At 63.2% G+C, this 56,122-nt stretch carries 57 protein-coding genes (1 of these 57 running past the window's edge); 40 read left to right on the top strand and 17 right to left on the bottom strand.

Annotated elements, in window-relative coordinates; genetic code table 11:
- Positions 1-61: 61 nt before the first annotated feature.
- Positions 62-1,219, bottom strand: a complete 1,158-nt coding sequence (locus tag NKJ58_RS21830) for a YbfB/YjiJ family MFS transporter (protein WP_352561096.1) — start codon at positions 1,217-1,219, stop codon at positions 62-64.
- Between the two features lie 83 nt (positions 1,220-1,302).
- A complete protein-coding gene (locus NKJ58_RS21825; RefSeq protein ID WP_352519960.1) occupies positions 1,303-1,512 on the bottom strand; it encodes a hypothetical protein in 210 nt (69 codons plus the stop codon).
- Positions 1,513-1,618: 106 nt separating this feature from the next.
- Between NKJ58_RS21825 and NKJ58_RS21820 the strand changes: the two genes are divergently transcribed.
- From NKJ58_RS21820 to NKJ58_RS21810, 3 genes are all read left to right on the top strand, one after another.
- Positions 1,619-2,533 (top strand): LysR substrate-binding domain-containing protein, encoded by a 915-nt coding sequence (locus NKJ58_RS21820; protein ID WP_352519959.1) that lies wholly within the window; start codon positions 1,619-1,621, stop codon positions 2,531-2,533.
- Positions 2,534-2,619: 86 nt separating this feature from the next.
- Entirely contained in the window at positions 2,620-3,876 is a 1,257-nt protein-coding gene (locus tag NKJ58_RS21815; protein ID WP_352853789.1) for an aminopeptidase, read from the top strand.
- A gap of 9 nt (positions 3,877-3,885) precedes the next feature.
- On the top strand, positions 3,886-4,242 hold the full coding sequence (locus NKJ58_RS21810) for a DUF488 domain-containing protein (protein ID WP_352853787.1): 357 nt from the start codon (positions 3,886-3,888) through the stop codon (positions 4,240-4,242).
- A 138-nt stretch (positions 4,243-4,380) separates the two neighbouring features.
- Here the strand turns inward: NKJ58_RS21810 and NKJ58_RS21805 are convergent, their stop codons facing one another.
- Complete coding sequence (locus NKJ58_RS21805) at positions 4,381-4,728, bottom strand: ArsC family reductase (RefSeq protein ID WP_023687095.1); 348 nt, start codon at positions 4,726-4,728, stop codon at positions 4,381-4,383.
- 165 nt (positions 4,729-4,893) lie between these two features.
- Here NKJ58_RS21805 and NKJ58_RS21800 point away from each other — a divergent pair, with 165 nt between their 5' ends.
- Both NKJ58_RS21800 and NKJ58_RS21795 read left to right on the top strand, forming a co-directional pair.
- Positions 4,894-5,250 carry an ArsR/SmtB family transcription factor gene (locus tag NKJ58_RS21800; protein WP_023684392.1) on the top strand — a complete coding sequence of 119 codons (357 nt, stop codon included), beginning with the start codon at positions 4,894-4,896 and terminating at the stop codon, positions 5,248-5,250.
- Entirely contained in the window at positions 5,247-5,726 is a 480-nt protein-coding gene (locus tag NKJ58_RS21795) for an SRPBCC family protein (RefSeq protein WP_023668501.1), read from the top strand. Before NKJ58_RS21800 ends, NKJ58_RS21795 begins: the two co-directional genes overlap by 4 nt.
- Positions 5,727-5,815: 89 nt before the next feature.
- On the opposite strand, the gene NKJ58_RS21790 is transcribed toward NKJ58_RS21795, so the two are convergent.
- A complete protein-coding gene (locus NKJ58_RS21790) occupies positions 5,816-6,169 on the bottom strand; it encodes a nuclear transport factor 2 family protein (protein WP_023684393.1) in 354 nt (117 codons plus the stop codon).
- A 186-nt stretch (positions 6,170-6,355) separates the two neighbouring features.
- Here NKJ58_RS21790 and NKJ58_RS21785 point away from each other — a divergent pair, with 186 nt between their 5' ends.
- Positions 6,356-7,060, top strand: a complete 705-nt coding sequence (locus tag NKJ58_RS21785) for an SOS response-associated peptidase (RefSeq protein ID WP_023684394.1) — start codon at positions 6,356-6,358, stop codon at positions 7,058-7,060.
- A gap of 440 nt (positions 7,061-7,500) precedes the next feature.
- Here NKJ58_RS21785 and NKJ58_RS21780 read toward each other — a convergent pair whose 3' ends face one another.
- The 6 genes from NKJ58_RS21780 to NKJ58_RS21755 form a co-directional block, all read right to left on the bottom strand.
- Positions 7,501-8,586 carry an ABC transporter ATP-binding protein gene (locus NKJ58_RS21780; RefSeq protein ID WP_023687090.1) on the bottom strand — a complete coding sequence of 362 codons (1,086 nt, stop codon included), beginning with the start codon at positions 8,584-8,586 and terminating at the stop codon, positions 7,501-7,503.
- Entirely contained in the window at positions 8,576-9,184 is a 609-nt protein-coding gene (locus tag NKJ58_RS21775; protein WP_352853786.1) for a helix-turn-helix domain-containing protein, read from the bottom strand. Before NKJ58_RS21775 ends, NKJ58_RS21780 begins: the two co-directional genes overlap by 11 nt.
- A 211-nt stretch (positions 9,185-9,395) precedes the next feature.
- The gene (locus NKJ58_RS21770) at positions 9,396-10,502 is read right to left on the bottom strand and encodes an ABC transporter substrate-binding protein (protein WP_023668506.1); all 1,107 of its coding nucleotides are present in this window, start codon (positions 10,500-10,502) and stop codon (positions 9,396-9,398) included.
- Positions 10,503-10,527: 25 nt separating this feature from the next.
- A complete protein-coding gene (locus NKJ58_RS21765; protein ID WP_023709184.1) occupies positions 10,528-11,355 on the bottom strand; it encodes an ABC transporter permease in 828 nt (275 codons plus the stop codon).
- Positions 11,352-12,233 (bottom strand): ABC transporter permease, encoded by an 882-nt coding sequence (locus NKJ58_RS21760; RefSeq protein ID WP_352853785.1) that lies wholly within the window; start codon positions 12,231-12,233, stop codon positions 11,352-11,354. The genes NKJ58_RS21765 and NKJ58_RS21760 overlap by 4 nt, the downstream gene beginning before the upstream one ends.
- A gap of 96 nt (positions 12,234-12,329) precedes the next feature.
- Complete coding sequence (locus tag NKJ58_RS21755; protein ID WP_352853783.1) at positions 12,330-13,607, bottom strand: NAD(P)/FAD-dependent oxidoreductase; 1,278 nt, start codon at positions 13,605-13,607, stop codon at positions 12,330-12,332.
- Positions 13,608-13,783: 176 nt separating this feature from the next.
- Here NKJ58_RS21755 and NKJ58_RS21750 point away from each other — a divergent pair, with 176 nt between their 5' ends.
- The 7 genes from NKJ58_RS21750 (at position 13,784) to NKJ58_RS21720 (ending at position 21,931) form a co-directional block, all read left to right on the top strand.
- A complete protein-coding gene (locus tag NKJ58_RS21750) occupies positions 13,784-14,941 on the top strand; it encodes a fumarylacetoacetate hydrolase family protein (RefSeq protein WP_023749139.1) in 1,158 nt (385 codons plus the stop codon).
- A gap of 137 nt (positions 14,942-15,078) precedes the next feature.
- Positions 15,079-16,623 (top strand): sugar ABC transporter ATP-binding protein, encoded by a 1,545-nt coding sequence (locus NKJ58_RS21745; protein WP_050485824.1) that lies wholly within the window; start codon positions 15,079-15,081, stop codon positions 16,621-16,623.
- On the top strand, positions 16,620-17,648 hold the full coding sequence (locus NKJ58_RS21740) for an ABC transporter permease (RefSeq protein WP_197031327.1): 1,029 nt from the start codon (positions 16,620-16,622) through the stop codon (positions 17,646-17,648). The genes NKJ58_RS21745 and NKJ58_RS21740 overlap by 4 nt, the downstream gene beginning before the upstream one ends.
- A 296-nt stretch (positions 17,649-17,944) precedes the next feature.
- On the top strand, positions 17,945-18,877 hold the full coding sequence (locus NKJ58_RS21735; RefSeq protein ID WP_023687083.1) for a substrate-binding domain-containing protein: 933 nt from the start codon (positions 17,945-17,947) through the stop codon (positions 18,875-18,877).
- 109 nt (positions 18,878-18,986) lie between these two features.
- Positions 18,987-19,973, top strand: a complete 987-nt coding sequence (locus NKJ58_RS21730) for an ABC transporter permease (protein ID WP_023668514.1) — start codon at positions 18,987-18,989, stop codon at positions 19,971-19,973.
- 4 nt (positions 19,974-19,977) lie between these two features.
- Positions 19,978-20,772, top strand: a complete 795-nt coding sequence (locus NKJ58_RS21725) for an ATP-binding cassette domain-containing protein (protein WP_352519954.1) — start codon at positions 19,978-19,980, stop codon at positions 20,770-20,772.
- Positions 20,773-20,908: 136 nt separating this feature from the next.
- Positions 20,909-21,931, top strand: coding sequence for a LacI family DNA-binding transcriptional regulator (locus tag NKJ58_RS21720; RefSeq protein ID WP_023668516.1), 1,023 nt, complete (start codon positions 20,909-20,911; stop codon positions 21,929-21,931).
- A gap of 336 nt (positions 21,932-22,267) precedes the next feature.
- Here NKJ58_RS21720 and NKJ58_RS21715 read toward each other — a convergent pair whose 3' ends face one another.
- Positions 22,268-22,849, bottom strand: a complete 582-nt coding sequence (locus NKJ58_RS21715; protein WP_023668517.1) for a TetR/AcrR family transcriptional regulator — start codon at positions 22,847-22,849, stop codon at positions 22,268-22,270.
- A 242-nt stretch (positions 22,850-23,091) separates the two neighbouring features.
- Here NKJ58_RS21715 and NKJ58_RS21710 point away from each other — a divergent pair, with 242 nt between their 5' ends.
- The 8 genes from NKJ58_RS21710 to NKJ58_RS21675 all read left to right on the top strand — a co-directional run bounded on the left by NKJ58_RS21710 (position 23,092) and on the right by NKJ58_RS21675 (position 33,394).
- Complete coding sequence (locus NKJ58_RS21710) at positions 23,092-23,352, top strand: hypothetical protein (protein WP_023692134.1); 261 nt, start codon at positions 23,092-23,094, stop codon at positions 23,350-23,352.
- Positions 23,346-26,534 carry an efflux RND transporter permease subunit gene (locus NKJ58_RS21705; protein WP_352521258.1) on the top strand — a complete coding sequence of 1,063 codons (3,189 nt, stop codon included), beginning with the start codon at positions 23,346-23,348 and terminating at the stop codon, positions 26,532-26,534. The genes NKJ58_RS21710 and NKJ58_RS21705 overlap by 7 nt, the downstream gene beginning before the upstream one ends.
- A gap of 14 nt (positions 26,535-26,548) precedes the next feature.
- A complete protein-coding gene (locus tag NKJ58_RS21700) occupies positions 26,549-27,703 on the top strand; it encodes an efflux RND transporter periplasmic adaptor subunit (protein ID WP_023740662.1) in 1,155 nt (384 codons plus the stop codon).
- 179 nt (positions 27,704-27,882) lie between these two features.
- Positions 27,883-28,590, top strand: coding sequence for a GntR family transcriptional regulator (locus NKJ58_RS21695; RefSeq protein ID WP_352561102.1), 708 nt, complete (start codon positions 27,883-27,885; stop codon positions 28,588-28,590).
- 17 nt (positions 28,591-28,607) lie between these two features.
- On the top strand, positions 28,608-29,711 hold the full coding sequence (locus NKJ58_RS21690; RefSeq protein ID WP_023726373.1) for a mandelate racemase/muconate lactonizing enzyme family protein: 1,104 nt from the start codon (positions 28,608-28,610) through the stop codon (positions 29,709-29,711).
- Between the two features lie 161 nt (positions 29,712-29,872).
- The gene (locus NKJ58_RS21685) at positions 29,873-31,195 is read left to right on the top strand and encodes an NAD(P)H-dependent oxidoreductase (RefSeq protein ID WP_023668524.1); all 1,323 of its coding nucleotides are present in this window, start codon (positions 29,873-29,875) and stop codon (positions 31,193-31,195) included.
- Between the two features lie 20 nt (positions 31,196-31,215).
- Complete coding sequence (locus tag NKJ58_RS21680) at positions 31,216-32,703, top strand: xylulokinase (RefSeq protein ID WP_023684409.1); 1,488 nt, start codon at positions 31,216-31,218, stop codon at positions 32,701-32,703.
- 97 nt (positions 32,704-32,800) lie between these two features.
- Entirely contained in the window at positions 32,801-33,394 is a 594-nt protein-coding gene (locus NKJ58_RS21675; protein WP_156939282.1) for a hypothetical protein, read from the top strand.
- A 16-nt stretch (positions 33,395-33,410) separates the two neighbouring features.
- Here NKJ58_RS21675 and NKJ58_RS21670 read toward each other — a convergent pair whose 3' ends face one another.
- Positions 33,411-34,373, bottom strand: coding sequence for a sugar-binding transcriptional regulator (locus NKJ58_RS21670; RefSeq protein ID WP_023684411.1), 963 nt, complete (start codon positions 34,371-34,373; stop codon positions 33,411-33,413).
- Between the two features lie 284 nt (positions 34,374-34,657).
- Here NKJ58_RS21670 and NKJ58_RS21665 point away from each other — a divergent pair, with 284 nt between their 5' ends.
- The 12 genes from NKJ58_RS21665 to NKJ58_RS21610 all read left to right on the top strand — a co-directional run bounded on the left by NKJ58_RS21665 (position 34,658) and on the right by NKJ58_RS21610 (position 46,331).
- Positions 34,658-35,641 (top strand): ABC transporter permease, encoded by a 984-nt coding sequence (locus tag NKJ58_RS21665; protein WP_050588086.1) that lies wholly within the window; start codon positions 34,658-34,660, stop codon positions 35,639-35,641.
- Between the two features lie 129 nt (positions 35,642-35,770).
- The gene (locus NKJ58_RS21660; RefSeq protein WP_023684414.1) at positions 35,771-36,709 is read left to right on the top strand and encodes a sugar ABC transporter substrate-binding protein; all 939 of its coding nucleotides are present in this window, start codon (positions 35,771-35,773) and stop codon (positions 36,707-36,709) included.
- Positions 36,710-36,738: 29 nt separating this feature from the next.
- Positions 36,739-38,247 carry a sugar ABC transporter ATP-binding protein gene (locus tag NKJ58_RS21655; protein WP_023684415.1) on the top strand — a complete coding sequence of 503 codons (1,509 nt, stop codon included), beginning with the start codon at positions 36,739-36,741 and terminating at the stop codon, positions 38,245-38,247.
- A 106-nt stretch (positions 38,248-38,353) separates the two neighbouring features.
- Positions 38,354-39,118, top strand: coding sequence for an SDR family oxidoreductase (locus NKJ58_RS21650; RefSeq protein ID WP_023684416.1), 765 nt, complete (start codon positions 38,354-38,356; stop codon positions 39,116-39,118).
- 9 nt (positions 39,119-39,127) lie between these two features.
- Positions 39,128-39,913, top strand: a complete 786-nt coding sequence (locus tag NKJ58_RS21645) for a glucose 1-dehydrogenase (protein WP_023684417.1) — start codon at positions 39,128-39,130, stop codon at positions 39,911-39,913.
- 418 nt (positions 39,914-40,331) lie between these two features.
- A complete protein-coding gene (locus NKJ58_RS21640; RefSeq protein ID WP_023716139.1) occupies positions 40,332-41,306 on the top strand; it encodes an ABC transporter substrate-binding protein in 975 nt (324 codons plus the stop codon).
- 70 nt (positions 41,307-41,376) lie between these two features.
- Positions 41,377-42,456 carry a quaternary amine ABC transporter ATP-binding protein gene (locus NKJ58_RS21635; protein ID WP_023684419.1) on the top strand — a complete coding sequence of 360 codons (1,080 nt, stop codon included), beginning with the start codon at positions 41,377-41,379 and terminating at the stop codon, positions 42,454-42,456.
- Complete coding sequence (locus NKJ58_RS21630) at positions 42,453-44,432, top strand: ABC transporter permease (protein WP_023684420.1); 1,980 nt, start codon at positions 42,453-42,455, stop codon at positions 44,430-44,432. Before NKJ58_RS21635 ends, NKJ58_RS21630 begins: the two co-directional genes overlap by 4 nt.
- A 7-nt stretch (positions 44,433-44,439) precedes the next feature.
- Positions 44,440-45,042, top strand: coding sequence for a hypothetical protein (locus tag NKJ58_RS21625; protein ID WP_352853777.1), 603 nt, complete (start codon positions 44,440-44,442; stop codon positions 45,040-45,042).
- The gene (locus tag NKJ58_RS21620) at positions 45,039-45,239 is read left to right on the top strand and encodes a hypothetical protein (RefSeq protein WP_352853775.1); all 201 of its coding nucleotides are present in this window, start codon (positions 45,039-45,041) and stop codon (positions 45,237-45,239) included. Before NKJ58_RS21625 ends, NKJ58_RS21620 begins: the two co-directional genes overlap by 4 nt.
- A 4-nt stretch (positions 45,240-45,243) precedes the next feature.
- A complete protein-coding gene (locus tag NKJ58_RS21615; RefSeq protein ID WP_023684422.1) occupies positions 45,244-45,381 on the top strand; it encodes a hypothetical protein in 138 nt (45 codons plus the stop codon).
- Positions 45,382-45,536: 155 nt separating this feature from the next.
- A complete protein-coding gene (locus tag NKJ58_RS21610; RefSeq protein ID WP_023684423.1) occupies positions 45,537-46,331 on the top strand; it encodes a hypothetical protein in 795 nt (264 codons plus the stop codon).
- A gap of 41 nt (positions 46,332-46,372) precedes the next feature.
- Here the strand turns inward: NKJ58_RS21610 and NKJ58_RS21605 are convergent, their stop codons facing one another.
- Entirely contained in the window at positions 46,373-47,731 is a 1,359-nt protein-coding gene (locus NKJ58_RS21605; protein ID WP_023668538.1) for a trimethylamine monooxygenase, read from the bottom strand.
- Positions 47,732-47,995: 264 nt separating this feature from the next.
- On the opposite strand from NKJ58_RS21605, the gene NKJ58_RS21600 reads away from it, so the two are divergent.
- Together NKJ58_RS21600 and NKJ58_RS21595 are read left to right on the top strand one after the other, a co-directional pair.
- Positions 47,996-48,706, top strand: coding sequence for a helix-turn-helix domain-containing protein (locus NKJ58_RS21600; RefSeq protein ID WP_023684424.1), 711 nt, complete (start codon positions 47,996-47,998; stop codon positions 48,704-48,706).
- A gap of 154 nt (positions 48,707-48,860) precedes the next feature.
- Positions 48,861-49,232: an endonuclease domain-containing protein gene (locus tag NKJ58_RS21595; protein ID WP_352519951.1), complete on the top strand. Its 372-nt coding sequence runs from the start codon at positions 48,861-48,863 to the stop codon at positions 49,230-49,232.
- A 117-nt stretch (positions 49,233-49,349) separates the two neighbouring features.
- On the opposite strand, the gene NKJ58_RS21590 is transcribed toward NKJ58_RS21595, so the two are convergent.
- The 4 genes from NKJ58_RS21590 to NKJ58_RS21575 are packed head-to-tail and all read right to left on the bottom strand — an operon-like array spanning position 49,350 to position 53,134.
- Positions 49,350-50,390, bottom strand: a complete 1,041-nt coding sequence (locus NKJ58_RS21590) for a heme-dependent oxidative N-demethylase family protein (RefSeq protein ID WP_023684426.1) — start codon at positions 50,388-50,390, stop codon at positions 49,350-49,352.
- Between the two features lie 9 nt (positions 50,391-50,399).
- Positions 50,400-51,365, bottom strand: a complete 966-nt coding sequence (locus NKJ58_RS21585) for a PDR/VanB family oxidoreductase (protein ID WP_023684427.1) — start codon at positions 51,363-51,365, stop codon at positions 50,400-50,402.
- Entirely contained in the window at positions 51,362-51,958 is a 597-nt protein-coding gene (locus NKJ58_RS21580) for a dimethylamine monooxygenase subunit DmmA family protein (protein ID WP_023668542.1), read from the bottom strand. The genes NKJ58_RS21585 and NKJ58_RS21580 overlap by 4 nt, the downstream gene beginning before the upstream one ends.
- Before the next feature lie 42 nt (positions 51,959-52,000).
- Positions 52,001-53,134, bottom strand: a complete 1,134-nt coding sequence (locus NKJ58_RS21575) for an aminomethyl transferase family protein (protein WP_023716140.1) — start codon at positions 53,132-53,134, stop codon at positions 52,001-52,003.
- A 281-nt stretch (positions 53,135-53,415) separates the two neighbouring features.
- Between NKJ58_RS21575 and NKJ58_RS21570 the strand changes: the two genes are divergently transcribed.
- The 5 genes in view from NKJ58_RS21570 to NKJ58_RS21550 are tightly spaced (at most 42 nt apart) and all read left to right on the top strand, a layout consistent with a single transcriptional unit that may run on beyond the window.
- A complete protein-coding gene (locus NKJ58_RS21570) occupies positions 53,416-53,703 on the top strand; it encodes a hypothetical protein (RefSeq protein WP_023684429.1) in 288 nt (95 codons plus the stop codon).
- A gap of 28 nt (positions 53,704-53,731) precedes the next feature.
- Positions 53,732-54,109, top strand: a complete 378-nt coding sequence (locus tag NKJ58_RS21565) for a hypothetical protein (protein WP_023668545.1) — start codon at positions 53,732-53,734, stop codon at positions 54,107-54,109.
- 27 nt (positions 54,110-54,136) lie between these two features.
- Positions 54,137-54,298 (top strand): hypothetical protein, encoded by a 162-nt coding sequence (locus NKJ58_RS21560; RefSeq protein WP_023668546.1) that lies wholly within the window; start codon positions 54,137-54,139, stop codon positions 54,296-54,298.
- A 14-nt stretch (positions 54,299-54,312) separates the two neighbouring features.
- A complete protein-coding gene (locus NKJ58_RS21555) occupies positions 54,313-55,707 on the top strand; it encodes an APC family permease (RefSeq protein WP_023668547.1) in 1,395 nt (464 codons plus the stop codon).
- A gap of 42 nt (positions 55,708-55,749) precedes the next feature.
- Positions 55,750-56,122, top strand: partial view of a hypothetical protein gene (locus NKJ58_RS21550; protein WP_023709931.1) — the 5' portion only. 317 nt of this gene lie beyond the right edge of the window; only the first 373 of its 690 coding nucleotides appear in the window; its start codon is at positions 55,750-55,752; the stop codon falls past the right edge of the window.

The raw sequence follows: 56,122 nt of genomic DNA, 5'->3' as shown, positions 1-56,122 counted from the left end.
TCACACATTAGGTGGAAAGCAAATGCCCGTACCCGATGCCCGGCATCGAGCAAGACCACAATCATGGCGATTTTGGCGCGGCCGACCAGGTGATCCCAGCAGATACCAGCAATACGCCAGCAGCGACGATCGAGGCCAGGAAGAAGTTGCCCGAGGCTTGCGCCAGCAGTCCGGCGACGATCGGGCCGACGATCTGGCCGATGCCGAAGGAAGCGGTCATCAGCGCAAAAATCCGGCGCGGCGCCTCCGGCACGAGCTGCCTTGCCGTCTGCAGGCCGAGCGCGGTGATGGCGATGAAGGTGCCGCCGAGCAGGACGCCCGCCAGCAGCGGCCCGGCGGTGCCGCCGATGGCGACGCTGGCGGTGACGCCGACCACCTCGACCAGGCAGCCCACGGCATAGGCGGTATAAAGCCCGATCCGTGCCGCTACCTTCTGCCACAGCCAGACCGAGGGAAAGCCGGCAAGGCCGGTGACCATCCAGACGCTTGCCTCGAAGACGCGGCCGCCGCCGCCCTGGCGCACGATGGCGACCAGGAAGGTCGCCGTCACCACATAGCCGAAGCCGAACAGGCCGTAGGCAACGATGACTTTTGCCAACGACCGGTCCCTCGGCAGTGCCGGTTCGCGGTCGGCCACGCCGCTGGCAGGTGCGGTGCCGCCGGCAAGCCAGGCGACAAGCGCAAGGCCGCCGGCGGAAATCGCTGCCGACCACAGCCAGCCCGAAGCCCAGCCGGCATGTTCGGTGACCAGAACCGCCATCAGCGCTGAGGATGCCGCGATGCCGAGGCCGACGCCGCCGAAATGCAGCGCCTGCAGGTCGCTTCTGTTGGCGGCTGCCAGGTGACCGAAGACGATGGAGGCCATGAACACCATGACGAAGGCGCTGGCGAGACCGGCAAGGAAACGGATGAGGATGAAGGCCGTCATCGTTTCGGTCAGTCCCATCAGGGCGGCGAGCGCAGCACTGGCGGCAAGGCCGCCAAACATCAGCAGCCGCTCGCGCCCATGCGCCCAGCCGCCGGCCGCCGCAAGCGCGCCGACGAGGTAGCCGAGGTAGTTGGCCGACGCGATCCAGCCGGCATCGGCCGGCGACAGATGCAGTTCCTCCATCATGCCGGGCAGGATCGGGGTGTAGACGAAGCGGCCAATGCCCATGGCAACGGCCATGGCGATCATGCCGGCTACGGCTAGACGCAAGGGTGATGGCGCAGCGTTCATTGCAGCGCACAATAGATTTGGCGGCCGCCGAAACAATCCGCTTTGTGTTGGGCCAGTAGGCTCGCGACTAATGTCTAAGAATCTCAACCACAGCCGATTGCGCCGGTCTCGTAGGCGGTGCGGCGCGCCGTCAGCCGGAACGGCATGTCGCCAAGCTCGCGCTCCGACATGGTGTCGAACACCGGATGCGACAGGGGATCGATCACCCAATTGACGGCGTCGCCGGCATGGCGCGGGCCTTGCCGCGCGCCAGCAGCCGCAAAGATCTTGAGCAATGATAAGATCGTCACCATCCTTGCCTCCTCGGCCCACTCGCCGGTCTGACTGTCCCGCTAAAATCTGCTCTATTCCGCCGTCTTTCAATTGAGATTTCGGCCGCGCCGGTTTAGAAAAACTGGAATGGCTATGCTGAACCGCGTCCATCTCAACGGCCTGCGCGCCGTCGAAACCGTCGCCCGCCTCGGCTCGCTGGCGGCGGCTGCCGGCGAGCTCAACGTCTCCGTCAGCGCCGTCAGCCAGCAGATCAACCGCACCGAAAAGCAGCTCGGACAAGCGCTGTTCGAGCGTACGGCGAGCGGGCTGGTGCTGACCGAGTTCGGCACGGTTTTTTCCGCCCGGCTGGGCGCCGGTTTTCGCGAGCTGGCGCAGGCGGTGGCGCTGGCCGATGAGGCAAGCCAATGCACGCTGGTGGTTTCGGTGGCGCCGGCCTTCGCCTCGAAATGGCTGCTGCCGCGATTGTCGCGGCATTTCGACCGCCATCCCAACGTGCTGCTGCGCATCGACGCCTCGGTGCGGCTCGCCGATCTCGAACGTTCCGACATCGACATCGCCATCCGGCTTGGCGACGGCAAATGGCCGGGCGGCCGGGCGGAACTTTTGTTGACGCAGGAAGTCTTTCCGGTCTGCGCGCCGGTGATCGCCAAAAAGTTGAAGTCGATCGAAGACCTGGCGCAGACCTGCGCCATCACCGACGAACGGGCGATGATCAACTGGGAGAGCTGGTTCAAGGCTGCCGGGGCCGAGCCGGTCAGCTTCCGCAAGGGCGCGCGCTTCACCGACCCGATGTTGTGCCTGGAATCGGCAATCGCCGGCCACGGCGTCATGCTCGGCTGGCAATTGCTGGCCGCCGATGCGCTGGCCGACGGCCGCCTCGTCGCGCCTTTCGGCGTGCGGGCGCAGAGCGGCCTCGGCTACTGGCTGGTGACCTCGGCGACCAAGACCGAAAGCCGCAAGGTGCGCGATTTCAAGATCTGGATCCGCGAGGAAATCGCGGCGACCGTGGCGCAGTTCAGCGCGCTGGAAAGCGCTGCCTAGGGCTGTCCGTCGCGACAGTGCTGGAAAGCACAGCCGCGCCGATCTATGTTGGAAGCTTCACCCCCAAGACCAAGACAGGCAGGATCATGACCACACATTCGCGCGGCGTTTCCGCAACGATCGACCCGGTGAAGCTCGACAGGCTGGCGGAAGTCGCCATCAAGGTGGGGCTGCAATTGCAGCCGGGGCAGGATCTGGTGCTGACCTCGTCGATCGCCGCACTGCCGCTGACCAGGCGCATCGTCGAGCACGCTTACAAGGCGGGCGCCGGGCTGGTAACGCCGATCTTCAACGATGACGAGATCACGCTGGCGCGCTTCCGCTACGGGGCGGATGCCGGCTTCGACCGCGCCGCCGGCTGGATGTATGAAGGCATGGCGAAGGCCTTTTCCAACAATGCGGCGCGGCTTGCCGTGCGCGGCGAGGACCCGTCGCTGTTGTCGGCGCAGGACCCGGCGAAAGTGGCGCGCGCCAACAAGGCGAACTCGATGGCCTACCAGCCGGCGCTGGAAAAGATCACCGGCTTCGACATCAACTGGAACATCGTCGCCTACCCGGATCTCGCCTGGGCCAAGCAGGTCTTCCCCGGCGATGCCGACGATGTCGCCGTGGTCAAGCTTGCCGATGCGATCTTTTCGGCATCAAGGGTCGATGTGGAAGACCCGATCGCAAACTGGACGGCGCACAATGCAGCGCTGCGCGGCCGCACAAAGTGGCTGAACGAGCACAATTTCCATGATCTGCATTTCAGCGGCCCGGGCACCGACCTGACCGTCGGGCTGGCCGATGGCCATGAATGGATGGGCGGCGCCTCGACCGCCAAGAACGGCGTCACCTGCAATCCGAACATCCCGACCGAGGAGGTCTTCACCACGCCGCATGCACGGCGCGTCTCCGGCCATGTATCCTCGACCAAGCCGCTGTCCTACCAAGGCACGCTGATCGACGATATCTCGGTGCGTTTCGAAGAGGGCAGGATCGTCGAAGCCAAGGCTTCGAAGGGCGAGGACGTGCTGAAGAAAGTGCTCGACACCGACGAGGGTTCGCGCCGGCTCGGCGAGGTGGCGCTGGTGCCGCATTCCTCGCCGATCTCGGCCAGCGGCCTGCTGTTCTTCAACACGCTGTTCGACGAGAACGCCGCCTGCCACATCGCGCTCGGGCAGTGCTATTCAAAATGCTTCGTCGACGGCGCCTCGCTCAGCCAGGACGAAATCGCCCAGCGCGGCGGCAACAAGAGTTTTATCCACATCGACTGGATGATCGGCTCGGACAAGATCGACATAGACGGCGTGCATAAGGATGGCCGCCGCGTGCCGGTGATGCGCAAGGGCGAGTGGGCGTAAAGGGGGCGGATGGCCTTCGACCTGACGGTCAAGCGAATTTACAAAGCACCCGCGCCCGATGACGGGCAGCGGGTGCTGGTCGATCGCATCTGGCCGCGCGGCATCAGCAAGGAGGATGCCGCGCTGACGCTGTGGCTGAAGGAGATCGCGCCGAGCGATGAATTGCGGAGGTGGTTCGGACATGAGCCGGCGCGATGGGCGGAGTTTCAGGTGCGGTATTCGGTCGAGCTGGATGGGAATAGAGAAGCGGTGGCGAAACTGCGTGGCTTGCTCGGCAAGGCCAAGGTGACGCTGCTTTATGGCGCGCATGACGAGGCGCATAACAATGCGGTGGCGTTGGCGGGGTATTTGCGCTGGACGGGTTGAGAGACAGCGAACCGCTGCATACGCCGCAAGCGAAAGCCTTCACAATTAGCGATCGCCCTCCACGCGTTCGTCATCCTCGTGTCTGCGCTGCGTCGCTTCGCTCCTTGCTACGCCATAGGCTGACGAGGCAGGGCTACGCTACTTCACCACCCCTTCATAAGCCTCCGGCTTGAACCCCACCAAAATCTCATCCCCGACCTCGAGCACCGGGCGCTTGATCATCGTCGGGTTGGCCAGCATCAGCTTCCTGGCCTTCTTCTCGTCGAGCCCTTGCTTGTGCTTGTCGGGCAGTTCGCGGAAGGTCGTGCTGCCCTTGTTGAGCAGCTTTTCCCAGCCAACCTTGCCGATCCATCCATCCAGTCTGCCCACCTCTATCCCCTCGGCCCGGTAGTCGTGAAAACGGTAAGGCACATCGTGGCCCTCCAGCCAGGTGCGCGCCTTCCTGATCGTGTCGCAGGTGGTGATGCCGTACATGGTGATCGTCAAAACGCACTTCCCTTGGGCTGGTGGTCGAATCCGCCGGACAGCCTAAAACCGTCCTTCCCGCTTTGCCAGCACCCCGGTCACATCAGCCCATTTTTAGGGCTTGCCAATACTAAGGAATTTTCCTAAGTATCTTTCTATACCCGTCGACGGACCTCAGGATCGCCCATGCCAAGCCTCCACGCCCCAACTACAAGTCTCCCGCCGATCGACGGCATCTTCCGCGCGCTGGCTGACCCGACGCGGCGGCGCGTGGTCGAGCGGTTGAACCGCAGTCCGGCCTCGGTCAGCGAGTTGGCGCAGCCTTTCGAGATGGCGCTGCCTTCCTTCATCGAGCATCTGAAAGTGCTGGAAGGCTGCGGTCTGGTGCGATCGGAAAAAATCGGCCGCACCAGGACCTATCAGCTGGCGCCCGAACCGCTGCAGCTCGCCGAAAACTGGCTGGCCGAACAGCGCACGCTGTGGGAGCGCCGACTCAATCAATTCGACGCCTATGTGATGAGCCTCAAGGAGCAAGAAAAGTGAGCTATCCCTTCAAGCCCGACCCCAGACTGGACCTTGTGCTGGAGCGGAAGCTCGACGCGCCGCGCGAACTCTTGTGGAGCGCGATGACGGTGCCGGAGCATGTCAAGCAATGGTTCACGCCCAAGCCCTGGCTGATCACCGATTGCGAGATCGACCTTCGTCCGGGCGGACTGTTCCGGACGCGCATGCAATCGCCCGACGGCAAGGAGGTCAACGACCGCCATTGCTGCTATCTCGAGATCGTGCCGAACGAGCGGCTGGTGTGGACCGATGCGCTGCTGCCGGGCTATCGGCCCTCCGGCGAGCCCTTCATCACCGCAGTCATTTCGCTTCAGTCGGATGACAAGGGCACGCGCTACACGGCAACGGCCATCCATCGCGACGAGGCTACCCGCAACAATCATGAAGAGATGGGGTTCTTCGACGGCTGGGGCACGGTGGCCGATCAGTTGGCGCAGTATGTGAAGACCATTTGAGCTTTTCCCACTGCGGCCAGGACTTTGTCCCGGCCGCCTGGTTTTTGGGTCGTGCAGCGAAGTGCGCCGGAACCCTACGGCACCCGGGCTCAGTAGTAGAAGCGCTCTTCGGTGATCTTGCCGTTCTTGACCGTGTACAGGCCAACCTCGTCCATGGTGACCCGTTCGCCGGTCGCCTTGGGCGTTATGTCGAACTTGAAGCGCACCGCGAACTGGTCGCCGTTGACATAGGGGCCTTCGACAGACCCGCCATGGACTTCGTGGTTCTCTTGCCACCATTCGCCCTTTTGCCTGAGAGCCTCCTTGCCACGGGCGATGGCCATCGGCCCCTCCATGGCTTCGAGGCTGACGATATCATCGGCATTGTACTTTTCACCAGCACCCAGGTGATCCCCCTGCTGGAGCATTTCAGTGAAATCCTTGGCAACATCCGCGATGGTCATGTGTGTTCCTCCTGTTCAGACTGGTTTGAAGTAGGGAAGCGCTTGCCGGCCCGCCACCTTTACCCGCACGACAGCTGACAAGGTGTGTCAGGACGATGATATAGCGCGGCTGTGTGACGACGATTGCGGCGGCGTCGGACAGCGACTTCGGTTGCAGACAAAAGCCAATTCCGCAATGCTGGGTGCATGTGCAACCTCTACAACATCACGACGACGCAAGAGGCGGTCCGCCAATGGACCCGCACATTGCGCGATATCAGCGGCAACCTCGAACCTTCGCTTGATGTCTATCCCAATCAACCTGGGCTTGTCGTTCGCAACAGGACGGATGGGGAGCGTGAACTGGCGAAACTGCTTTGGGGGTTGCCAACGCCGCCCGAGCGCATGAAAGGTAAGGCCGACTACGGCACCACCAACGTTCGCAATCCGCAATATTCGCACTGGCAGCAATATGTGGGCGTCGAGCACAGATGTGTCGTGCCGGTGACCAGCTTTGCCGAGCCCAGCCCTGCGGCGAACGATAAAGACCCGGAAACAGGAATCCAGCGAAATTACTGGTTTGCCCGTGGCGAGAGCCGGCCGCTGTTCTTCTTCGCTGGTTTCTGGACGTCTTGGCAGGGCGTGCGAAAGGTCAAGGACGGTCCCGGCGACTTCGAGCTATACGCCTTCATGACCACCAAGCCTAATGCTCTCATTGCGCCGATACATGAGAAGGCTATGCCCGTGATCCTCACCACGCCGGAGGAAACCGAGGCTTGGCTGACGGCGCCATGGTCGGAAGCACGGCGTTTGCAGCGGACGGCGCCCAACGACGCGTTGGTGATCGTTGAGAAGCCAGCCACACAGATCAAGTTCCCACCACAGGCCCCGGCCCAAGGGTCTCTGTTTTAGCCCGAAATCGGCTCTCCTCAATCGTCGTCTCGCCAGATTACCCGGCGAACCATGCGGATTTCGACAAGACGTCTGACGCGAATTTTAAGGCGTTCAGCAGCGCTTGGCAGAATGATGCCTGCATCGAGCTCACGACCTTTGCAGCGCTCGCACCGCATGTGCCGCTCCACATCCCAAAAGGGGATATCACCAACCAGCTTTGCGAGATCGCCAGGCAGATAGTGTCGAGTGATGTTGCAGTTCCGACATCGAACACGAATTAGCTGCCCGACTTCATGCGCCAAGCAGAGGGTTTGCACATTTCGGCGCGGTCGGGTGCTTAGTTCGGGCATCCCGCAAAGTAGGAATATGTTCCTTTGCGAGTCAATTCACACTTAATTCCACCTTGGCGATCTTCACAGCAGGTTAAATCCAACCGTCGATGAAGGGTTTGGGTTGGATCAGCTTGGCAGCATAGGGCAGTTGGCACCACGGCGCAGGCTAATATGCGCCACGTCGCCGACGCTGAATTGAAAGCCCTCGGCCTGGCGAGGCGCATCGATCACCACCGGCAATCCCTGCCCCAGCTCAGCATGCAGCCGCAGCGTGCGGCCGTGGAAGACGATGGAGTTGACGCGCGCCGGCGCGGTGCCGGCGGCGGCATCGGTGGTGGCCAGCAAGTCCTCGGGGCGAACGCCGATGGTGCGCTCAGTGCCTTCGCCGGGTGTGTCGCCGGTTTCAGATGTTGCTTCCAGCGAAAGCCCGCCAGCGGCGAAGCGCAGGCGGTCGCCGTCGCGGCCGATGAAGCGCGATTGCAAGAGGTTCATGGTGCCGATGAAGCTTGCGACGAATTTCGTCGCCGGCCGGTCGTAAAGCGTAGCCGGCGGCGCGATCTGCTCGATGCGGCCCTTGTTCATGACGACGATGCGGTCGGAGATCGACAGCGCTTCGGTCTGGTCGTGGGTGACCATGACGAAGGTGGTGCCGAGCCGCGACTGCAGCCGCTTCAGTTCGACCTGCATCTGTTCGCGCAGATGCGCATCGAGCGCCGACAGCGGTTCATCGAGCAACAGAACGCGCGGCTCGCAGACTATGGCTCGGGCGAGCGCGACGCGCTGGCGCTGGCCACCCGACAGTTCGGAAACGCGGGCGCCGAGCTTGTCGGCGAGGCCGACCATGTCGAGGGCTTCGCGGACGCGCTTTGCCTGCTCGGCGCCGGACAGTTTGCGCAGCGACAGGCCGAAGCCGACATTCTCGGCGACGTTCATATGCGGGAACAGCGCATAATCCTGGAACACGGTGTTGACGGGACGGTCGAACGGCCTGAGCGCGGTGATGTCGCGACCATCGAGCAGCACCTTGCCGCTCGAGGGGCTTTCGAAACCGGCAATGACGCGCAGGCTGGTGGTCTTGCCGCAGCCCGAGGGCCCGAGCAGGGTGATGAACTCGCCGCTGATAATGTCGAGATCGACGGCGTCGAGCCCGACAATGCCGCCGGGGAAAACCTTCGAGACCGTGTCCAGGCGTACCAGCGCATCAGGCGCCATCGCGAACCTCGGACGGCTTGGTGGTGTTGACCCAGAGGATCTGGCAAGGCTCGGTGCCGGGATTGCGGAAGGCGTGCAGAAGCGTGCTCTTGAAGGCAAAGGAGTCGCCGCTCTTCAGCACGTATTTTGTCGAGTCCACCACCAGTTCGACCTCGCCCGACAGGACATAGCCGAACTCGTGACCGATATGCGCATAGGCTTCCGCCGTGCCGCCATCGGCTTCCACGGTCACCAAGAGGCCGGTCAGCGCCGCGCCCGGCGGCGACAGCAGCGCCTTGGCGATGGCTTCCGACTTGACCGGGAGCTGCCGCCTTTTGTCGGCGCGCACGCAATAGAGATCGTTGGCGGCTTCGTTGCCGTCGGTGATCAGCGCCGAAGGCTCGATGTCGAGCGCGGCCGCAAGCGGCCAGATCACCTTGACGCGCAGCGAAGACAGGCCGCGCTCGATCTGGCTCAGCGCACCGATGGAGACGCCGGCTTTTGCTGCCAGCTCGGCCAACGACAAATTGCGCTCCAGCCGCAGCGCCCGCACGCGCCGGCCGACGCGGATGTCGGCGTCGGCCTTGGGCTTCTCGGTTGCGTCGTCAAGCATGTCCATGCGTGGGTCCTCGTCTCTTTATTGGCGCGGCGAGGGTTGATAGGCTCCCCCTTCTCCCCTTGTGGGAGAAGGTGTCGCCGAAGGCGACGGATGAGGGGGGTTCCAGCGGAGTGAGACGTTGGCGTTCCTTGGAACACCCCTCATCCGTCTCGGCGCTGTGCGCCGATCCACCTTCTCCCACAAGGGGAGAAGGGGACACCCCAGCCTCAGCTCACCCCCCAGCCTTCACTTTCTCGAACATCTTCGCCACATCGTCGTTCTGCTTCATCGGGCCGGTGAAGATGGTGGTCTTCAGCATCACCTCCGGGTCCGCCGGCAATTGCAGCTTGTCCAGTTCGTCCTTCGCCACGCCGGCGAAGGCGGTGCTCAGCGAGCTGCCATAGCCGTAGGCCTGGATCAGGTACTTACCCGAGTCGGCGTCGAGCCGACTGTTGATGAAGTCATAGGCGAGGTCGACGTTTTTGGCGTCCTTGAGCATGACGAAGCCGCAGGCCCAGGTCAGCATGCCCTCCTTCGGCTTCATGAACTCGACCGGCACGCCCTGCTTCTTCAGCGAGGTTGCCGACGCGTTCCAGGTCATGGCGGCGACCAGCTGGCCGCTGGCCAGCGCCTGTTCGACCGAGGTCATGTCGGTGGTGTAGTTGGAGAGCAGCGGACGCTGCTCGCGCAATTTTTCCGCCACCTTGTCCATCTGCTCCGGCGTCATATCGAAGGGGTTTACGCCGGCCAGAAGTGCTGCAACGATCGGCGTGTCATGCACGGCATCGATGGTCGCCATGCGGCCGGCATATTGCTTGTCCCACAGAAGGTTCCAGCTCGCTTCCGGGTTCTTCACCAGATCGGTGCGGTAGAGGATCGAGGTGTTGCCCCAATCCCACGGCACCATCCAGACCTTGCCGTCGCCGGCCTGGATGTCGGGCAGGTTCTTGAACACCGGGAAGATCGAATCCCAGTTCTTGATGCGCTTGGTATCGATCGGCTGCAGCAGGCCTTCCTTGTTCCAGCGCGCCACCTTGTCGTAGCAGGGATGGGCGATATCGGGGCGGAAGCCGGCCTTGACCTTGGTGAAGGCATCGTCGTCGTCGCCGAAGATCGAGGCCTCGACGCCATCGGGATGGGCCGTCAGGAAGCTCTTGTTGAAGTCTGGCAGTTCATAGCCGGACCAGGTGAAATATTGCAGCTTGTCGGCGGCGAAGGCGACAGTCGACGACAGGACGATTGCAAGCGCGGCAAGCCCGGTGCGGGCTGTCTTTGCAGTGATCGATTTCGGGCCAGTGATCGATTTCAGCCCAGTAATTGATTTCGGGTCGAATGCCATTTCGGTTCTCCTCTTTTGTTATGGTTCAGGCTGGACTGGTGGGCGCCGTCCGACGGGCTGTGCTCAGCCCGCGATGGCGCAGGATTTCGGCGATGCCGGCGATGATGACGGACACAGCAAGGATAGCTGTCCCCAGCGCCATCACGGTCGGCAGCGAGCGAGGAAAACGCAGTTGGCTCCAGATGTAGAGCGGCAGCGTCGGCTCGGTGCCGGCGAGGAAGAAGACGACGATGAACTCGTCGAAGGAAATCAGAAAGGCCAGCATGAAGGCCGAGACGATGGCCGGCAGCGAGAGCGGCAACATCACCCGCCGGAAGGTCGTCCAGTCGGAAGCGCCGAGATCGAGTGCGGCCTCGCGAATGGTTTTCGGAATTGCGGCAAACCGGCTGCGCATGATCACCACGGTGGTCGGCAGCGCCACCAGTATGTGGCCGAGAACGATGGCGATGCGCGACGGGCCGAGGCCGATGAGATTGACGAGGATCAGCAACGATATGCCGACGATGACGCCGGGGATCAGGATCGGCAGCCTGGAGATGGCGCTGATGGTGGCGGCGAGCGGCGAACGACCGTAGAGGTCCATATAGGAGACGGTGATGCCGCAGAGCGTGGCGCCGGCGGCGGCCACGACGCCAATGACGAGACTGTTCAAAAGCGCGCCGGACAGCGCCGGATTGCCATAGAGCGTGGCATACCATTCGAGCGTGAAGCCCTGCAGCGGAAACGCGGCCTGGATGGAGTTGTTGAAGGAAAACAGCGGGATCAACAGCACCGGCAGATAGAGGAAGACGAGATAGGCAAGCACATAGACGCCGAGCCAGCCGCGGCCATCATCTCTCCGCGCCGCGCTCATGTGCGGCTGCCGAATCTGCGGTCGGCGCCGCGTGCGACCAGCACCACGCAGAGGATGACCAGCATCACGCAGACTGAAAGTGCCGCCCCGAACGGCCAGTCATTGGCCTTGCCGAACTGCGACTGGATCAATGTGCCGATCATGGTGCTGGCGGGACCGCCGACCATGGCCGGGGTGACATAGTCGCCGACCGTCGGCACAAAGACGACGAGGGCGGCCGCCAGAACGCCCGGCATCGAATTGGGCAAGACGACGCGGCGAAACGCCGTGAACGGTCTGGCGCCGAGATCGGAGGCGGCTTCGAGCAGTGATTTCGGGATGGTGTCCAGCGCCACATAGATCGGCAGGATGGCGAAGGGCGCATAGGCATGCGCCAGCGTGACGACCACCGCCGCCGGCGTGTTGAGGAAGGCCAGCGTCGGCTCCGACCAGATGCCGCTTTCGATCAGCGCCGAGTTCAAGACGCCGTTGTAGGCGAGCACGATCTTCCAGGCGAAGACGCGCAGGAGATAGCTGGTCCAGAACGGCAGGGTCACCAGAAACAAAAGCAGGCTGCGGCGGCGGCCGGCATAGAAGGCGAGATAGTAGGCGACGGGATAGGCGGTGACGACGGTCGCCAGCGTCACCAGGCCGGCGATCACCAGCGAGCGCAGCGTCACCGTCCAGTAGAGCGGATCGGAGACCACGGTGATGAAGTTGCCTGCGGTGAAGCCGGCGCCGAGCAGCGAGCCGTCATTGCCGCGCAAAGCGAGGAACAGCACCAGGCCGAGGGCAAACAGGATCAGGAAGAAGGTGACGAGCCCGCCCGGCAGCAACATGGCGAAGCGGAAGCCTCGGGACGACCCTGCCGGCGCTTCTGGTGCAACGATGCTCGACATCGGACTGCTCAACGGAAATATGAAATCGGCTTAGCTTTTTTCATATTTGTGAAACTGTCAAGCTGAATCCACGAGGCCTAGGCGACCGGCGCCCAATCAGCGCTCGAAGGCGTCGAGCATCCGGTACCAGGCGATGGTCGCGGCGACGCCGACCTGGCGGAAGGCGTGGAACGGAATCGGCCGGACCGGCGACAGCGGGAACGGCAATTGATTGACATCGCCGCCCGCGAGGTAGCCCGCCATGCGTTTTCCCAGCGCGGTCATCAGGCCGACGCCCCTGCCCTGGCAACCAACCACGGCGAGCAGGCCCTTTTCCGGCTCATGGATGTGCGGCAGGTGATCCGGCGTCATCGCCACACGACCGAACCAGCGTTTCTCGATCGAGATATGGGCCGAGGCCGGATAGAGCCGCACCAGCGCGTGCTGCAGATGCGCCCAGTCGGCCTCGCTCCTCGGCCGCGCCATGCGGCCGCGGCCGCCAAGCACCAGATGGCCGTCGGTTGTTTTGCGGTAGTAGACGAGAATGCGCCTGGAGTCGGACACCGCCTGCCCTTCCGGCAGGATCGTCGCCGCAAGGTTGGATGACAGCGGCGCGGTCGCGACCTGGAAGGAATGCAGCGGCACGATCGTTTCCGCGAGGCCCGGAAGCAGTCCATCGGTATAGGCGTTCGTCGCCAGGACAACCGCTTTCGCCCGCACCTCGGCGCCGCTTTCGGTTGAGACACGCCAAAGGCCGGCCTCCTTGCGGAGTTTCACCACCTTCTGCCGCTCGGCAATGCTGGCGCCGGCGGCGGCGGCGATGCGCGCCAGTTCCACTGTATAGGCGAGCGGATCGATGATGCCGGCGCGGCGGTCGAGCCAGCCGCCGAGATAGCCTTGCGCGCCGGTCATAGCGGCGATCTCGCTTTCATTCAGAAGCCGGACATCGGCGCCACGCGCCCGCCATTGACGATCCCTGTTCGCCGCCGCTTTCAATGCGGTTTCGGTATGCGCGGCCTGGATCCAGCCATTGCGGGTGAACGGCACCGCCAGCTTTTCGTCTTGGATGAGATCGAACACCGTATCCGCCGTCGAGGCGGCGAAATCGACCAGCGCTTGGCCACGCTCGGGGCCGAAATGCTCGAGCAGCCATTCGGGATCATATTTCAGGCCGGGAATGACCTGGCCGCCATTGAGGCCCGAGGCGCCCTGGCCGATCTCGCCAGCCTCCAGCACCTGTACACCGAGACCGAGCCGGGCTGCGTGCAAGGCGGTCGACAGGCCCATGAAGCCGCCGCCGATGATGGCAACGTCAACCGGCGCCGGGACGAGCGACTGGAAGGCGGATGCGGTCTGCGGCTTCTGCCAGATCGGAACGGAAAACGGTGCGGGCAAGGCTTCACCTGGAGTATGCGTAAAATGAAAATTCTAGTTCCAGTTTCATTTTTTTGAAAGAGCGGGCCTCATGTCAGAACTGACAATTGCCTGCGCCACGGGATAGACCTTTGGCGTGAATCCGGTGAAAGTGCAGCGGCCCAGCTGCCATCTCGATCATCAAAGGACCGTAAGCCATGACGAACCCAACGCAGCTTCCCGCCGACGGGCTCTTCATCGGCCGAGCCAGGGCAAGCGATGCCTCGCATCCGCTGGTGGTCACCGTGCGCGACGGCATCGTTTTCGACGTCACCTCGACCACCGCACCCACAGTGCGCGACATCTGCGAGATGGCCGATCCGGCCGGACACGTGCGCTCTGCCAAGGGCGAACCGATCGGCTCGCTCGACGCGATCGCCGCCAACAGTTTTCAGGCCACCCGCGACCCGGCAAAACCCTATCTGGTCTCGCCTGTCGACCTGCAGGCGGTGAAGGCGTCGGGCGTGACCTTCGTGGTCAGCCTGCTCGAACGCGTCATCGAGGAGCAGGCGCGCGGTTCGGCGGAAAAGGCCGACGCCATCCGCGCCGACATTGCCGGGCTGATCGGCCACGATCTGTCCAAGCTGAAGCCCGGCTCGCCTGAGGCGATGGAGATCAAGGCCAAGCTCATCCAGCGCGGCGCCTGGTCGCAATATCTGGAAGTCGGCATCGGCCCCGACGCCGAGATCTTTACCAAATGCCAGCCGATGGCGTCCGTCGGCTTCGGCGCCGATGTCGGGCTGCATCCGGTGTCGACCTGGAACAACCCCGAGCCGGAGATCGCCATGATCGCCGCCAGCACCGGCAAGATCGTCGGCGCCACCATCGGCAACGACGTCAATCTGCGCGACGTCGAGGGACGCTCGGCGCTGCTGCTCGGCAAGGCCAAGGACAACAATGCCTCGGCCTCGCTTGGGCCCTTCATCCGGTTGTTCGACGCAAGCTTTTCCATCGACGATGTCAAGCGCGCCACTGTGCGGCTGAAGGTCGAGGGCGAGGACGGGTTTTCGCTGGAGGGCGCGAGCTCGATGGCCGAGATCAGCCGTTCGCCCGAAGAACTGGTCGCGGCCGCCATGGGGCCGCACCACCAGTATCCCGACGGCTTGGCGCTTTATCTCGGCACCATGTTCGTGCCGTCGAAGGATCGCGGCGAGAAGGGCAAGGGATTCACCCACAAGGTCGGTGACATCGTCACCATCTCGTCGGAGAAATTCGGCGCGCTGGTCAACCGGGTGCTTCTGTCGCCCGATTGCCCGCACTGGACCTACGGCGCCAGCCATCTCATGCGGGACCTAGCCAAGGCCGACCTGATCTGATTTCGGAGCAGCGGGACGAACGGCTAGCCGGTAAACGTTCCTGTCCGGGATTCGTAAGCCGTTTGTTAGCGGAATCCGGGTGACTGTATCGGAAATTCGCTCCAGGATCGGGGCGCGGTCTGTGGGGGCCGAATCGCATGCTCGGTTTGCCGATGATATCGGTGCGCAATCTCGCCATGCGTTATGGCGGCGTTGTCGCGCTCAGGGATATGAACCTGTCTGTCGGACAGGGGACGATCCATGCTGTCGTCGGTGAAAGCGGCGCCGGAAAGTCGACGCTGGTGAAGCTGCTTGCCGGCGTGCTCCGGCCCAACAGCGGCACCATCCGCGTCGGCGACCAGATGGTCACCGTCGACACCCCGATCGCTGCACGCAAGCACAGCTTCGGCGTCGTCCACCAAGGGCTCGGCCTGTTTGCCGACCGCTCGGTGCTGGCCAATCTGTTCGTCAATCGCGAGCCGTTGCGCAATGGCTTCGTCTCCAGGCGCGAGATGGAGGCACGCAGCCGCACCGTGCTTCGGCAACTCAAGCTCGACGTCGATGTCCACGCTCCTGTGGGACAACTCGGCATGGGCGAACGGCAATATGTCGAACTCGGCCGCGCAATTCTGGAAGGCCCGAGGCTGCTGATCCTCGATGAACCGAATTCTGCGCTCGACCGGCGCCAGACCGAGCACCTGTTCACCGTACTAAGAGACCTCAAGGCCAAGGGCACGAGCGTGCTCTATGTCTCGCACCGGCTGGAGGATGTGTTTGCGATCGCAGACCAGGTCACGGTGATGCGCAACGGCCGTGACGTGCTGACAAGTGAGCGCTCGGCGTTGAGCGAAGCCGATGTGATCGACGCCATGATCGGCCAGCAGCGCGACAGCCTGTTCCCGCCTGCACTGCCGGCCAATGCCAGCACGATAAGGCCGCGGATCACGGTGGAGGGTCTGAGCGGCGGCCGGATTTCCGGCGTCAGCTTCACCGCCCGCTCCGGCGAGATCCTCGGCTTGGCCGGGCTTGAGGGGTCAGGCGTTGAACACCTGTTCGAGATGCTGTTTGGCCTGCGCAAGGCGCAAAGCGGCAGGGTGCGGCTCCCCGACGGCTACGGCTTGCCTGGAAATCCGACCGAAGCGGCGCGGCGCGGCATCGGCCTGGTGCCGGCCAACCGCCTGTGCAACGGCCTGATGCCCGACCGGTCGCTGGCCTTCAACATAGGCAACATCGCTACCGGCGCCCGCAACTGGGGGTCGCGCCGCTACTCGCCCAAGGCCGCGATCGCCGCCGCCGCAAGGCAGATCGATGCGCTGCGCATCAAGGGCCTGCCGGACGCGCCGGTGAATTCGCTGCTGGCCGGCGATCAGCAGAAGATCGTAGTCGCCAAATGGCTGGAGACGGCGCCGCAAGTGCTGCTCCTAGACAATCCGGCTGGCGGTATCGAGGCGGCTGCCAAGCGCAAGATCTATGCGCTGATCCGGCAGATGGCAGCCAATGGCTGTATCGTTTTGCTGCGTTCGGTCGAGCCGTCCGAACTGACCAACCTCAGCAACCGCGTCCTTGTCTTCCACCGCGGCCGGGTCGCCGGCGAGCTGTCCGGCGCCGAGATGAAGCGAAGGACAGTGCTGCAACTGACCACCACCGGCGAGATGCCGGAGGCGGAGCGGCCGAAAAAGAAACTCGTGGGAGCCATGGCATGACACGATTGGATCCCATGCTACAGCTTGCCGGTTCGGCTGCCCACCCGAAGCGCAGCCTTCGCCTGCCCGTCGAACTCAGGCCGCTCATCGGGCTCGTTGTCCTGGTGGCGATTACAGGCTTTGCCCGGCCGGATTTCCTCGATGAGGCCAATGTGCTGTCGTTGCTGGAAACCGCTGCGTATCCCGGCATGCTGGCGATCGGCATGGTGTTCATGCTCGCACTCCGCGAGATCGACCTTTCCGTCGGCTGGATATTCCATCTCGCGGCCCTTCTCACCGCATTCCTTCTGGCCGCCGGCATCGACCCGTGGCTTGCCGCCCTTGCCGGCGTGCTGCTCGGCGCCGGGCTCGGCCTCGTCAACGGCCTGCTGGTGGTGGCGCTGCGACTGCCGGCCATCGTCGTTACGCTGGGCACCTTTGCAATGTTCCGGGGCCTGGCGGCGGTGGCCGTCAAGATGCAAGCGACAGCTCCGGCCAGCCCAGGCGGCGACTTCTTTGAGATCGTTCACGGCAAGCTGTTCGGCCTTGTGCCGACGGCTGTCTTTGTCTTCGTCGCAATGGCGGTGGTGATGCACCTCGTGCTTCACCGCAGCCGCTTCGGCTACCGGATCCAGGCCGTCGGCAGCAATCCGCAGGCGGCGCTCTATGCCGGCATCCCGACAGGTGCTGTGCGGCTGCAGACGCTGGTGCTGATGGGCATCGTCTCGGGGCTGGCGGGCGCGCTGTGGCTTGGCTCTCCCGTTACCGACGTCGACCAAGGCGGCGGTTTCGTGCTGATGGCGATTGCCGCGGCGATCATCGGCGGCACCTCGCTTTCCGGCGGGCGCGGCACCGTCTTCGGTGCGGTGATCGGCATGCTGATCGTCCAATTCATCTTGAGCGGCGTGACCCTGTTCGGCATCGACGCCGTATGGAGCCCCTTCGTGATCGGCGCGGTGATGGTGCTTGCGCTCGCGCTCGACCGGCTGGACAAGGTGCTGCGCATCCGCCAGGCCGAGCGCTTCCAGGAAAATCCGCGCGCCTGAGTTTAAGCCCCGCCTGCTTGCCGGGAAATATCTCTATCTCTTGGTTGACGCAATTCCGGACGGAAAACCGTTTCACACTTTTCCTGGAATTGCCCTCTAACTGATGCGATCTGATGGGATCGATGATGGCGCGTTGCATCGCGCCACCATCCATTGGGCGGATAGAGGCTTGCCATCGGCCGCAAAAGAAGATGCTCTGCGCATCCGGGTCGGCGCTGGCAGGAGGATAGGATCAAGGACATGGCCCGGATCATCGCCGGACGTGGAGGTCGTTTTTCAACATGGGAGGAAAGCAAATGCTGACGAGGCTACGATTACTCGTGCTTGGCTTGATTGTGGCGCTGGCCGTTCCGGCGGCGGCACAGGCCAAGACGTTCTACTGGATTTCGCATGGCGGCCCGGCCGACCCGGTCTGGACCTACTTCCTGGCCGGCGCCAAGCAATGGGCGAAGGACACCGGCAACACCGTCAACACCTCGTTCCACAATGGCGACGTTGCCTCGCAGCAGGAGGCCGTGCGCGCCGCGATCTCGGCCAAGGCCGACGGCATCGTCACCACCAGCCCCGATCCGGGCAGCCTGATCGAAATCGCCAAGGAAGCCAACACGGCCAAGATCCCGATCATCAACTTCAACACGCCCGATCCCAAGGCAAGCTTCGACGCCTATGTCGGCGGCGACAACGTCACCTTCGGCAAGCACTGGGCGCAATATCTGGTCGACAAGGGCCTGGTGAAGAAGGGCGACTTCGTCTGGATGCCGGTCGAAATCCCCGGCGCCACCTACGGCGTCCAGGAAGAGGAAGGCATCAAGAGCGTCTTCGAACCGCTGGGGATCACCTATGAGATCACCGAAGCGACCCTCGACCAGGCCGAAGCCATCAACCGCATGGTCGACTATCTCACCGCCAACAAGGCCAAGGTCAAGGCAATCATCGGCCTCGGCGATCTGGTCACCGGCTCGATCAAGCGGGTGTTCGACCAGGCCGGCATCAAGCCGGGCGAAATCCCGGTCGTCGGCTGGGGCAACTCGCTCGACACCACCCAGGAAGTGCTGACCGGCTACGTCAATGCCGGCCAGTGGCAGGACCCGCAGGCGACCAGCTACGTCGCGCTGTCGCTGGCCAACATGGCGGCGTCAGGCATTCCTCCGGGCTTCAACGTCATCACCGGCGCGCTCTATGAAAAGGACACCGCGCAGGTCTACGACGACATCCTGTCGGGCAAATAACCCAGACCTTCAACAGTCGCGGCCGCAGCCGCGGTCGCGACTGTCTTTTCGCCGAGCCCTTCGCGTTGCGCGCTGGGCTCAGCCTTCCCCTTCCTGTCGCAGGTTATCAGTGGAAAACCGTTCGCTCATCCAACGCCTGATCGCGAGGCCGGAATTCGGGCCCTTCGTTCTGCTCATCGTCGAAATCGCGGTGTTCTGGAGCATCAACCACGATTTCCTGTCGCCGCAGAACATCTCCAACACGCTGGCCTTCACCGTCGAGCTCGGGCTGATCGCGCTGGCGATGACGCTGTTGATGACGTCGGGTGAATTCGATCTGTCGGTCGGCTCGCTGTTCGGCTTTTCGCCGGTGCTGATGTGGACGCTGTTCAACAGCGGCCTGACCTCGCTGGAGGTCGGCTTCCTCGCCGCGCTGCTGATCGCGGCCTTCATCGGCCTGGTCAATGGCTGGTTCGTCACGCAGCTGAAAATCCCATCCTTCCTGGTGACGCTCGGCATGCTGCTGGTGGTGCGCGGCACCGCGCTGTTCGTCACCGACGGCTTTCCGCAGCGGACGTGGAGCGCCGAGGGCAGCTGGCTGGCCGAAGCGCTGGTCGGTGATTTCTTCATCGGCCCGTTCCGCATCTACATGTCGCTCTTCTGGTTCATCGCGGCGGCCATCGCACTGGGCTACGTGCTGACGCAAAGCCGGACCGGCAACTGGATCCAGGCAGCCGGCGGCAATCCAGGCGCCGCAAGGGCGCGCGGCGTCAACGTCAGCGGCGTCAAGATCGGCCTGTTCGTGCTGTCGTCGGTGATGGCTTCGCTTGCCGGCGTCATCTCGTCGCTGCGCACGTCGGCCGCCAACCCCAACAGCGGCACCGGCTACGAGCTCGAAGTCATCGCCATGGTGGTGATCGGCGGCACGGCGCTGACCGGTGGGCGCGGCACCATCATCGGCACCGTGCTCGGCATCCTCATCCTGCGCGTCATGCGCAACGGCATCGTGCTGATCGGCGTGCCCGGGCTGGCCTACAACATCTTCATCGGCGCCATCATCCTCGGCATGATGGCGCTGCACTCATGGCTGGAACGCCGGCATCAGGCAGGGACCTAGAACCATGGCTGAACCGCTCATCCGCATGTCCAACATCAAAAAGTCCTACGGGCGCGTGCAGGCGCTCGAAGACGCCAATTTTCATGTCAACGAAAGGGAGATCGTCGGCCTGCTCGGCGACAATGGCGCCGGCAAATCGACGCTGATCAAGGTGTTGTCGGGGGCGGTGCCGCTGACCAGCGGCGACATTTTCATCCGCGGCAAGAAGGTCAATCTGCGCAGCACCAGCGACGCCATCGCGCACGGCATCGAGACGATCTACCAGGATTCGGCACTGGTGACGCAGCTGTCGATCGCACGCAACCTGTTCCTCGGCCGCGAGCCGATCAAACCAACGCGCTTTTTGAACCGCATGGACCAGGAGGCGATGAACAATGTCGCGCGCGACCTGCTGAAACAGGTCGGCATCTCTAAGAACATCCCGCCGACGACGCCGATCGGCTCCCTGTCCGGCGGCGAGCGGCAGGCCGTCGCCATCGCGCGCGCCATGCACTTCGACAGCGACCTGATCATCCTCGACGAGCCGACCAACAATCTCGGCGTCGCCGAGACGCAAGGCGTGCTGAGCTTCGTGCGCAACGCGCGCGATTCCGGGCATTCCTGCATCTTCATCGCCCACAACATCCACCATGTCTTCCAGGTGGTTGACCGCATCGTCGTCATGCGCCGGGGCAAGGTGGTGGCCGACGACATCGACCCGAAGAAGACCAGCGTGGCCGAGGTCGAACGCATCATCACCGGGATGTCGGACAAGGAGATCCGCGACGCCATCATCGAAGGCGGGCCATCGCACGGCTGAACCGTCTTCGCGCCGTCTGGCACGGAAACGCATCCGCTCTAACTCGTTGTAGAGCATGACCTTTTGACAAAACGGTTCCCGTTTGTCCGAGAAAACCGGTTCCCACTTTTCGGGATCATGCTCTATGACTGCAGCCATGAAAGCCACCGTTGCCGACATAGCCAGGAGCTGCGGCCTGTCGACCGCGACCGTCGACCGGGTTCTGAACAACCGGGCCGGCGCGAGCGCCGCCAACCGCCAACGGGTGATGGAGGCGGCCAAGCAGCTCGGCTATTTGCCGGTGGTCGATCAGGTGACGCTGCCGTCGCGGCCGGCGCATCTTGAATTCTTCCTGCCGATCGGCGCCAACGGTTTCATGATCGACCTCGCCGGGCACATCGAGGACTATGCGGGGCGCCTGCCGCTGGTCGCCTCGTGCCGGATCCACAATCTCGGCGGCATCTCGCCGGCAGCGCTGCAGGCGGCGGTTGAAAATCTGTCGCTGAAGGCCAATGGCGTCGGCGTCATTGCCGTCGATCATCCGCGAACGCGCAACATATTGCGCGATGTGGTCGAGGCAGGCATCCGCCTTGTCACGCTGGTCTCCGACGTTCCAGCCGCCCCGCGTTCGGCCTATGTCGGCATCGACAACCGGGTTGCCGGACGCACGGCGGCGCTGTTGATGGGGCGCTTCCTCAACGGCCGCCAGGGTCATCTGGCGATGGTCGTCGGCTCGCGTTCCTATCGCGGGCACGAGGAGCGCGAGATGGGCTTTCGGTCGGTGCTGACAGAGGAATTCCCCAATCTCACGGTCTCGAGTGCGGTCGAGATCAATGACGAACCGGAGGGCAGCTACACCGCAACGATGCAGGCGCTGCACAACGAGCCGGAACTGCTCGGCATCTATTGCGTCGGCGCCGGGCGCTCAGGTGTGGCGAGAGCGCTGCTCGAGGCCAAGCCAAAGAAGAAGCCGGTCTTCATCTGCCACGACCTGACCAAGGAAACGCGCGGCTATCTCGTCGACGACCTCGCCGATGTCGTCATCGACCAGAATGCGCGGCTGATCGCGGAGCAATCTGTGATCCGCCTGCTCGGCTCGATCGCATCCGCCGCGCCATACCTGACGAAGAAGTTCATCGAGCCACGGCTGATCTTCAAGGAAAACGTGCCGGTGCAGTGAAGTCGCGCCGTGGCGGTTTCTCCGATTTGTACGACAAGTCGGGGTAGATGCCGCAAATCTGCACAGCAGCCATGCAACTTTCATTGTTGCCGAATCATTGGGCAACCCGTACTCATCTGGGTGTCGGCCATCTACTCCTCCCAGATGCGATGCCGACGCTGAGCGCGGTGCACCTCCTCCCGCATCTCGTTCGAAATCGAGCCCGCTGCCACCTCCTCCCGGCAGCGGGCTTTTTTCATTCTCAAATGAATCTAAATTAGAGTTGACGGGCAAGTTCGGAGAATAGCCAAAAGCCCCGCCGGATGATGGGGACTCCTCAACTCCGAAAGCTGGAATTCAGCGCGCCCTGAAAGAGCTGATCAGGCCTTCAGCCATGCGCACGAACTGCGTGCTGGGGCCCTGGCAGCCCATGGTCTGCACGCTGACGCGCGCCCCTTCGAACAGCAGCGACAGCGTATCGGCCAGAAGCTCGGCCTGACCGATGCCCGCATCCCGGCACAGCGCAACGAGGCGATCGCGCTGAGCGCTCTTGAGCTCCTTGATCACGCTCCTGGCGGGATGGTCCGGCTCGGTCAATTCGGCGGCGGCATTGGCCATGTCGCAGCCGCGACCGTCAGCCGCCAGGCAAGCAGCGGCCATGCGAATCCAGGCATGCAACTGGGCGAGCTTGTCGCCGGGATGCTCAGCCTCGAATTGGTCCCACATCGCGGCGCCTTTAGCCGCCGACGCGCGCAGGCATTGGACGATCAGTTCGTCCTTCGACTCAAAATGACGGTAGAGCGTCATCTTGTTGGTGCCGGCGGCTTCCGTGATGGCGTCGACACCGACGCCCTTGATGCCATGCTTGTGAAACATGTCCTGCGCCGTCTCCAGGATTCGGTCCCGGGGGCGCACGCGATCGGTAATGCCGTCTGCCATCGCAGTCTCCTTGTCTCCCTAAAAATTCGGTTCACCTCTTGACTAGGGTGTTACCGGTCTGTAACTATCCGAATGTTACTTACTGGTAACACCTATGTGGCCTTCCGTCAATAACAAGGCCGTGAACTGGTCCTGCCAGATCACAAAGGGTGAAAATTGCAGGTCATGCGGCTCCGGCCGGTGAAGAGATGAAAACCGGTTCGCGATCGTCCGATGCGGGCCGCTGGAATGGAGACGCTCCAATGTCGCAGCGCAAGGATTTGACCATCGATGAAGCCATCCGGGATCCGATGATCCGGCTGGTGATGAAAGCGGACCGCGTCAATCCGCGCGCCTTCGAAGCGATGCTGAGGACCGTTGCCGATGAGCAGGGCCTCAGCGGTGCGGCGCCGTCTTCGTATTTTTTGCAGGACCCGGGTTCGGTGCGCGGCCGGCGGCTGTCCCGGTCTGCCAATTCTTTTAAAGAGGCCGGTTCTTCTAAAGAGGTTTGCGTGTCGTGGTAAACTTTTTCATCCATCGTCCGATCTTCGCCTCGGCCATCGCCATCATCATGGTGCTCGCCGGGACGATTTGTTATTTCCTTTTGCCGGTTTCGCAGTTTCCCGACATCACGCCGCCGCAGGTCGTGGTCAGTGCGCATTATCCGGGCGCCAGCGCGCAAGTGGTCGCCGATACGGTGACGACGCCGCTGGAGCAGCAGATCAACGGCGTCGAAGGCATGACCTACATGTCGTCGTCGAGCTCCAATGACGGCTCCTCGACCATCACCATCACCTTCGATGTCGGCTATTCCTTGAGCACCGCGGCCGTCGACGTCCAGAACCGCGTCTCGCAAGCCGCCTCGTCGCTGCCGGCGATCGTCAACCAGGGTGGCGTGACGATCAAGAAGCAGAACCCGAATTTCGTCCTCATCGTCAATCTGACCTCGCCCGACAGTTCGGTCGATCCGGTGGCGCTGAGCAACCTCGCCTATCTGCAGGTTGTCGATCCTTTGAAGCGGCTGCCCGGCGTCGGCGACGTGCAGATCTTCGGCGAACGCCGCTATTCGATGCGCGTCTGGCTCGATCCGGACAAGCTCGCCAATCTCGGCATCACCGCTGTCGACGTCCAGAACGCCATCTCGGAACAGAACGTCCAGGTGGCGGCCGGCAAGATCGGCCAGTCGCCGGCGCCCGCCGGCACCGCCTTCGAGATGCAGGTCAACGCCGTCGGCCGCCTGAGCGACCCCAAGGAGTTCGGCGACATCGTCGTGCGCGCCAACACCGGCACCGGCTCGCTGGTGCGGCTGCGCGACGTCGCCCGCATCGAGCTCGGCGCGCTGCAATATTCGTCGTCGGCCTTCTTTGGCAAGGACCCCACGGTGGTGCTGGCCGTCTACCAGATGCCCGGTTCCAACGCGCTCGATCTGCAGCAGCACGTCAAGGACAAGATGCAGGAACTGTCGGCCCGTTTCCCCAAGGGCGTCTCCTACGCCATGCACTACGACACCACGCGCTTCGTGTCGGCATCGATGCATGACGTGCTGATCACGCTGGGCGAAGCGCTGGTGCTGGTCGTGGCCGTGGTGTTCATCTTCCTGCAGAGCTGGCGCACGACGATCATCCCGACCATCGCCATTCCGGTGTCGCTGGTGGCGACGATGGTCGTCATGGAAATGATGGGCTTCTCGCTCAACATGCTCTCCCTGCTCGGCATGGTGCTGGCCATCGGCCTCGTCGTCGACGACGCCATCGTGGTGGTCGAAAATGTCGAGCGACAATTGGAGGCGGGCCTCAAACCGCTGGCGGCGACCAAGGCCGCGATGGCCGAGGTCACCGGACCGATCATCGCCACCACCGCGGTGCTGATGGCCGTCTTCGTGCCCGTTGCCTTCATTCCTGGCGTCTCCGGCAAGCTCTACAATCAGTTCGCGCTGACGGTGGCGATTTCGGTCGGCATATCCGCCTTCAACTCGCTGACGCTCAGCCCGGCGCTGAGTGCCGCCTTCCTGCGCCATCGCGGGGAGACGCAGTTCGCCCCGTTCCGCTGGTTCAACACGGGTTTCGACAGGCTGTCGCATGCCTATGCCCATGGCGTACGCATCCTCATCCGGCTGCGCTGGATCATGCTCGGTCTGTTCGCGGCCGGCCTGGTCGCCACCTACTTCGTCTGGCAAAAGCTGCCCTCGACCTTCCTTCCGGTCGAGGACCAGGGTTACTTCTTCGTCGTCATCCAGCTGCCTGACGGCGCCTCGCTGGAACGCACTGACGCCGTGGCCCAGAAGGCGCGCGACATCCTCCAAGCTACGCCCGGCGTCGAGATTGTCGGCTCGATCAGCGGCCTGAACTTCCTGACCAGTGCCGCGCAGTCGAACTCGGCTGTCGAGTTCGCCATCCTGAAGCCGTGGGAAGAGCGCGGCCCCGACCAGAGCGCGTCGAAGCTCGTCGCCGACGTGCGCGGGAAGCTGATGCAGATTCCGGAAGCCTTCGCGCTGTCCTTCGATCCGCCTTCGATCCCGGGTATCGGCACCACGGGCGGCTTCGAATTCGTCGTCGAGGATCTCACCGGGCGCGGCAGTTCAGCCCTCAACGACGCGACGCAAGCCGTGATCGCCGAGGCGCGCAAGCAGCCGGAAATCAACCCGCAGCAGCTGTTCTCGCCGTTCTCGACCTCGACGCCGCAGTTCAACTACGACCTCGACCGCAGCAAGGCCAAACTGCTCGGCCTCAACCTGCCCGACGTCTTCAACACGCTGCAGATCTATCTCGGCTCGCTCTACGTCAACGACTTCAACCTGTTCGGCCGCACCTTCCGGGTGACCATCCAGGCCGACAAGGATGCACGTGCCGACGCAGGCGACCTTTCGCGGCTCTATGTGCGCAACGCCTCCGGCGGCATGGTGCCGCTGAGCACACTGGGCAAACTGGTGCCGTTCGTCGGCCCGGAAACCGTGCCGCACTACAACAACAACGCCTCGGCCACGATCAATGGCGGCGCAGCCCCCGGCTTCTCGTCAGGCCAGGCGGTTGCCGCGATGGAACGGGCCGCCGCCACCGCTTTGCCCAGGGATTTCGGTTTCGAATGGACCGGCATCACCTTCCAGGAGCTCAAGGCAGGATCGATCGCGTCGGTCGTCTTCGGCCTCGCCATCGTCTTCGTCTTCCTGATCCTGGCGATGCAGTATGAGAGCTGGGCGATGCCGTTCATGGTGCTGCTGGCGGTGCCACTGGCCCTGTTCGGCGCCTTCGCAGCCCTGTTCTTGCGCGGCATGCAGATCGACGTCTACTCGCAGATCGGCTTCGTCATGCTGATCGGCCTCGCCGCCAAGAACGCGATCCTGATCGTCGAGTTTGCAAGGCGGCGGCGCGAGGAGGGACTGAGCATTGTCGACGCGGCAATGGAAGCTGCGCGGCTGAGGCTGCGGCCGATCCTGATGACGGCCTTCGCCTTCATCCTCGGCGTGCTGCCGCTGATGTTTGCGACGGGTGCGGGTGCGGCAAGCCGGCAGTCGATCGGCACCACCGTGTTTGGCGGCATGGTCGCGGCGACCATCCTGTCGCTGGTGTTCGTGCCAGTCTTCTACGCGGTCATCGAACAGCTGCGCGAACGCCGCGTGCGCAGCGAACCCAACGCTGCTCATGACCAGGACAATAATGAACCGACTGCCGAACCAGCGCCGATGCGCCTGGCCGAAGCAGCCGAATAGAATTGGAGACCAAAATGCGTAAATGGAAAATAGCTTTGGGAACGGCCGTCGCCCTGGGAGCGATCTCGGTGGCAAGCGTCCACTTCCTCGACATGGGCAATCTCAGCCTCAATGCCGGCACGGCGGCAGCGACGGCAGCACCTGCGGCATTCGTCATGCCGGTGCCGGTGACGAGCGTGGTCAAGAAGACGATCCCGATCTACCTTGACTACGCCGCCCGCATCGAGGCTATCCGCAGCGTCACCTTGCAGGCCCGCGTGCCCGGCTATCTGCAGGAGCAGACGGCTAAGGACGGCGCGGATGTGCGCCAGGGTGATCTGCTCTACAAGATCTCGCCTGACGACTTCAAGGCGGCTCTCGACCAGGCCAAGGCCGAAGTGCAGCGCGACCAGGCGAGCCTCGACTATGCGCGCTCCAATCTCGGCCGCGGCTCCGAACTCGCCAAGAGCGGTTATCTGGCCAAGGATGGGTTCGACCAGCGCACGAGCACCTTGCGTCAGGCCGAAGCGTCGCTTGCCGTCAACCAGGCGGCGGTGCGGACGGCCGAGCTTAATTTGAGCTACGCCGAAATCCACGCTCCGTTTGCCGGCCGCGTCGGCCGCAACCAGGCTTCGGTCGGCACGCTGGTCAGCGTCGCCGGCACGGTGCTGAACACGCTGGTGCAGCTCGACCCGATCTACGTCACCTTCAATCCGAGCGAGACGGATCTGGCCGAAATCGAACAGGCCCGGGCCGCCGGCCCGATCGAGGTCGAGGTGCTGCTGCCCGGCGAGACCGAAGCCAGCCAGAAGGGCGAACTCACCTTCATCGACAACACGGTCGACCACTCGACCGGCACGATTACGGCGCGCGCCACCATCGGCAATGCGAAGTTCTCGCTGCTGCCGGGCCAGTATGTCCGCGTGCGGCTGCACATCAAGCAGCTGCCCGACGCGCTGATGGTGCCGCAGGTGGCGCTGGGTTCGAGCCAGCTCGGCAAATATGTCTATGTCGTCGGCAAGGGCAACACGGTCGACCAGCGCATCGTCTCGCTCGGCGCGACCAGCGGCGACCTTGTGGCGGTGCTCAGCGGCGTTGCCGAAGGCGACCAGGTGATAACCGGCAATCTGCAGAAGATCGGACCAGGAATGCCGATCTCGCCGTTGCCCCAGGAGAAACCGGCCAGCTGATAACCCCCATCAGCCCCGGTCCTGCGGCGCCTTCGGCTTCCACGCCGAGGGCGCCGTTTTTTATGGAGCGCCGCACGCCGTTTTTGGAGTAACCGCAAGGCACAAGAATCCGGAACAGACATATTGTAGGATTGTCGACAATCTGCTTGTCTGTTTCCGGCTCTCACTGGAGTGACGGAATGGCCAAGCTGGACTTCAATCCGATCGCGGATACGACACGCCGAGCCGAGATCGTTGCGCTGTTGCGGCGGGCGATCCTGACCGGCCAGCTGGAACCCGGCCAAAAGCTGAACGAGCTGAGGATCGCTGAGCAGATGCGGGTCAGCCGTGCGCCGTTGCGCGAGGCGATGCGCGAGCTGGTGCAGGAAGGCATCCTGACCAGCATTCCCTATGCCGCCACCTTCGTCATCGATGTCACCGCCAAAGATATCGACGACGCCTATTCGCTGAACAAGGTGCTCGATGAATTCGCCATCGAGCGGACATGGAAGCTGCGCGACCAGCGCTTCTTCGATGAACTCGACCGCCGGCACGAAGCGGTGAAGCAGGCAACGCGCGCGCGCGACACCACCCGCCAGATCGAGACCGCACTGCAATTGCACGGGCTGATCTATGAATGGGCCGACAATTCGGTGCTGCTGGAAACTTGGCAGCGGCTGACCAGCCGGCTGCAAATGTACTTTGCCCTGCACCAGCGGGCCCGCAACGAGCCGGTGCCGGCCGAAGATCTCCACGAAACCTATGTGCGGCTCTTGAAGGGCGCCGACATGCGCGCTGCCCAGCGCCATGCGCGCGAGCATATCGACCTCGATTTCGAAGAGCTGCTTGCCTATGCGCGTGGCCTCGAGCAGCGGAACATCGAAGGGCTGACCCTCCTCAACGCCTAGAGACAACGGACAGACAAGTGCAGATCAAAACCATCAAGGCCTATCGCGTCGTGCAGCCCTTCGTGGACGGGCCCTACCGCATGTCCAAGGGGCGGGTTGCAGACTGCTTCGATGCGGTGATCGTCGCCATCACCTCCGACAGCGGCGTAACCGGCTGGGGCGAGATGGCGCCGCTCGGCAATTTCTATTCGGCCGCCTTTCCGGCGGGAACGCGTGCGGGCGTGGTCGAGATCGCGCCGCACCTGATCGGCCAGGACCCGCGTGGCCTCGCCGGCATCGGCCGATTGATGGATACGGTGTTCAAGGGCCATCCCTACATCAAGTCGGCGCTCGACATGGCCTGCTGGGATCTGGCGGCCCGGGCCGCCGACGTGCCGCTGGTGACCATGCTTGGCGGCCGCGAGAGCGACATGGCGGAGACCTACCGCGTCGTCACCCACGGCACGCTCGACCAGATGGCGGCACTGGCCAAAAGGATCATCGCGGAAGGCTGCCGGCGGCTGCAGGTCAAGGTCGGCGGCAATGTGCATGACGACATCGACAGGGTGAGCGCAGTCGCTTCGGCCGTGCCGAAAGGCACGGTGATTTTCTGCGACGCCAATGCCGGCTGGACACCCTACCAGGCGCGGCAGTTCGCCGATGCAACGCGCGGCATCGACTACACGTTCGAGCAGCCCTGCACGACGATCGAGGAGAACATGTCGGTGCGCCGCATGCTCGACAAGCCGATGGTGCTGGACGAGAGCGTCATCTCGCTCGAGGCGATGCTGGAAATCCATCGCCTGGGCGCCGCCGACGGGCTGACGCTGAAGATCTCGCGGCTTGGCGGCGTAACCAGGACAAGGCAAATCCGCGACGTCGCCGTCGATCTCGGTTTCATGATCACCGTCGAGGATACGGGCGGCGCCGAGATCGACACGGCGGCGATGGCGCATCTGTCGCTGTCGACGCCGGAAGAACGCCGGCTGCACGCCATCGCCTTCCATGAGTGGGTGACGGTGCGCACGGCCTCCAACGCCCCACCGGTCACCGGCAGCCACATGGGCATTCCCGACGGGCCCGGCCTCGGCATCGATGTCGTGCCCGACCTGCTCGGCAAGCCTTTCCTAGAGATCGGCTGAGATCAAGCGCAGCATGAAGCTGTCACCCCACGAATCCTCCGTGGGAGATTTGGTCCTGCAGCCATTCTCCGATTTGCGGGTTGAAATATTTTTCAAATGGAAATAGGAATGTTCAAAATGATGATTTGACGCTGCGGCGCGTCATGACTGGAGGAAGCGATATGGCCCATCCGCAATTTGCAGCGGAACTTCTGCAGCGCGCTGAAGCCCAAGGGCCCATCACCATCGGACTCGCCGGCGCCGGGCAGATGGGCACCGACATCGTCGTCCAGGTGGCGCTGATGCCGGGCATGCGGATCGGTGCCATTTCCGAGGTGCGGCCGCAAGCGGCGATCGATGCCGCACTGCTCGCCGGCCATGACCGCTCCGACATCGTCCAGGCTGCGAACGCCTCTGCCATCGACCGCGCCATCGAGGCCGGCAAGATCGCTGTCACCGAAGATCTGCATGCGCTGGCCGCGGCCGGCCGCATTGATGTCATCATCGACGCGACAGGCAATCCGAACATCGGCACGCTGTTTGCGCTCGAAGTGATGAAGAACGGCAAGCACATCGTTATGCTCAATGTCGAGGCGGACATTACGATCGGCCGCTTCCTCAAGGAGGAAGCGCGCAAGGCCGGCGTGGTCTACACCGGTGCGGCCGGCGACGAACCCGCCTGCACGCTGGAGATCATCGGCTTCGCCAAGAGCCTCGGCTTCAACATCATCGCCGCCGGCAAGGGCAAAAACAACCCGCTCAAGATCGACGCCATGCCCGCCGACTACGAGAAGGAAGCGGCCGAGCGCAACATGAATGCGCGCATGCTGGTCGAGTTCGTCGACGGTTCCAAGACGGCGATCGAGATGGTGGCTATCGCCAACGCCACCGGGCTGGTGCCCGACGTGCCGGGCATGCACGGCCCGACGGCGACGCTGGAGGAACTGGCCAGCGTTCTTTGCCCGCGCGAGGATGGCGGCGTGCTGCACCGCAAGGGCGTGGTCGACTATTCCATCGGCAAGGGCGTGGCGCCCGGCGTGTTCTGCATCATCGAAACGAGGCATCCGCGCGTGCTGGAGCGCATGGTCGACCTCAAGGTCGGCAAGGGCCCCTATTTCACGATCTACCGTCCCTATCACCTGACAAGCCTTGAAGTGCCACTGTCGGCGGCGCGCGCCGTTGTCTACAAACGTGCCGACATGGAGCCGCTCGACCATCCGGTCGCCGAAGCGGTGGCGGTGGCCAAAAGCGATCTCGGCGCCGGGCAGTCGCTGGGCATGATCGGCGAGAACGACTATCGCGGCTTCGCCATGACCTGGGAGGACGCCCGCGCCAAGGGCGCGCTGCCGCTCGGGATTGCCGAACGCGCCAAGGTGGTCAAGCCGGTCAAGACCGGCGACTTCCTCACCTATGAAAATTGTGTACCCGACGATTCGATGGTGATAACGCAGATCCGCCGCCGTCTCGACCAGTCGGACGGACAGTTTGTGACCAACGCCGCCTGAACCTTCGGGATCTCCCTGTGATGGACGATGTCGTTATCGGGATCGATGCCTCGACGACGGCGGTGAAGGCAATCGCCTTCACCCGCGACGGCGCGGAGCTGTTCCAGGCGCGCGAGGCCTATCCGCTGGCCAATCCGAAGCCCGGCCATTTCGAGCAGGATGCCGAACATTGGTGGGCAGCCCTCGTCAGTGCGCTGAAGCAGGTTGCCGACAAGGTCGGCGCCGCGCGCGTGGCGGCAATTGCCATAGCCCATCAGCGCGAGACCTTCACCCTGATCGATCAGGCCGGCACGCCGCTCATCCCGGCGATCCTGTGGCTTGACGAGCGCGCCCGGCCACAAGTCGCCCGGCTGTCGGCCGAACTCGGCCGCGAGGCGATCCGCGACTGGAGCGGCAAGCCGCCGGATCCGACGCCGGCGCTCTATGCCATCGCCTGGTTGGCGGAACACCAGCCGCAGGTGCTGGCCAACGCCGCCGCCCTGGTCGATGTTCATGGCTTCTTCGTTCACCGGCTGACCGCACAGCTGGTTACCAGCACGGCAAGTGCCGACCCGCTCGGCTTGCTCGATGTCGCGACAGGCGAATGGCACGCTGAGCTTGTGGCGGCTGCAGGGCTGCAGCCACGGCAGTTGCCGGCGCTGATCGGCCCAGGCGAAATCTGCGGCGGCCTTGCCGAAAGCATTGCCCAGCTGACTGGCCTCAAAGCGGGCACGCCAATTGTCGCCGGCGCCGGCGATGGCCAGGCCATGGGTCTCGGCATGGGCGTCTATGGTGCCGGCAGGAGCTATCTCTCGCTCGGCTCCGGTGTCGTCTGCGGCTGCTATTCCGGCACAGTCACCACATCGGACGCGTTTCGCACGCTGGTCTCGCCCACCGGTTCGGGCTTCATGCTGGAAACCGTGCTGCGCTCGGGCATGCAACTGGTCGACTGGATCGTGCGCACCACCGGCGCGTCTTCCGCGGCAGAACTGGAGAAGGGTGCGGTCGATGTTGCGGCCGGCAGCGACGGTCTTTTGGTCATGCCCTATTGGGCCGGCGTCATGAGCCCCTATTGGGATGGCGCGGCGCGCGGCGCCGTTGTTGGCCTGTCGCTCGACCATGAGCCCAGGCATCTCTTCCGCGCCACGCTGGAAGGCATCGCTTTGGAGCAAGCCATCGCCAGCGAGGCGATGGAGGCCGAAAGCGGCGGCAAGCCGGGAGAGATGATTGCCGCCGGCGGCGGCACCAATTCGGCGCTGCTGATGAAGATCATGGCCAGCGTGCTGGAGCGGCCGCTGTTCGTGTCGCCGGTCAACGAGGCGGCGGCCCTTGGCGCGGCCATGCTGGCGGCTTCGGCGATCGGCTGGTTTGCCTCGCCGGAAGACGCCGCCAAGGCGATGGCGGCGGCGCCGGCCAGGCGTGTCGATCCGGATATGACGCTGGTGCCGGCTTACCGGGCGCGCAAGGCGATCTACCGCGACCTCTATCACGCGACACGCGACATCCACGCGCGGCTCGGTGCGATCTGAGTTCAAGCGCAGCTTGCCTGCGTGAGGCTCCCATGCCCAACCTGCCCAGCTTGCCGATTTTGCGTCCTGCCCGGCCAATGCTAGACTCATCGGGCTCATGAAAGCAGTATTTCACCTTGCCGCCCTGCCCTGGATTGTCGCGCTTGCGGCAGCTCCAATGACGGCGCGTGCGCAGGACGAGCCGCCCTTCGAGGTCACGCTCGACATGGACAATGACGGCAGGATGGATCGGGCCGCGATCGCGGCGGATTCCGAAACCGGGCTGGCGGATCTCTCGATCTATCTGGCTGCCGGCGAAGGAAAGCTCGATCCTTCGCGCAAGCCTGACTTTGTCAAAAGGGCGCTGACGCAGGACCGTATTCTCGGGCTCGAAAGCAAGGGCAAGGGATCGCTTGTCGTCACCTCGTGCTTCGGCTGCGGCGCCAACAAATCATGGGATGCGACGCTGACCATCGTCTGGCGCGGCGGTAAATTCCTTGTCGCCGGCTACAGTCGCGACTGGGACTGGAATGTGCAGAAAGCCGACGGCTCGGTCGGGACGACGCTGGGCGGCTGCGACATCAATTTTCTCACCGGCAAAGGTACCGCTTCAAAGGACCTGGACGACGGCAAACCGGTCGCGGGAAAATTCGTGTCGATCGCACTGGCCGACTGGTCGGACGACAGTCGTCCGGAGCCCTGCGAATTCTGACCGACGCCGACAGCGCTCAACGGTTGAGCAGGCCTTTGGCCGCATCCTCATCGGTAATGAGCACCGAAATCCTGGTGTTGGCGAGCGCGGCGCGCATGACGGCGACCTTCTCCTGACCGCCTGACACCAGGATGATGCTCGGAATATCGGACAGATCCTGCAGCGGATAGGCGCAGACGCGGCGGTTGACCTCATGGTCGACAGAGTGGCCCTCGGCGTCGATGAAATGGCACAAGAGGTCGCCGACCGCGCCGGCCGCCTGCAATTCCTCTAGTTCGCTCGGTTTGATGAAGCCGTAATTGGCGATCGGGCTGTCCTTGGAAAACGAGCCGACGCTGAGCACGGCGATGTTGGCGCGGCGCGCGCGGAAGACGACATCCTGAACGCTGCGCTGGCTCATGAAGGCATCGCGCTGTTCCGGCTTGTCGGCATAGACCGGCACCGGCAGCAGGAAACATTCAGCGCCGATCTTTTCGGCGAACTCCCAGGCGCTTTCGGTCGGGTTGAGCGGCTGCGCGTGGGTGAGGCCGCCGAGCATCGAGACAACCGTCGTCCTGGCGATCGGCCGCCTCGGCAGTTCGTTGATGGCGAATTTCAGGGTGCGACCCCAGCCCAGCGCAATGACGTCGCCGGCATTCACATTGTCGGCGAGATAGGCGGCAGCCGCGTGGCCGATCATCAGCGGCGCGTTGCTGCGATCGGCGGCCGACGGCACCACGACCGCCTGGCTTAGCCCGAAGCGCTGCTTCAGGCTCTCCTCGAGCTGCACACATTCGACGACACTGTCGCGAATGCGGAACTGGACAATGCCTTCCTCGCGGGCGGCCGACAGGATCCGGTGCACCTTGATGCGGCCGACGCCAAGAATCTCGGAGATGCGCTCTTGCGTCAGACCTTCGACATAGTAATGCCAGGCGGCCCGGGCCTTGAGCTCGGCATCGGGGAAGCGCGAGGCCTTCTCGTTTTCGACGGTCGCCATCTTTTGCCCTCCCGCGGCAGATTTCGGAAATCTTTCCGCAAGCGCCGCCCCCTGGCCTTCCCTAGGACAAACCGCCCTGTGGCGCAAACCACCGCCGAATGGCGCAACGGCTCTTGACAATTTTCTAATGAACAGTTTAGCTGAACAAAATTGCATATCAAAGATAAATTGTTCACAGGGAGGTGCCTGGTGAACAAGAGCGGACGGCAGGCCATCGCCGTTTCGCTGACGGAGGAGACGAAGTGGCCGTGAGTAATGATGCAAGCGAGTCGAAGGCTGGCGAGTTGAAAGCCGCGCCCGGCACTCAAGGTGCGACGGCCGCGAAGCTTTCGGCGCTGTTTGCCGGAACCATGGGGCCGCTGATCGGGCTGCTGCTGCTTTGCCTGGCGCTGACACTGACCACCGACACGTTCCTCACCGTGCGCAACATCCTCAACGTACTCGACCAGATCACCGTGCTCGGCATCATGGCAATCGGCATGACGCTGGTGATCCTGATCGGCGGCATCGATCTCTCGGTCGGCTCGGTGCTGGCGCTGGCCGCCATGGTGATGGGCTTTGTCTCCCATCCCGACTATCTCAATCTCGGCCTTGCGGCCGGCGTCGTTGCAGCACTGGTCGTCGCCGGCCTTTGCGGACTGGTGTCCGGCCTGCTGGTGACCGTCACCCGGCTGCCGCCGTTCATCGCGACGCTGGCGATGATGTCGGTGGCGCGCGGCCTTGCCAACATGATCACCGACGGCTCGCAGATCGTCGGCTTTCCCGACTGGTTCACCAGCCTGTCAATCATCCGCCATTTCGGCTTCCTGTCGGTCACAGTCGGGGTGATGATGGTGCTGGCGATCGTCTTCGCCATCTTCCTCAACTACCGCGCCACCGGCCGCAGCCTTTACGCCATCGGCGGCAGCGCCGAGGTGGCGCGGCTCTCCGGCATTCCGGTGAAGTCGCTGACCAACTGGGTCTATGCCATCTGCGGCGTGCTTGCGGGTCTTGCAGGCATTGTGCTTGCCGCGCGGCTGGATTCGGTGCAGCCGAGTTCCGGCCTCGGCTATGAGCTCGACACCATCGCGGCGGTGGTGATCGGCGGCGCCAGCCTGTCGGGCGGCGTCGGCTCGATCGGCGGCACTGCTGTCGGCGTACTCATCATCGGCGTGCTGCGCAACGGCCTCAATCTGCTCGGCGTCTCGCCCTTCATCCAGCAGGTGGTGATCGGCGTGGTGATCGCGCTGGCGGTCGCCAGCGATACCTGGCGGCGCAGGGCGCGATAGAGAACGGGGCACAATTGAGAATTCGCCCGGAGCGTCCGGGCGATAGACGGATCGGTCGATCCGAAACTGGGATGTTCCAAGGGGCGCGATGCGCTGGCGGGACAGTTTGACTATCAACGGAGGAAACACATGCTCACCAAACGTTCACTGCTGCTCGCCGCTGCCGCAATCATTCCCCTGCTCGGGCTGACCGACATGGCCTCGGCCAAGGAGGCCAAGAAACTCGGCCTCGCGGTGGCCAATTTGCAGGCCGACTTCTTCAACCAGATCAAGCAGTCGGTCGAAGCCTACGGCAAGGAGAAGGGCATCGAGATCGTCACCGTCGACGCCAAGGGCGATTCGGCAACGCAGGTCAGCCAGGTACAGGATTTGATCACGCAGAACATCGACGCGCTGATCTACATTCCGGCCGGCGCCACAGCCGCCACCGTGCCGACCAAGACCGCCAAGGCCGCCGGCATTCCGGTGGTCAATGTCGACCGCAACGCCGACGGCGCGCCCGGCGACACCTTCATCGCCACCAACAGTGTCGCCTCGGCGCAGGCGGTGTGCGACTACATCGCCAAGCAGGCCGGCGGCAAAGGCGAACTGATCATCATCCACGGCCAGAAGGGCACCACGCCGGAAGTCGACCGTTCCAAGGGTTGCGGCGAAGCGCTCAAGGCCTATCCCGATATCAAGGTGGTCGGCGAATTGTGGAGCGAAGGCTGGCACCAGGACGAAGGCTTCAAGCTGACGCAGGACCTGCTGCAGTCGCATCCCGATGTCTCCATCGTCATCGGCCAGGCCGATGCGCTGGCGCTGGGTGCGGCACAGGCGGTCAAGGTCGCCAATCCCGGCCACAAGGTCTGGGTTGCCGGCTTCGATGGCGACGTGGCCGCGCTCAAGGCGCTGAAGGACGGCGTGTTCGACGTCACCGCGACGCAGCAGACGCAAGGCATGGGCCGTCTCGCCGTCGATGCGGCGATCAAGCTGGTGGCCGGCGAAAGCGTTCCGGCCGAGCAGCTGCAGGATGCGACGCTGACCACCAAGGACAATGTCGAGCAGTTCATCGCCAAGCATCCGTAACGACCGGCACCGCTTTAGAGAGCACCACGATGTCTCCTGATCCTCGCCACAGCGAAAGCCCGCACAACGGGCTCTTCGTCAACGGCCTTTGCAAGAGCTACGGACCGGTCCAGGTCCTGGCCGATGCAAGCTTTGAGGTGCGGCCGGGCGAGGTTGTGGCGCTGCTCGGCGAAAACGGCGCCGGCAAGTCGACGGTGTCCAATATCATCGCCGGCTCGACCCGGCCCGACGCGGGCACCATCATCTGGCGGGGGAAGCCCTATTCCCCCGCCTCGCCTGCCGCGGCAATCGATGCCGGTGTGGGCATGATCCATCAGGAACTGAAGCTGCTGCCGGATCTGTCGGTGGCGGAAAACGTCTATGTCGGGCGCCTGCCGATGCGCGGCGGCCGCATCGACCGCGCCGAGATGAACGCTAAGGCCTCGGCGCAGTTGAAGCGGCTTGGCCTCGACGTCTCGCCCGAGCGCAAGGTGGGCACGCTGCGCATCGCCGCCCAGCAACAGGTCGAGATCGCCAAGGCGTTGACGCTCAATGCCGAATTGCTGATCTTCGACGAACCCACCGCAGCGCTCGGCGGCGAGGAAACGGAGCTTTTGTTCCAGCAGATCCGCAAGCTCAAGGCGGAGGGCATGTCCTTCATCTACATCAGCCATCGTCTCGACGAGATCGCGCAGATTGCCGACCGCGTGGTTGTGATGCGCGACGGACGCATCGTCGCCCGCCACGAGCGCGCCGATATTCCCGTGCGCACAGTGGTGGAGCAGATGGTCGGCCGCTCGGTCGAACGGATGTTCCCGCATCTGTCGTCGCCGCGCGAGGAGACGCTGCTCGAGGTCGACAACCTGTCCTCGCCGGAGAAGAGCTTCAACAACGTTTCCTTCTCGGTCAAAGCAGGCGAGATCCTCGGCATTGCCGGGTTGATCGGCGCCGGCCGCACCGAACTGGTGCGGGCGATCGCCGGCGCCGATCCGATCTCGTCGGGCTCGGTGCGCGTTGCCGGCAAACCGGTGCATCTCAGCGGGCCAGCGGCAGCCATCAAGGCCGGCGTCGTGCTGGTGCCGGAAGACCGCAAGGCGCAAGGCGTGGTGCTCGACCAGACCATCGGCGAGAATCTGGCGTTCGGCAATTTCGACCATGTCGCGCCGAAGGGCTGGGTGTTCCCGAAAGCGGTGCAGAAATTCGCCGAGGCCGGCATCTCCCGTCTCGGCGTCAAAGGCAAGCCGAACCAGGCGGTGTCGAAACTGTCCGGCGGCAACCAGCAGAAGGTGATCATCGCCAAATGGGTGTCGCGGCCGCCAAAAGTGTTCATCCTCGACGAGCCGACGCGCGGTATCGATGTCGGTGCGCGCGCAGCGATCTACGACGTCATCGCCGACCTCGCCCGTTCCGGCATGGCGGTGGTGGTGGTGAGCTCCGACCTCGAGGAGGTGCTGGGTCTGTCGCACCGGGTGCTGGTGCTGAGCCGCGGCCGCCAGCGCGGCATTCTCGACCGCAGCGAGGCGAGCAATGTCGCGGTGATGGAACTCGCCACGAGCTGAGGACAGGAGTCGGAACAAAGCGCAGCAGGTGGTATCCTCCCAAGGACCGGACCGCGCGGGGCGCCAGCAAAGACTGGCGCCCCTTCATTTCAGGAGGGGGAACAACATGAAACTATTCGATCTCAGCGGCGACGTAGCGCTGGTAACAGGCGCCGGCAGCGGCATTGGCCAGGCCATTGCCATCGGGCTCGCCGAAGCCGGCGCCGACATAGCCTGTTTCGGCCATGCCTCGAAAGGCGGGCTGGATGAGACCGCGCACAGGATCGCCGCGCTTGGCCGCAAGGCGGTGGTGCTGACCGGGACGGTGACGTCGGAGGCCGACTTGGCGACCGCAGTCGAGCGCACGGAAAAGGAGCTCGGCGCGCTGACCATCGCCGTCAACAATGCCGGCATTGCAGGAGCCGAGGCCGCCGAGACGCTGTCGCTGGAGAAGTGGCAGAAAATCTACGACGTCAATGTCAGCGGCGTGTTCCTGTCCTGCCAGGCCGAAGCGCGCGCCATGCTGACGCGGCGCAAGGGCTCGATCATCAACATCGCCTCCATGTCGGGTTCGATCGTCAATCGCGGCCTGACCCAGGCGCATTACAATTCGTCGAAGGCGGCGGTCATCCACATGTCGAAAAGCCTCGCCATGGAATGGGCCGATCGCGGCCTGCGCGTCAATGTGGTGAGCCCAGGCTACACGCTGACGCCGATGAACAAGCGGCCGGAGGTCGCCGAACAGATCAAGATCTTCGAACGCGACACGCCCATGGGGCGCATGGCGACGCCGGAAGAGATGGTCGGCCCGACCGTGTTCCTGGCCAGCCGCGCCGCGAGTTACGTCACCGGCATCGACCTGATCGTCGATGGCGGTTTTGTCTGCTGGTAAGGAGAAAAGATGCAGAAGCGTTTTGAAGGCAAGACTGCGGTCATCACCGGCGCGAGCGGTGGCATCGGCGCGGCGATGGCGAAGCGCTTCGCCGAGGAAGGTGCCGCGGTCGTGGTCAGCGCCATCGATGCCCGCGTCGAGGACGTCGCCGCCGGCCTGAAAGCAGCGGGCGCCAAGGTCGCGTCGATGCGCATGGACGTGACCAGGAAGGATGAGGTTACAGCGCTTTACGATCTCGCCGAGAAGGAATTCGGCCGTGTCGACATTTCGGTGCAGAATGCCGGCGTCATCACCATCGCCCGGATCGAGGCGATGACCGAGGCCGAGTGGGACAAGGTGATGGCCGTCAACACCAAGGGCGTGTTCCTGTGCTGCCAGGAAGCGATCGCGCGCATTCGCAAGCATGGCGACGGCGGCCGGCTGATCAACACGGCATCGGGCCAGGCGCGGCAGGGTTTCATCTACACGCCGCACTATGCGGCGTCGAAGTTCGGCGTCGTCGGCATTACCCAGAGCCTGGCCAAGGAAGTCGCCAAGGAAAAGATCACCGTCAACGCGATCTGCCCCGGCATTATCGACACCGACATGTGGGCTTACAACGACGCCGCCTGGGGCAAGCTGATGGGTGACTACAAGCCCGGCGAGCTGATGGCCGAATGGGTGAAGAACATCCCGATGGGGCGCGCCGGCAGCGGCGAGGACGTGTCCGGCCTGGTCAGCTTTCTCGCCAGCGACGACGCCACCTACATCACCGGCCAAACCATCAATGTCGATGGCGGCCTGATCATGTCGTGAACGTCAGCTCTGGCGGTTGGCAATCGACCAGTCTGAAATTCCGCAGTGCACAGGGCATCAGCCGTTGCGCCGCATGAACGTTGGTATATATAATTTCATCTCATGAAACGGCCTTGGCGAGCTCGCCGGCCGAGACCATGGGACCTTGATGGCTCGCACGTCTGAGAGCGCCGCTGGAGCGGCGATCGATCTGTTGACGATTGCTCACGCAGCAATCCATCCGATGCCATGACGCGGGCCCGCCCGGCATCACATAAACACCAACTCGAGCAACCATTTCGCCTGCGCAAGTTGCGGCCGCGGCAATGGCATGGTGCGAACGAACTTGCGCAACGACCCGCCTTTCCAACACAATCAAGAAAAGACGCAAGAAGGGAACGGTCAAGAAATTTCCACATGGTTTGACAGGAGAACAAGCATGTCATTTCGCAGTGTGATTTCGAACCTATCAATGGCAGCCCTTGCACTCGCCGCCGCAAGTGCGCTTACATCACCGGTCCACGCAGCAGCACCTGAATCCAACGACCCGATCAAGATCGCGCTGTTCGACTGGACCAGCGTCAACCTCAACGCCAAGATCCTTGGCGGCATCCTCGAAAAGCTTGGCTACACCGTCGAGTATCCCACCGCCGACTACCTCTCCAGCCTGACCACCGGTCTCACCAATGGCGACCTCGATGTCGGCCTGGAGTTCTGGGACACGACGGCCGGCGAAGCGATGAAGGCTTCAGACGCCACCGGCCAGACCGAGCGGCTGGGCAAGCTCGGGCCGAAGGCCAAGGAGGAATGGTGGTTTCCCGAATATATGAAGGAGAAATGCCCCGGCCTGCCCAATTGGGAAGCGCTGAAGGACCCGAAATGCGCCGAGGCGTTCTCGACAGCGGAGACGGCGCCGAAGGGCCGCTATCTCGGCGGCCCGGTAACCTGGGAAGGCTTTGACGACGAGCGCGTCGAGGCGCTGAAGCTGCCCTTCACCGTCATCCATGCCGGCACCGACGCGGCGATGTTCGCCGAGTTGGACTCGGCCTATCAGCGCAAGGCGCCGATCATGCTGTGGATCTATTCGCCGCATTGGGCGCCGGCCAAGTACAAGGGCGAGTGGGTCGAATTCCCGGAGTATACGCCCGAGTGCTACACCGACCCGAAATGGGGCACCAACCCGGATGCCAAATATGATTGCGGCAAACCGCATGGCGAAATCTGGAAATACTCCTGGTCCGGCATGAAGGACAAATGGCCGGTCGCCTACAAGGTGGCCAAGGCGTACACGATCGACACCGATGAGCTCAACAAGATGAGCGGCGAGATCGACCTCGGCGGCAAGACGCCCGAAGATGTCGCCGCCGCCTGGATCGCCGCCCACGAAGCCGACTGGAAAGCCTGGGCGCAGTGATCGCCTGACTGGAAGCCAGACCCGGCCCTAGCGGCCGGGTCTTATCTCCATTTTCCAGAAGGACCATTGGATGACGGAAGCGACTGAACCGCAGGCAACTGGCACGCCGGAGGATGTGCGGCCGATAAAGCTTGCCTGCCGTAATGTCTGGAAACTGTTCGGATCGAACGCGGCCAGCTTCATCCGCGAGCGTGCCGGCAAGGCCAGCATGGCCGATGTCGCTGCCGCCGGACTGGTCGGCGCGGTGCGCGCCGTCGATCTCGAAATCCGCCAGGGCGAGATTTTCATCATCATGGGGCTGTCCGGCTCCGGCAAGTCGACGCTGGTGCGCTGCATGTCGCGGCTGGTCGAGCCGACCTACGGCAAGGTCGAATTCGAAGGCAACGACCTGCTCAAGATTTCCGATGCGGCGCTGATCGAACTGCGGCGTCATCGCATGGGTATGGTGTTCCAGAATTTTGCGCTGCTGCCGCATCTTAACGTGCTCGACAACATTGCCTTTCCCCTGAGCATCCAGGGCCAGGACCGACCGACGCGCGAAGCGAGAGCGCGGGAGGTGATCGATCTCGTGGGCTTACGCGGCCGCGAGCATTTCTATCCGCGCGAACTCTCCGGCGGCCAGCAGCAGCGCGTCGGCATTGCCCGCAGCCTCGCGACCAAGCCGGAGATCTGGTTCCTCGACGAGCCGTTCTCGGCGCTTGACCCATTGATCCGCCGCGAGATGCAGGACGAGCTGATGCGGCTGCAGACCATGCTGCACAAGACCATCGTTTTCATCACCCATGATTTCGACGAGGCGATCAGGCTGGCCGACCGCATCGCCATCATGAAGGACGGCGAGGTCATCCAGATCGGCACACCGGAGCAACTGGTGGTCAATCCGGCGACCGACTATGTCACCGAATTCACCCGGGATGTCGACCGCGCCAAGGTGATTTCGGCGCGCAGCCTGATGCGTGCCCTGGATGGCTCCGAGCATGGCGGCACGGTTTCGCCCGACGCCAGGATCGCCAGCTTCTCGGCCAGCATCGTCGCTTCGGGAAAACCGTTCGCGGTGGTCAACGGCAGCGGCAAGTCGATCGGCGAGGTGACGCCGCAAGCCGTGATCGGACTGCTGGCCGGCATCGACAAGCAAAGAGCCGGCGCATGACGGTGACTGCAAGCGCCAGCCAAACGAGGCCACCGGTTCAGCGCTGGCTGCTGATCTGGGCGCTGGCGCTGGCCGCCGTGCTGGTGGTATTCCTGCTGCAGGAGAGGCTGCCATGGGCGGTCGACTATCCGGCCGATGCGGTCGTTCCCGTCGCCGACTGGGTCAGTGCGCTGATGCGCTGGATCAAGTCGAACTTGTCCTGGCTGACCCGCTCGATCACCGCGGTGCTCGGCGTTCCCCTCGATTTCGCGCTCGACCTGCTGGCCAAGAATTTCAAGATCGGTCACGGTGCCGATGCCTATGTCCTGCCGCGCCTGTCCTGGATCGGCGTCTGCGCCGCCGCGTTCATCGCCGGGCACGCCGCGGGCGGTAGAAAGCTTGGCATGCTGGTCGGCGGCTGCTTCCTCTACACCGCGCTGTTCGGCCAATGGACCAGCGCCATGCTGACGCTGGCGCTGATTTCCATCGCGGTGCCGTTCTGCATCGTCACCGGCCTGTTCGCCGGCATCTGGGCGTGGCGCAAGCCATGGGCCGAGCGGCTGATCATCTCCCCTGCCCTCGATTTGATGCAGACCATCCCGACCTTCGCCTATCTCATCCCGATGCTGCTTTTGTTCGGCAACAGCCCGGTCTCGGCGATGATCGCCACCGCCATCTTCGCCACGCCGCCGATGGTGCGGGCAACGATGCTGGGTCTGTCGCGGGTGCCGTCAGAGATCGATGATTTCTCAGAGATGGCCGGCTGCACGGCGCGGCAGAAATTGTGGCGCGTGCTGCTGCCATCGGCGCGGCCGACGCTGATGGTCGGCGTCAACCAGGTGATCATGCTGGCGCTCAACATGGTCATCATCGCCTCGATGATCGGCGCCGGCGGCCTCGGCTACGACGTGCTGCTGGCGCTGCGTGCGCTGAAGGTCGGCGAAGCGATGGAAGCCGGGCTCGCCATTGTGGCACTCGCCATCGGGCTCGACCGGTTGAGCCAAGCCATCGCCCACGAACAGGCGAAGGGCCACGTTCAACGGCAGGCGAACCAGAGCTTTTGGCGGCGCTATCCCAATCTGTCGCTGGCCATCGCCATCCTGGTCGTGACGACGCTGCTCGGCCTGTTCGTACCGGCATTCGCAGCGGTGCCGAAGGCGATCACCTTCACCACCGCGCCACTGTGGAAGGCGGCGGTCAACTGGGTGACGATCAACTTCTTCGACGTGATCGAAGCGTTTCGCGTGGCGCTCATCCTCAATGTACTGAACCCGCTGCGCGCCTTCTGCGAAGGCTTTCCGTGGCTCGGCGCAGTGGCCCTGCTCGGCCTCGCCGGCTACCAGCTCTCAGGCCTGCGTCTCGCCGCCCTCGTCGCCGCGCTGACCGCCTTCTGCGCCGTCACCGGCCTTTGGGAAAAGACCATGGCGACGGTTTATCTCTGCGGCATCTCGGCCTTCATCGCCTGCCTGATCGGCATTCCGATCGGTCTGATGGCCGCCCGCAGCGACCGCTTCGAAAAGATCGTCACGCCCATCATCGACACGCTGCAGGTGCTGCCGTCCTTCTGCTTCATCATTCCGGTGGTGATGCTGTTCCGCGTCGGCGACGTGACCGCCATGATCGCCACCGTCGCCTTCGCTGTGGTGCCGGCGATCCGCTACACCAATCACGGCATCCGGCAAGTGCCGCCGGCGCTGATCGAGGCGGCGAAGGTTTCCGGCTGCACGCCGCGCCAGACCTTCTTTCGGGTACAATTGCCAATGGCGCTTCCCGAAATCATGCTCGGCGTCAACCAGACGATCCTGATGGCGCTGGCGATGATCATCATCTGCGCCATGGTCGGCACACGCGACCTCGGCCAGGAAGTCTTCATCGCGCTGTCCAAGGCCGATTCCGGACGCGGCATTGTCGCGGGTCTCGCCATCGCTTTCATCGGCATCGTCGCAGACCGGCTGTTCAATGCCTGGACGGCGAAGGCGCGGGCAAGACTAGGATAATTGTTGAATGTCCAATCCCGGCGAACCGCCTTTTGCCGTACTCGTCTTCGACATGGCCAAGACCGGCGAGCCGGACGGGGAGCACGTAGTTTCGGGGTTTGACACGCTGGAGGCGGCGACGTCCTACGCCATTGCGCGGGTTCGCGCCTCGGTGGAGGAGTTGCGCAAGCCCGGCATCGCCACTGCTGAGCTTCGCCAGCTCTGGCAGCTCTATGGCGAAGACTGTTCGGTGCTGAACGCCGGAGTGCGCGGCAGCGATCTACTCGACGATTTCATTGCGACGCCGGCGACGCCAGCCGAGTGCAACTGGCAGGCGCTGGCGCCCAGGCTGCGCCGCTTCCGCGCCTCGCTGCTGATCTCCAACGGCAACAACGAATCCGTCTGGGCGGGCGGCTTCTTTCGCTCGACCTACAGGCTGACGCGAGACGGCCTCCTCGAGCGCTTTGGCGACGACGCCATTGCCGCCTTCAAAGCCAAGGGGATCGAGCCGGCGGAGCCGACGAAGCTCATGGTCGCCAATTACTTCGAGCTTCCCGACCCGCCCTACCCGCCGCCAGGCTTGACGCTGCGATCCTGGAGGTCGAGGTCGGTTTTGTCTGCCACGACGTGAAGTTCGGTGGCGACGCCGCCGGAATCTTCGCCTGGCCGCAAGAGCCGACCGACTGGGCGCTCAGAACCATGCAGTTCCTGCTGATGGCCGACATGATGGCCATGCGCGGCGATGGCCCCGACTGGGCCAACGACTGCGAGATACTAACCGCCAAGGTGACGAAGACGGAGGCGCCTCCCGACTATCCGCTGGATTGAAAGGATGATCGTCACCTGCACCTCGGTCGGCACACGCGATCTCGACCCGGAAGTGTCCATCGCACTGTCCAAAGTCGCGGCATTGTCGCGGGCTGGCAACAACCTGCCATCGACATCATCGCGGTCGGTCGTCGACCCCTGAGCCGCGAAAGCTCAAGCACGGCTCGGATAGAACGGTTTCGCCTCTTCTGGAGTTCGCCTCTTCTGGAAATGCCAGGCCGCGCTCCAGCTCTTGACTTTGACGCATTTTCGCGCGGAAAGCTGCTTCATCCTCGACCAGCCTGAGCTTGCTGCCGAATGCCCGATCAGCGCGAACCGCCTTTTACTGTCGTCGTCTTCGACATGGCCAAGACCGGCGAGCATGTGGTTTCGGGGTTTGAGACGTTGGACGCGGCTACGTCCTACGCGATTGCTCGGGTTCGCGCCTCGGTGGAAGAGCTGCGCAAGCCTGGCATCGCAGCAGCCGAGCTCCGGCGGCACTGGCATATCCGTGGTGAGGATTGCACGGTGCTGAACGCCAATGTGCGCGGCAGCGATCTGCTTGACGATTTCATCGCGACGCCGGGGACACCGGCCGAATGCGACTGGCGGGCGCTGGCGCCACGACTGCGCCGTTTCTACGCCGCTGTGAACGTCTTCAACAACGATGGCAAATCTATCCGGGTCAGCGGCTTTTTCCGCGCGACCTACCGGTTATGGCACGCTGGCCTGCTCGCACGATTTGGCGACGACGCCATCGCCTCCTTCAAAGCCAAAGGCATCACGCCGGCAGTGCCGACGAGAGTCTCGGTCGACCATCACTTCGAGCAGCCCGATCCGCCGCGCCCGCCGCTCAGCGATATCAGGCCGTTGCTGTCGTGGAAGGTCGAGATCGATTTCGGATGCACCGATGTGAGGTTCGGCGCCAAAACCGACGGCGTCTTCGCCTGGCCCGAGGAGCCGACCGGCCGGGCACTCAACGACATGACACATCTGCTGATGGCTGACAGACTGTCCATGTACGGCACCGGCCCGGAGGGCGCCTATTATAGCGAATTGGTGTGGGTCAAGGTGACGGAGACCGATGCGGCTCCCGACTACCCTCTGAATTGAAACTGGGCCGGTGCCGGCGCATTGTTTTGCATCACGCCGACCTATTCCGCCGCCACGCCCTTCACCTGGAGATAGCTTTCCATCGAGTCGTCCAGCGCCTGCAGCCAGGGCGTATGGTGCAATGGCGCCATGGTGCCGGTCATCAGCGAGCGGTAGGCGTGGTCGCGGAAGCTCATAATGTCTTCCGCCTTGTGGTGCTCCCACTCCATGAAGGTCTGGTTGACCGCCTCGACGTCGAAGCCGGGATAGTCGGTCTGGTCCATCAATTCCTTGGTGTAGTCGCCCTGGAACCAGATCATCTGCTCGGCGTCTTCCAGCGTCTCTTCGCGTGCCCGCCACTTGGCGCCGTGCTCGGCCATCGCCTGTACCGACGGCAGCTTGATACGGCCCATGATGACGTCGCGGGCGAACCAGGCCTGGGCGTCGAACATGTTGAAAGTGTAGAACTGGTCCTGCATGCCGATATAGGACAGTTTCGGGTTCTTCTCCCACACGACGCCCTCATAGAGCCCGTCCGGCCACATGCGATTGGCGGTCTTCAGTTTCAGCTCTTCCGTGAGGAACGGGAAGGAATGCAGGTAGCCGGTGCACAGGATGATGGCGTCGACGTCCTTGGTGGTGCCATCCTTGAAGTGCGCCGTCTTGCCGACGACCTTCTGCAGCAGCGGTACTTCCTTCCAGTTCTCCGGCCATTTGAACCCCATCGGTTTGGAGCGGTAGCTGGAAGTGATCGATCTGGCGCCGTATTTGTAGCACTGCGAGCCGATGTCCTCGGCAGAATAGGAGCGGCCGATGATCAGTATGTCCTTGCCCTTGAACTCCATGGCATCGCGGAAATCATGGCTGTGCAGGATACGGCCGTTGAACGTCGAAAAGCCTTCGAAATAGGGAACGTTGGGAACCGAGAAATGCCCTGAGGCAACGACGACATTGTCGAACTCCTCGGAGTAGGTGACGTCGTTCGTGCGGTCATGCGCGGTGACGGTGAATTTTCTCGTCTCGTCCGAGAAGGTCACCATGCGCACCGGACTGTTGAAGCGCACCCATTTGCGCAGGCCTGATTTCTCGACCCGGCCCTTGATGTAATCCCACAGCACCGCGCGTGGCGGGTAGGAGCCGATGGGACGGCCGAAATGCTCCTCGAATGTGTAGTCGGCGAATTCCAGGCACTCCTTCGGTCCGTTCGACCAGAGGTAGCGGTACATCGAGCCGTGGACGGGGTCGCCATGCTCGTCGAGGCCGGTGCGCCAGGTGTAGTTCCATAGGCCGCCCCAGTCCGACTGCTTTTCGAAGCAGACGATTTCGGGGATCTCGGCGCCCTTGTCGGCAGCCGACTTGAAGGCCCTGAGCTGGGCCAGACCGGATGGCCCCGCTCCAATGACGGCAACGCGCGTTTTCATGGCAGGCCTCCCGGTGTCATTCGATTTTTGGAATTGCTCTTACGAAACAAATTTCACTCACAGGACAGTAATTGCCTCTTGGATGCTGTCAACAGGCCTTGTGGAGAAACCGCGTTTCGCCCCAGCGGATTTCCGGAAACGGATGACGGCGTAATCCTGTTCGGACACCATTCGACTTAAGGGGCTTGCTGCGCGGTTGCGTTTCTGTATCGGCACCGAATATGTTCACCTGGAGTGAAATAATCATGGGGATTCGGAGGCGAGATGGCGAAGACAAGTTCCGATTCCAAGACTGCTTCGACAAGGGCAAAGCCACCGGCAAAGGCCTCCGTGGACGGAAAAACCATCCGCGCGCCGCTGACGCAGAATCCGCACGCCATTCGCGACAAGCGCGAAAAAGTGCTGGAGGTGGCGATCGGGCGCGAGGTGCGCGCCTTCCGCAAGAAGCTCGGCATCACCGTCGCCGATCTCGCCGTCGCCACCGATATTTCGCTGGGCATGCTGTCGAAGATCGAGAACGGCATCACCTCGCCGTCGCTGACCACACTGCAGGCGCTGTCGAGGGCGCTCGGCGTTCCCGTCACCGCCTTCTTCCGCCGATTCGAGGAAGAGCGCAGCGCCGTCTTCGTCAAGGCCGGCGAAGGCCTCGATGTCGAACGCCGCGGCACCCGCGCCGGCCATCAATACAATCTGCTCGGCCATATCGGCTCCAACACCAGCGGCGTCGTCGTCGAACCCTATCTGATCACACTGACCGAGGATTCGGATGTGTTCCCGACCTTCCAGCATGAGGGCATGGAATTCCTCTATATGCTGGTGGGCGAGGTGGTGTACCGGCACGGCAGCAACCTCTATCCGATGAAGCCCGGCGACAGCCTGTTCTTCGACGCCGATGCGCCGCACGGGCCGGAGCAACTGACGAAACTTCCGATGCGGTATCTGTCGATTATTTGCTATCCGCAGAGCGCGGGGTAGGAGTTCGATCTTCCCTTGATCCTCTCGTGCGGAGATCAGTAGTGCCGCGACGGCCCCCCCTTTGCAACATCGGCGATCGGCGAAAGCCGACGTGACATCCGATCTCCCCACTTGAGGGGGAGATGTCCGGCAGGACAGAGGGGGGCGAACCGCGATGACGCATAATCTGGTTTCCGCCAACAACCGCCGCAATGCGCGCAGGATGCGCAAGGTGATGACCGATGCCGAACTCAAGCTTTGGAACGAGATCAGGGCACACAGGCTGATGGGACTGAAGTTTCGGCGCCAGATGCCTATCGATGGCCATATCGTCGATTTTGCGTGCCCGGACAAAAAGCTGATCATCGAGCTTGATGGTTCCCAGCATGGCCAAGCCGAAACGTCGGAATCGGACGTCGCAAGAACCGCCAAGTTTGAAGCTCTGGGCTGGACGGTCCTGCGCTTCTGGAACGACGATGTCATTCGCGATATCGACAATGTCTGCCAGCATGTCGTGATTGTGGCTGGGCTGAGCGGCGCGCCGTGAGCTTCGCCGAAGCGCTGGGATGGACATTGGGCAAGGGCCGGCACTCTACGGCGCCCCCCTCTGCCCTGCCGGGCATCTCCCCCTCTTGGGGGGAGATCAGCAGCTTTGTGGGCATCTTTAGTCCGGCCCGAACCCCGGTGACGTAGCACTGCCATCATCCAGCTTCGACAGCCATTCGAGCAGCGTCGGCCGATACCGCGTCAGGCCCTTGTAGGTGGCCAGCTCTTCCGGCAAATCCCGGATCACCCGGTGCAGTCGTCTTGCCCATTTCGGCTGTGTCACCAGTTCGTCCATCTTGATGAGATAGCAGCGGATCGGGAAGACGATGCCGTTCGAGCGCGGCAGGCGCCAGAAGCTTTGCAGTTCGACGCGCAGATGCACCTTGTCGCCGACATTTTCGGGCGTCACCGTCGCGCGGTCCGGGCCCCATTTGTGGTAATTCTCCGGGCTGGTGTCGAGGCGCGGGTTTATGGTCATCGTCCAGTTGAGACGCCGCGCCGGCTTGCCCTGCTGGATGTTGGAGAGGAACTTCAGCGCCCTGACGAAAATGCCCTTTTCATGCGCCAGCGGCACCGGCGCGTGCCATTCGAAAAAATTCATGCCGATGTCGAAATCGAGCGACCAGTCGGCCTGGGTGGTGACCATGCCGGCGTCCATCCACAGATTGCCGTCGCGCTGATCGAGGATGCAGAAATCGCCCTGGCTCTGGCGGGTGATGTACTCCATCGGCCCGTAAGGCAGTGTCGAGGTGTCGCCGAAGGTGAAGGTGTCGTCGATGCCGAGCGGCCGGTTGATCCAGCGCCAGCGGTCGCCGTCGCGGGTCAGGGTGAAATGCTCGGGATAGCCAAGTGCCTGTTGCTCCATCAGGAGTTCGAGCAGGTCCCAGCCGGCCAGCGTCATGTGCGGCAGCGACTGGCAACGCAGCGGATCCTCGGCCAACACCAAAGCGCGGTCCTGCATCTCCGCGACATAGTGCTCGTCGACGTCGATCAGGTTTTCCAGCACGCTGCCCTTGGGACCGACGACATGCGGCTCGATGTTGACCGCATACATGTAGCTGTCTTCGTGGAACGGAAACGGAAACCGCCTGATGTGTTCCGGGCTGTTCCTGAAGGTGAAATCGTCGCGAAACGTTTCCTTGCGAAAGGTGATGCCCAAGCTCGCCTCCTATCTTTCCAGGACCAGCGACTTGCCTTCGAAGCGCGACACGCACGGCATGATCTTGCAGCCGGAACGGTGGTCTTCCTCACTCAGCCAGTGGTCGTTGTGGATGAACTTGCCGTCATGCGAGACGACGTTGGTCTCGCACTGGCCGCAGACACCGCCGCGGCAGAGATAGGGCGGATCGACGCCGGCGGCCTCGATCGCTTCGAGTAGGCTCTGCTGCTCGCCGACGCGGATGGTCTCGCCGCTGACGGCAAGTGTGACGTCGAACGGCAGGCCGGGCTGGGGTGCCGCGAAATGCTCGTAGTGCACGGTCTCCGCCGGCCAGCCGAGAGCCGCAGCGCGCTCGCGCACCCAGTTGATCATGCCGGTCGGGCCGCAGACATAGAGATGGGTGCCGAGCGGCTGCGAGGACAAGAGACGGTCGAGTTCGATGCGCTCGTCGCGGTCGTCGTGATAGAGCCGGACGCGACGGCCATAGCGCTCCTGCAGCACATCGGCATAGGTGCCGAGCGAGGCGGTGCGGCAGGTGTAGTGCAGCTCGAAATTGCCGCCGGACCCGGCGAGCTGCGCGGTCTGCGCCATGAACGGCGTGATACCGATGCCGCCGGCAAGCATCAGATGCTTCTTGGCCCTGAGGTCGAGCGAGAACAGATTGACGGGGTAGCTGACCACCATCTCCAGGCCGGGGTTGACGCTCCGGTGCATGAACAACGAGCCGCCGCGGCCGACATCGTCGCGGCGCACCGAGATGGTGTATTCGCGGGTGTCGAGCGGCGATCCCATCAGCGAATAGGGATTGAGCCTTGTGCGGTCGCCATCGCGCATCTCGACCACGACATGGGCGCCGCCGGAAAAGGTCGGCAAAAGCTCACCGTCACGGCGGCGGAAATGGAAGCGCGTCACCAGTTCGTTGACCGGGACGACGTCGCTGACGACGACATCGAGCTTGGTGGTGCCGGTGCTCATGGGAAGACCTCCTCGATGGGAGGTATCTCCGAGCGATCCTCGGCATTTATGCAGACGCCCTGGAATGCTGCCAGCCGTCGCGAATAATGATCGCGCACCAGAAGCAGCAGGCCGCAATGCGCGCAGGTGGCCGGCTGCGTCGTCACATTTTCGGTGATGCCTTTGCAATGCACGCACTGCATGCGCCGCGCCAATGAGCCGCGATGCTCGGTCTGCATGGAGGTATGATCGATGCCGGCTTCGAGCGCCACCTGCATGGCCTGGCCGATCAGCCCTTCGGTGCCGGCGAGATAGAGGCGCAGGCCCATATGCGCGTTGGCAAGCGTCTGCTTCAGCCGGGGCAGCAGGCTGGCGAAGGTTGGCGCGACATGAAATTGCGCGGACTTCAGTGCCTCAAGAGCGGCAACGTGCTTGCCGTCGGCCCCGGGAATGAAGACGATTTCGGCGCCATCGAAGAAGCCGGGGGGCGCCGTCCTCGCCATATCGACGATCGCCAGCGCGCCTTCCGCATCCGCCACGAAAAGATGATGCTTGCCGGGCTGCGGGGACAGGGTTCCGTAAATGGGCCGGCTGATGATCGTTTTGGCTGCCATTCTCTACTTCGTACCTCGAAACCCCTCGCTGTCGATTGTGCCTCAGCCTTTCGCCGTGCGCTTGGTCTTTTTGGGATCGTCGAAGGGCAGAGGCTGCGCCGTCGCCCTGATCGAACCGCTCTTGTTGCGGATCTCGAGCTTGGTGTCCTTGACCGCGCAGTCGACGTCGAGGCGGGCGATGCCCATCGATTTCTCGACCAGCGGCGAATACATGGCGCAGGTGACCACGCCCACCTTTTTGCCGTCGCGATAGACCGGCGCGCCCTCATCCGCGGGTTGCTTGCCGTCGAGCAGCACGCCGTAGATCTTGAAGCGCTCCTTGCCCTTGAGGCGGTAATGCTCTTCGGCGCCACGAAAGCCGGTCTTACCGGGGCTGACAGTGAAGTCGAGGCCGAGCTCCCACAGCGTGTCGCCGGGGCCTTCGTTCTCGAACGGATATTTCTGCGAGTTGTCATAGGGATAAAACAGCAAATAACTTTCGACGCGCAGCATATCGAGCGTGGTGAAGCGGCACGGAATGATGCCGGCGCTCTTGCCCTCGTCGAGGATCCTGTCCCAGATCGTGCCGGCGTCCTGACCGCGGCAGAATATCTCGTAGCCGCGCTCGCCGGTATAGCCGGTGCGCGAGATCATGACGGGAAGGCCGAACAGCTGCGTCTGCATATGATGGAAATAGTTGAGGTCGCGAATGCCCGGCACATGCTTTGAGAGATAGTCGACCGCGGTCGGGCCCTGCAGCGACAGATCGTGCAGATTGTCGTCGAAGCGCAGCGATACGTCGCGGCCGACGGAAGCGCGCTGCAATTCCTCATGGCCGGTGCCGGAGCCGTGCACCACCATCCAGGCGTTCGGCCCGGTGCGGTAGAGGATGCAGTCGTCGGTGAATTTGCCGGCCTCGTTCAACATGCAGGCATAGGCCGACTTGCCGGGATAGATCTTCTCCACGTCGCGCGTCGTTGCCAGGTCTATGAGGTGTGAGGCGTGCGGCCCGGTGATGTGAACCTTCTTCAGGCCCGACACATCCATCAGCCCGGCCCTGGTGCGGATGGCGGTGTATTCCTCGTCGGCGTCCTTGTCGTAGGTCCAGGCGGTGCCCATGCCGCTCCAGTCTTCGAGCTTCGAGCCTAACGCGCGATGGCGATCCGCCAGGGTCGAAAATCTCCAGGATGCCGTCATCCGCAAATCCTCCGTTCGAAAATTCTATTGTGTTCCCGGCTCCCTGCGCGGAGAGCATTTGGTCGAATATTGATCGCAAACGTCCTGATGCCGCAATACCCGCAAGCAAATAATTTCATTGTCAGGCAAAATTCGCGGCTGGGGACAAACGGTTAACCCAACGTAAAATCGGCTTGACAATTGCTGGATTCGGCCCGAATTTATGAAAAAAATTTCACTCTGTTGAAAGAGGGCAGCGGGCGGCCAATTCGGGGTCGGGCGCTGGAAAAAGGGGAAAACCGATGTCAGACCTGCAGCAGCGCATCGAAGCGCTGTACCGTTCCGACCTGCGCGGATCCGCGCTCCTGATCATCTGCCTTTGGGCGACGATCCTCTTCGTGCTCGTCATGACATGGCCCTACATCCCGGACACCGGGATCAAGATCGTCGTCGCGATCGCGGCGGCCGCCGTGCTGATCTTCAACACGGCCGCGATCCTGGCGATGGTCAATCACTACAAGGAAGACAAGGACTTCATCTACGGTCTCGACATCAAGAACGCCGACGCGGCCCGCAGCCGCAAGTCCTGAAAATAGAACGTCCTGAGGGGTAGAAGACATGTCGCGCTACACGCCGCCGGAACAAGGCAAGGCCGGGCAGATTTTCGATATCGTGGTCGTCGTGGTCGCCATTTTCGTGGCGCTGTGGCTGCCATTGAAACTCGGCCTGGCGGGTGCGGCGAAATCCATCGACGCGCTCGATGCCAAGACCTGGGAAGCGTTGGGACAGAACCCGACCATGGCCTCGATCTGGGAAAAGCTCGGCTATACGCCGGAGACCGCGCACGACATCATCCAGAACCGCTTCCACTACATCATCGACTGGCCGACGCTGATCATCATGGCGGCGGTGCTGATCGGCTATTTCGTCTTCCTGTTCCGCGCCTCCGACCGCGAATATCGCGACGTCATCAACGAAAAGTTCGACGACAAGTAACGCCAGAGATTTTGGGGAAGCACGCTCATGTGGGTCGCACTCTCTTACGCATCGTGGGGCATCTCGGTCGTGCTTGCGCTGTGGATGCTCTACGACTGGTTCAAGATCGACACGACCTATTCCGAGGAGGTGCTGACTTCCTCGCGCGAAGGCGAGCTTGAAGCCGCTTCCGAAAAACACCGGATCTGAGTGGGGATTGAACAATGACGATCACGCTTGAACCGGCAATACACGGCGACAGAGTTTCACTGCTACGCGTGCTCGGCCCCGCCCATGTCTGGGCGCTTGGCGTCGGCATCGTGCTGGTCGGCGAATTCACCGGCTGGAATTTCTCGGCGGACAAGGGCGGCGCACTGGCGGCGCTGATCGTCTGCTGGGTGGTCGGGCTCTTGTACACTTCGGTCGCCATGATCGACTCCGAGGTGACATCGACGGTTGCCGCCGCCGGCGGCCAATACGCGCAGGCTAAGCACATTGTCGGGCCCCTGATGGCCTTCAACGTCGCGCTGTTCCTGGTCTTTGCCTACACCATGCTGGAGGTTTCGGACGCCATCCTGCTCGGCGACACCATCGTCGCCAAGGCCGGCGTCGAAGGGCTCACCCACAACTCCTTCATTGCCGCCACCATCGTCGTGCTGGCATGGCTGAACTATCGCGGCGTGCTGATGACGCTCAACGTCAACTTCGTCATCACGGCGATAGCCTATGTCTCGATCGTTATCCTGTTCTTCTCGGTCAGCCCCTGGACGCAGGGTGCTGTGCTGAAGCTCAACGAGCTGGTCACCCCCGGCAATGCGCTGCCCTATGGCTGGATCGGCGTCATCGCGGCCTTCCAGTTCGGCATCTGGTACTATCTCGGCATCGAAGGCACCACGCAGGCCGCCGAGGAAGTGCGCTCGCCGGCGCGTTCGCTGCCTTACGGCACCATGGCCGGCATGATCACGCTTTTGATCGCCGCCGCCATGACCTGGTATGTCTGCGCCTCGCTGATGCCCTGGGAGTACCTCGGTATCACCTATTATCCCTTGTGGGACGCCGGCAAGCTGACCGGCAGCCCGCTGCTGGAAAACCTGTTGTTCGTCGCCACGCTGCTCGCGGCACTGGCGTCGGCCAATGGCTGTATCAACGATGCGGCCCGCGCGTGGTTCTCGCTTGGACGCGACCGCTATCTGCCGACATGGTTCTCGGCCGTGCACCCGAAATACCGCACGCCCTATCGCTCGATCCTGTTCCTGCTGCCGATCGCGCTCGCCTTCGCCTTCATTGCCGACCTCAACCAGGCGATCACCTTCTCGATCCTGTCGGGCGTGCTGCAATACACCTTCATGAGCATCAACATCATGATGTTCCGCAAAAAGTGGCCGCTGGGCACGATCCGCCGCGGCTATACGCACCCGTTCCACCCGATCCCGGCCATCGTGTTGTTTTGCCTCTGCGTGGTGACCTTCTTTGCGATCTTCCTCGGCTACGGCACGCAGCTGATCGCCATGGTCGCCTTCTACTTCCTGATCTCGCTGTGGTTCCACTTCTACCGTTACCGCTATGTGCGTCGCGGCGACCAGTTCACCATGCCGTGGCCGAAGCCGCAGGGCTATTGACAGGAGAGGGCCTGCCGGTTTGGGCGGGCATGGCGTGACGAGGTGTCTGACGTGACGACAGCATTGCTGGCCGGGGCGGTCGCCGTGGCTCTCGTCCTGCACCTCGCCTGGCATGCGCGCGCCAGCCGCAAAAAGGCCAAGGCTGATCTTGCAGCCGAGGCAGCCAGTATCCGGACCGTCATCACACATGCCGTTGATGTCTCCGATGGCACAGCCGGCGTTGTCACCTGGGCGGGTTCGTGGAACGGACAGCGCGTGCAGCTGCGCACCATCGTCGACACGCTGGCGACGCGAAAGCTGCCGGCGCGATGGTTGAGTGTCACGATCACAGAGCCGGTTGCGGTGCCGGCGACCTTCGACATGATGATGCGGCCGGGCTCGCCGACGACCTTCTCCAATTTCGATCATCTTCAGC

The sequence above is a fragment of the Mesorhizobium sp. M0139 genome, assembly GCF_040322455.1.
Taxonomy (GTDB): Bacteria; Pseudomonadota; Alphaproteobacteria; order Rhizobiales; family Rhizobiaceae; genus Mesorhizobium.
This window is presented reverse-complemented; position numbering and strand designations above follow the sequence as displayed.

Bases quoted from the DNA above. Each gene is read 5' to 3' on its own strand.
- NKJ58_RS21830 (WP_352561096.1), bottom strand. From the start codon at position 1,219: ATGAACGCTGCGCCATCACCCTTGCGTCTAGCCGTAGCCGGCATGATC.
- NKJ58_RS21825 (WP_352519960.1), bottom strand. From the start codon at position 1,512: ATGGTGACGATCTTATCATTGCTCAAGATCTTTGCGGCTGCTGGCGCG.
- NKJ58_RS21820 (WP_352519959.1), top strand. From the start codon at position 1,619: ATGGCTATGCTGAACCGCGTCCATCTCAACGGCCTGCGCGCCGTCGAA.
- NKJ58_RS21815 (WP_352853789.1), top strand. From the start codon at position 2,620: ATGACCACACATTCGCGCGGCGTTTCCGCAACGATCGACCCGGTGAAG.
- NKJ58_RS21810 (WP_352853787.1), top strand. From the start codon at position 3,886: ATGGCCTTCGACCTGACGGTCAAGCGAATTTACAAAGCACCCGCGCCC.
- NKJ58_RS21800 (WP_023684392.1), top strand. From the start codon at position 4,894: ATGCCAAGCCTCCACGCCCCAACTACAAGTCTCCCGCCGATCGACGGC.
- NKJ58_RS21790 (WP_023684393.1), bottom strand. From the start codon at position 6,169: ATGACCATCGCGGATGTTGCCAAGGATTTCACTGAAATGCTCCAGCAG.
- NKJ58_RS21785 (WP_023684394.1), top strand. From the start codon at position 6,356: ATGTGCAACCTCTACAACATCACGACGACGCAAGAGGCGGTCCGCCAA.
- NKJ58_RS21780 (WP_023687090.1), bottom strand. From the start codon at position 8,586: ATGGCGCCTGATGCGCTGGTACGCCTGGACACGGTCTCGAAGGTTTTC.
- NKJ58_RS21775 (WP_352853786.1), bottom strand. From the start codon at position 9,184: ATGGACATGCTTGACGACGCAACCGAGAAGCCCAAGGCCGACGCCGAC.
- NKJ58_RS21770 (WP_023668506.1), bottom strand. From the start codon at position 10,502: ATGGCATTCGACCCGAAATCAATTACTGGGCTGAAATCGATCACTGGC.
- NKJ58_RS21765 (WP_023709184.1), bottom strand. From the start codon at position 11,355: ATGAGCGCGGCGCGGAGAGATGATGGCCGCGGCTGGCTCGGCGTCTAT.
- NKJ58_RS21760 (WP_352853785.1), bottom strand. From the start codon at position 12,233: ATGTCGAGCATCGTTGCACCAGAAGCGCCGGCAGGGTCGTCCCGAGGC.
- NKJ58_RS21750 (WP_023749139.1), top strand. From the start codon at position 13,784: ATGACGAACCCAACGCAGCTTCCCGCCGACGGGCTCTTCATCGGCCGA.
- NKJ58_RS21745 (WP_050485824.1), top strand. From the start codon at position 15,079: ATGCTCGGTTTGCCGATGATATCGGTGCGCAATCTCGCCATGCGTTAT.
- NKJ58_RS21740 (WP_197031327.1), top strand. From the start codon at position 16,620: ATGACACGATTGGATCCCATGCTACAGCTTGCCGGTTCGGCTGCCCAC.
- NKJ58_RS21735 (WP_023687083.1), top strand. From the start codon at position 17,945: ATGCTGACGAGGCTACGATTACTCGTGCTTGGCTTGATTGTGGCGCTG.
- NKJ58_RS21725 (WP_352519954.1), top strand. From the start codon at position 19,978: ATGGCTGAACCGCTCATCCGCATGTCCAACATCAAAAAGTCCTACGGG.
- NKJ58_RS21720 (WP_023668516.1), top strand. From the start codon at position 20,909: ATGAAAGCCACCGTTGCCGACATAGCCAGGAGCTGCGGCCTGTCGACC.
- NKJ58_RS21715 (WP_023668517.1), bottom strand. From the start codon at position 22,849: ATGGCAGACGGCATTACCGATCGCGTGCGCCCCCGGGACCGAATCCTG.
- NKJ58_RS21710 (WP_023692134.1), top strand. From the start codon at position 23,092: ATGTCGCAGCGCAAGGATTTGACCATCGATGAAGCCATCCGGGATCCG.
- NKJ58_RS21700 (WP_023740662.1), top strand. From the start codon at position 26,549: ATGCGTAAATGGAAAATAGCTTTGGGAACGGCCGTCGCCCTGGGAGCG.
- NKJ58_RS21695 (WP_352561102.1), top strand. From the start codon at position 27,883: ATGGCCAAGCTGGACTTCAATCCGATCGCGGATACGACACGCCGAGCC.
- NKJ58_RS21685 (WP_023668524.1), top strand. From the start codon at position 29,873: ATGGCCCATCCGCAATTTGCAGCGGAACTTCTGCAGCGCGCTGAAGCC.
- NKJ58_RS21680 (WP_023684409.1), top strand. From the start codon at position 31,216: ATGGACGATGTCGTTATCGGGATCGATGCCTCGACGACGGCGGTGAAG.
- NKJ58_RS21675 (WP_156939282.1), top strand. From the start codon at position 32,801: ATGAAAGCAGTATTTCACCTTGCCGCCCTGCCCTGGATTGTCGCGCTT.
- NKJ58_RS21670 (WP_023684411.1), bottom strand. From the start codon at position 34,373: ATGGCGACCGTCGAAAACGAGAAGGCCTCGCGCTTCCCCGATGCCGAG.
- NKJ58_RS21660 (WP_023684414.1), top strand. From the start codon at position 35,771: ATGCTCACCAAACGTTCACTGCTGCTCGCCGCTGCCGCAATCATTCCC.
- NKJ58_RS21655 (WP_023684415.1), top strand. From the start codon at position 36,739: ATGTCTCCTGATCCTCGCCACAGCGAAAGCCCGCACAACGGGCTCTTC.
- NKJ58_RS21650 (WP_023684416.1), top strand. From the start codon at position 38,354: ATGAAACTATTCGATCTCAGCGGCGACGTAGCGCTGGTAACAGGCGCC.
- NKJ58_RS21645 (WP_023684417.1), top strand. From the start codon at position 39,128: ATGCAGAAGCGTTTTGAAGGCAAGACTGCGGTCATCACCGGCGCGAGC.
- NKJ58_RS21640 (WP_023716139.1), top strand. From the start codon at position 40,332: ATGTCATTTCGCAGTGTGATTTCGAACCTATCAATGGCAGCCCTTGCA.
- NKJ58_RS21635 (WP_023684419.1), top strand. From the start codon at position 41,377: ATGACGGAAGCGACTGAACCGCAGGCAACTGGCACGCCGGAGGATGTG.
- NKJ58_RS21630 (WP_023684420.1), top strand. From the start codon at position 42,453: ATGACGGTGACTGCAAGCGCCAGCCAAACGAGGCCACCGGTTCAGCGC.
- NKJ58_RS21625 (WP_352853777.1), top strand. From the start codon at position 44,440: ATGTCCAATCCCGGCGAACCGCCTTTTGCCGTACTCGTCTTCGACATG.
- NKJ58_RS21615 (WP_023684422.1), top strand. From the start codon at position 45,244: ATGATCGTCACCTGCACCTCGGTCGGCACACGCGATCTCGACCCGGAA.
- NKJ58_RS21610 (WP_023684423.1), top strand. From the start codon at position 45,537: ATGCCCGATCAGCGCGAACCGCCTTTTACTGTCGTCGTCTTCGACATG.
- NKJ58_RS21605 (WP_023668538.1), bottom strand. From the start codon at position 47,731: ATGAAAACGCGCGTTGCCGTCATTGGAGCGGGGCCATCCGGTCTGGCC.
- NKJ58_RS21600 (WP_023684424.1), top strand. From the start codon at position 47,996: ATGGCGAAGACAAGTTCCGATTCCAAGACTGCTTCGACAAGGGCAAAG.
- NKJ58_RS21595 (WP_352519951.1), top strand. From the start codon at position 48,861: ATGACGCATAATCTGGTTTCCGCCAACAACCGCCGCAATGCGCGCAGG.
- NKJ58_RS21585 (WP_023684427.1), bottom strand. From the start codon at position 51,365: ATGAGCACCGGCACCACCAAGCTCGATGTCGTCGTCAGCGACGTCGTC.
- NKJ58_RS21580 (WP_023668542.1), bottom strand. From the start codon at position 51,958: ATGGCAGCCAAAACGATCATCAGCCGGCCCATTTACGGAACCCTGTCC.
- NKJ58_RS21575 (WP_023716140.1), bottom strand. From the start codon at position 53,134: ATGACGGCATCCTGGAGATTTTCGACCCTGGCGGATCGCCATCGCGCG.
- NKJ58_RS21570 (WP_023684429.1), top strand. From the start codon at position 53,416: ATGTCAGACCTGCAGCAGCGCATCGAAGCGCTGTACCGTTCCGACCTG.
- NKJ58_RS21565 (WP_023668545.1), top strand. From the start codon at position 53,732: ATGTCGCGCTACACGCCGCCGGAACAAGGCAAGGCCGGGCAGATTTTC.
- NKJ58_RS21560 (WP_023668546.1), top strand. From the start codon at position 54,137: ATGTGGGTCGCACTCTCTTACGCATCGTGGGGCATCTCGGTCGTGCTT.
- NKJ58_RS21555 (WP_023668547.1), top strand. From the start codon at position 54,313: ATGACGATCACGCTTGAACCGGCAATACACGGCGACAGAGTTTCACTG.